This window comes from Streptomyces sp. SID13666 (genome assembly GCF_010548325.1).
In the GTDB taxonomy this organism is placed as follows: Bacteria; Actinomycetota; Actinomycetes; order Streptomycetales; family Streptomycetaceae; genus Actinacidiphila; species Actinacidiphila fildesensis.
In genome coordinates this window covers 57,672-115,342 of the sequence record NZ_JAAGLX010000028.1, presented here as the reverse complement: position 1 = coordinate 115,342, position 57,671 = coordinate 57,672, and the positions used below count along the sequence as shown (strand labels likewise).

The window sequence follows — 57,671 nt, the reverse complement described above, 5'->3', positions numbered from 1 at the left end:
CAGCCGCTCGGCGAGGCCGGAGGTACGGGCCTCCACCGCTTCGGTGATGTCGAGCCCGGTGGGCAGCGACTCGTCGAGCAGCAGTCGCAGCTTCTCGGGGTCGCGGACCTCGGTGAGGCCGATCTCCAGGTACTCGGCCTCGCTGCCGACGCCGGTGGGCGCGGCGTTCGCGTACGAGACCTTGGGGTGCGGGGTGAAGCCCGCCGAGTACGCCATCGGCACCTCGGCGCGGCGCAGGGCCCGCTCGAAGGCGCGCTGGAAATCGCGGTGACTGGTGAACCGGAGGCGGCCGCGCTTGGTGTAGCGCAGGCGGATGCGCTGCACCGTCGGTGCGGGCGGTGGGCCTTCGGGCTGTCGCTTGCCCAGTGTCGTTCAGTCCCTCGTACGTCTGCGGAGGCCTTGTCGGGGCCCGTTTGTCATACCCAAGGTTACGCCGCGTCGCGCACAGGTGATGACGGGCGGTGCGGAGCAGCGGGCCCGCGGGGTTTCGGCCAAATCTCATCCTCGCCTCCGGCCACCGCCATTCGCATCTCGTATGCATAACTGGTCTGGACCGGAACCGTTCCGTGGGACCGGTCCGCGCCGCCGGGTCGAGATCGAACTCACCAACGAGGAGCGGGCCGCCCGGACGTTCCTCGTCGGCGACCTGGCGTACGGCGACGGCTTCCGCCGGCTGACGACGCCGCCCCGCCGGGTCCCGGTCCCGCTCAGCGGTGGCCCGGCGGGACGCGCTTGCCGAACTCCGGGGCGCGCTTCACGAGGTCCGGGACGGGCGCCGCGCTCTGCTCCGGAAGGCGCGGGGCGCTCTTCGGCGCCCCGAACAGCATCCGGCGGGCGTCCGCCCGGGCCTCGCGAACGGTCACACGGACGGTGCGCAGCGCGTCCTGAACGATCTGCCGGGCCTCACCGACCGCCCGTCCGACCGGCGCGAGCACTTCGCGCCGCGTCCAGCGGCCGACGGCGCGCACGGCGTCGGCGGCCGGCACGACGACGGTGTGCCACACCCAGCGCGCCGGATCGCCGATCAGGGTCCGCGCCAGCCACTTCAGCCCGCGCCCCACCGCCCGCGAGATGTACCCGGCGACCCGCCAGGCATGGCCGAGCGCGGCGGCGATCTCCCGCCCCACCGGGGCCAGTACATAGCGGTAGAGGGCCACGACGGGCACCACGAGCAGATACCGGAGCAGCCAGCCGACAGCCGTGCCGACGGCCTCGGCCGACCAGGTGAGGGCCGTGCCGAGCGCCCGCACCGACCACGCCGCGGCCCGGCCCAGCGGCGTCAGCACGTACCGGTGGAACGCGACCACCGGCACCACGAACAGCACCCGCCCGAGCCACACCGCGGCGGTGCCGGACGCGCGAGCCGTCCGGACCGCGGCATGGCCGAGCGGCGTGAGTACGTAGCGGTAGAGAGCCACGGCCGGTACGGCGACCAGGTAGCGGAGCAGCCGGCCGGCGGCCGTGCCGAGTGCCCGCACCGACCACCGTGCGGCGTGGCCGGCCGGCGTCAGCACGTAGCGGTACAGGAGCACCAGCGGAACGACGACCAGCACGCGCAGCAGCCACCGCACGGCCGCGCCGGTGCCGTGGCCGGTGGCCGCGAGGGCGGCGGCCAGCGCGCGGGCGGCGGGGGCCAGGACGGCGGTGTGCAGCAGCCGCAGCGGCCGGACGAGGAGGTGGGTCACGAGCAGGACGACGCCGGTCCCGAGCAGCCGGACCAGCGCGGCCAGGCCGGATCCGGCGGCGCGCAGCGACCACGTCACGCCCTGGCCGAACGGCGTCAGGACGTAGCGGTACAGGGCGCCGAGCGGCACCACGACCAGCGTGCGCACCAGCCACCGGGCGGTGGTGGCGGTCCCCCGGCCGGCCGGGACGAGTACCGCCGTCCAGAGCCACACCAGCGGGACGGCGATGAGGACGCGGCCCAGCAGGGCGAGGGCGCCGCCCAGCCACCGGAGGGCGCGGCCGGTGCCGCGGGCCACGGCGCTGAGCGGTTCGACGACGACGCGCCGCCAGAGCCAGCCCAGGCCGGCGCCCAGACCGCGGCCCAGGGCGGCGAGCGCGTCCCACGCCATCCGCACCGGAAGGATCACGACGAGCGCGAAGATCCGCACCGGCATGCGTATCGCGACCGTCAAGCAGCCCTGGCCGGTGTCCCGTTCCCCCGTCACGCTCATGCGCGCACGGTACGTGACGCCGGCCGGAACCCAGAAGCGGAGGGGCCCCGGGCAGCTCGCCCGGGGCCCCTCCCTACGTCCCCGCGTCCGTCAGACGGCCGCCGGCGCGGTGTCCTGCTCGGTGTCGGGGTCGATCCCCTGGAGGTACTCCTCGGTGATCTCCTTCGGCCCGAACGGCCAGACCTTCTCGAAGCGGGCCCACAGGAGGAAGGCGACGCAGCCGAGGGCGACCCACGCCAGGGACCACTCGATGGGGTGACGGCCGGGCGAGTTCTTGTCCGCGTAGCCGTAGATCACCAGCCAGCCGACGAGGGCGATGATGCTCGGCAGCGGGTAGAGCCACATCTTGTACGGCCGGTGCAGACCGGGCTGGCGGCGGCGCAGCACCGAGACCGCGAGGATCTGCGCGAGCGCCTGGACGATCACCATGACGGTGGTGAGCAGTTGGATGAGGGTGGCCAGATCGGTGTGGCGGCCGATGAGGAAGCCGATCGCGGTGATGACGCCCATGGTGGCCAGGCCCAGCATCGGGAAGCGGTGCTTGGCGTGCAGCTTCCCGTACTGGCGGAAGAAGACGCGGTCACGGGCCGCGTCGTAGGGCACCCGGGAGCCGCCGAGGAGTCCGGTGAAGACCGAGGCGAAGGCCGTGATGAGGATGAGGACGGTGACGGTGTCGGCGGCGCCCTTGCCCCAGGTCTTCTCCATGACCGCGGAGGCGACCGACGAGGAGGCGATGTCGTCGGCGTTGAGCATCCGGTGCCAGTCGATGACCCCGAGGGTGCCGATCTGGAGCAGCAGGTAGATCCCCATGATGCCGAGGATCGAGAAGATGATGGAGCGCGGCAGGATGCGCCCGGGGTCCTTGATCTCGGCGCCCATGTACGCGGTGGTGTTGTAGCCGAGGTAGTCGTAGATGCCGATGGTGAGACCCGCGGCGAAGCCGATCCAGAAGGTGTGGCTGGTCAGTTCGAAGGCGTGCGCGGGGTAGGTGAAGGCCAGGTCCGCGTCGAAGTGGGTGAACGCGGCGAGGATGACCAGCGCGACCGACAGGATCATCACGCACCACATGACGGCGGTGATGCGGGCGATGTGCTCGATACCGCGCCACAGCAGCAGGACGACGAGCGCGATCATGCCGAGACCGACGGCGTCCCCCGCGTTCTGGCCCATGTCGGGGGCCAGATAGCCGAGGTACTGGACGAAGCCGACGACTCCGGTGGACATGATCAGCGGGATGAAGAGCATGGCCGTCCAGACGAACAGGAACGGCATGAGCTTGCCCGAGCGGTACTGGAACGCCTGCCGGAGGTAGACGTACGAGCCGCCGGAACCGGGCATCGCCGCGCCCATCTCGGCCCAGATCAGACCGTCGGCCAGCGCCAGCAGGGCGCCGGCCAGGAAGCCGATCACGGCCTGCGGCCCGCCGAACGCGGCGACCATCAGGGGGATGGTGACGAAGGGTCCGATGCCGCACATCTGGCTCATGTTGATGGCGGTGGCCTGGAACAGGCCGATACGGCGGACAAAGCCGCCGGCAGGTGGCGGGGAGCCGGACACGGTGCCTCCCTGGGCAGGTGACGGGGACGGGGAGCGGACTGCCGTTTCGCCAGTGCAGGGGTTCGCCTCGGCGCCGGGCGTGCTTAAGTTAAGTACCTTTACTTGATGCGTCAAGGGGTCACGGCGATATGCATGAGAATGGTGCGATGAGCAGCAGCGACGGTGGTGCGGAACAGCCCTGGAACCGACAGCGACTGCGCAGCACCAACGAGCGGCTCCTGCTGGAGCGGCTGCGGACCGGGGGCGTCGCCTCCCGCGCCCAACTCGCCCGCGAGACCGGCCTGTCCAAGCCGACGGTCTCCAGCGCCCTCGCCTTCCTCGAACTGGCAGGACTGGTCCGCGAAGCCGGCCTGCACACCCCCGAACGCGGCCGCGTCGCCGTGCTCTACGCCCCCGACGCCTCGGCCGGCTACGCGCTCGGCATCGACATCGGCCGCGCGTGGCTGCGGGTCGCCCTCGCCGACCTCGACGGAACGGTCGTCGCCCGCGCCGACGTCCGCAACCGCGCCCGCAGCTCCGCCGCGATGGCCGACCTCGTGGTCGCCACCTCCCACCAGGTCGTCGCCGACTCCGGCGTCGCCCCCGCCAAGGTCGCCCACGCGGTGGTTGGCACCCCCGGCGTGTACGACGAGACGCAGCGCCGGGTCCGCTACGCCCAGCACCTGCCCGGCTGGGGCCGGGCAGGCCTCTTCGACCGGATGCGGGACGAACTCGGGGTACCGCTGGCCGTCCACAACGACGCCAACCTGGCCGCCCTCGGCGAGTACACCTTCGGCGTCGGCGCGGGCAGCAAGCTCTTCGTCTACGTCATGATCGGCACCGGACTCGGCATGGGCGTGGTCTCCGAGGGCCGGCTGTTCACCGGCGCGCACGGCGCGGCGGGCGAGATCGGCTATCTGCCGTGGGCCGGCCCCGGCCACCACCGGCCGGACACCCCGGACACCCTGGAGAGCGCGGTGGCGGCCGACGCCGTCGTCCAGGCCGCCCGCGGGCTGGGCATGAGCGGCCCGCTCACCGCCAAGGACGTCTTCGACGCGGCACGGGCCGGCGACGTCGCCGCCGTGGCCGCCGTCCGCCAGGAGGGGGAACGGCTCGCGCACACGGTGGCGGCGGTGGCGGCGGTGCTGGACCCGGACCTGGTGGTGTTGGGCGGGGGCGTGGGGCACAGCGCGGACCTGCTGTTGAGCACGGTCCGGGACACCTTGCGGGCGCTGACACCGCTACGACCGAAGGTGGTGCCGAGCGCCCTCGGAGAGGACGCGGTGGTTCTGGGCGCGGTGGCCACGGCGCTCGGGACGGCACGGGATGTGGTGTTCGAACAGCGGTCGGCATCGTCCTAGGACGATGCCGACCGCTGCGGTTGCTACTTGACGACCGTCAGCGGGAGCAACTTCTTGCCCGTCGGGCCGATCTGGATGTCCAGGTCGAGCTGGGGGCAGACGCCGCAGTCGAAACACGGGGTCCAGCGGCAGTCCTCGACCTCGGTCTCGTCCAGCGACTCCTGCCAGTCCTGCCACAGCCAGTCCTTGTCGAGGCCCGAGTCCAGGTGGTCCCAGGGCAGGACCTCTTCCTCGGTGCGCTCGCGGGTGGTGTACCAGTCCAGGTCGACGCCGGTGCCGGGGAGCGCCTTGTCGACGGCGCGCATCCAGCGGTCGTAGCTGAAGTGCTCGCGCCAGCCGTCGAAGCGGCCGCCGTCCTCGTACACCGCGCGGATGACCGCGCCGATCCGGCGGTCGCCGCGGGAGAGCATGCCCTCGACGATGCCCGGCTTGCCGTCGTGGTAGCGGAAGCCGATGTTGCGGCCGTACTTCTTGTCGTTGCGGATGGCGTCCCGCAGCTTGGCGAGCCGGGCGTCGGTCTCTTCGACGCCGAGCTGGCCCGCCCACTGGAAGGGGGTGTGCGGCTTGGGGACGAAACCGCCGATGGAGACCGTGCAGCGGATGTCGTTCTGCCCGGTGACCTCGCGGCCCTTCTGGATGACGTTGCGCGCCATGTCGGCGATCTGCAGGACGTCCTCGTCGGTCTCGGTGGGGAGCCCGACCATGAAGTACAGCTTCACCTGGCGCCAGCCGTTGCCGTACGCGGTGGCGACCGTACGGATCAGGTCCTCCTCCGAGACCATCTTGTTGATGACCTTGCGGATGCGCTCGCTGCCGCCCTCGGGGGCGAACGTGAGGCCGGACCGGCGCCCGTTGCGGGTCAGCTCGTTGGCGAGGTCGATGTTGAAGGCGTCGACCCGGGTGGAGGGCAGCGACAGGCCGACCTTGTCCTCCGTGTAGCGGTCCGCGAGGCCCTTGGCGATCTCACCGATCTCGCTGTGGTCCGCGGAGGAGAGCGAGAGGAGGCCGACCTCCTCGAAGCCGGTGGCCTTGAGGCCCTTCTCGACCATCTCGCCGATGCCGGTGATGCTTCGCTCCCGCACGGGGCGCGTGATCATGCCGGCCTGGCAGAAACGGCAGCCGCGGGTGCAGCCGCGGAAGATCTCGACGGACATCCGCTCGTGGACGGTCTCCGCGAGCGGGACCAGCGGCTGCTTCGGGTAGGGCCACTCGTCGAGGTCCATGACGGTGTGCTTGGAGACCCGCCACGGCACGCCCGAGCGGTTGGGGACGACGCGGGAGATCCGGCCGTCCTCCAGGTACTCGACGTCGTAGAACCTGGGGACGTACACCCCACCGGTCTTCGCGAGCCGGAAGAGCACCTCGTCACGGCCACCGGGACGGCCCTCGGCCTTCCAGGCGCGGACGATGTCGGTGATCGCCAGCACCGCCTGCTCGCCGTCGCCGATCACCGCGGCGTCGATGAACTCCGCGATCGGCTCGGGGTTGAAGGCCGCGTGGCCGCCCGCGAGCACGATCGGGTCGTCGAGCGTGCGGTCGGCGGCGTTGAGCGGGATGCCGGCGAGGTCCAGCGCGGTGAGCATGTTGGTGTAGCCGAGCTCGGTGGAGAAGCTCAGGCCGAACACGTCGAACGCCTTGACCGGACGGTGCGCGTCGACCGTGAACTGCGGAACCTGGTGCTCGCGCATCAGGGCCTCCAGGTCGGGCCACACGCTGTACGTGCGCTCGGCGAGGACGCCCTCGCGCTCGTTGAGCACCTCGTAAAGGATCATGACGCCCTGGTTGGGCAGGCCGACCTCGTACGCGTCCGGGTACATCAGCGCCCAGCGCACATCGCAGGCGTCCCAGTCCTTGACGGTGGAGTTCAGCTCCCCACCGACGTACTGGATGGGCTTCTGGACGTGCGGGAGAAGCGCTTCCAGACGGGGGAAGACCGACTCGACAGGCATCAGAGATGTCTTTCATCAGCGGGCAGGGGTGACCCTCAAGACTAGCGCGCCTTCGGAGTCGCCTTCGCCCGGTGGAAATCCCGGCCGTGCGCCGCACCGGATCACGGCCGGAGATCGGCCTCGCGCCAGCGCTCCGGGAGCTGCTCCTCCACCTCGATCGCGCGGGCCCGCTCCAGCTGGCTGAGCGCGCCGTACGGGAAGGCGCTCTCGCCCGCCGCGACGGCCTCCCCGGCCAGCCGGGCGATCGCGACCCGGCACATCACGCTGTCCTGGTGCTCGCCCAGCAGCTGCTGGACGGACTTCATCCGGGCGGTGTGCTCCTTCGCCGGGGAGCCGAGCACCGGGCGGGCGGCCTCGGCGCAGTAGCGGGCGCGCTTGGCCGCCTTGCGGGCCTCGTGCAGCGCCAGATCGCGCTCCTGGCCGCGTTCGACGGCCATGGCGGCCTCGACGAGCCTCCGCAGCCGCCGGTGGTCCCGGCGTACGGCCTTCTGCACCGCGGGCGTCGCGGCCGCCTTCGCGCCCTCCAGGTACGGCGGGTCCGAGAGGAGTGCCTCGACCATGTCCAGCACCTGGAAGTAGTGCGGGCCGCCGAGCACCCGCAGCACGGCGGCGTGCGTCTCGCCGTGCGCCTTGGTGCCTTCCGCGAGCAGCCGGCTGCGCAGCGTTTCGTCGATCAGGTCCGGGGCGAGCTCCGTGAGCCGCTCCTGCAGCCGCTCGGCCAGCACCTCACGGTCGCGCTCCGTGCCCAGCACCGCGCCGAGCCACTTCAGCTCCTCGCCGACCGGGTCGGTCACGGCCCGGTCCAGCTCCCGGCGGAAGGTCTTCAGGGCGCTGCGCGCCCGCCGGGCCGCGACCCGCATCTGGTGCACGGCGTCGGGCTCGGCCCGCCGGACCTCGGGGTCGAGGGCGATGAGGGCCCGCAGCTGCTCGTACAGATAGGCCAGCGCGGCGTCCCCGGCGGTGAGGATCTCGGCGGGCGGTCCCGGCGGGACGATCGCCGCCGTCAGCCGGTCGCCGAGGGCGCGGGCGAGCTTGGAGGGCGAGTCCGAACGGTGCAGTCCCACGGCGGCCAGCCGCTGCTCGACGGCGTCCAGGAGCGCGGGCCTGCCGCCGACGAGTTCGACCTCGAACTCGGTCCAGGTGATCGCCACTGCCTTGCTCGCCGGGCCGGCTCCCAGCAGCTGTGCGGTGACGTGGTCGTGGGCGATCTCCGCCAGGGGCTCCCCCGCCGCGTCCAGCAGATGCTGCCGCTCGCGGTGGTTCTTGAGCCGCACGACGGGGATCAGCCGCCGCCCCCGGGTGTGCACGGCCACCTCGGCGGCCAGGTCCTTCGGGACGGTGCGGGTCGCGCGTCCGAGCGGGGCGTGCACCTCGGTGCGGGTGTCGGCCTCGGTGGTCGGCAGTTTCAGATGCCAGCCGGCGTCGTCCCCGCCGGTGCGGCGGCGCAGGGTGATCCTGCGGGCCGCGAGGCGCAGGTCCTCGGTGTCGAAGTAGACGGCGTCGAGTTCCGCCGGATCCAGGTCACAGCTGCTGACGACCTTGGGCAGCCCGCTGAGATCGGGCTGCTCGAACCGGCCGTCCGCTTCGTACTTGCGCTCGGTCTCCCGCACACGCTTACCCATGAAGGGAACGTAGTCGCGGGTTCCGCTGCGGGCAATGGCACGTACCTTGCCACCGGCCGGTTCGTTCCGGCCGGTGGCGGCGATCAGGCGGACATCGGGCGCTGTATCCGGACCGCCTGGAGCAGTCCGATGGCGATCCAGATCGCGAACATCGACGAGCCGCCGTACGACACGAAGGGCAGCGGCAGGCCGGCGACCGGCATGATGCCGAGCGTCATCCCGATGTTCTCGAACGCCTGGAACGCGAACCAGGCGACGATGCCGGCCGCGACGATCGTGCCGTACAGGTCGGTGGCGCTGCGGGCGATCGCGCAGGCCCGCCAGACGATCAGCCCGAGCAGGACGATGATCGCGGCGGCCCCGACGAAGCCGAGCTCCTCGCCGGCGACGGTGAAGACGAAGTCGGTCTGCTGCTCGGGCACGAACTGGCCGGTGGTCTGGCTGCCGTGGAAGAGCCCCTTGCCGAACAGGCCGCCGGAGCCGATCGCGATGAGCGCCTGGTGGGTGTTGTAGCCGACGCCGGCCGGGTCCAGGGCGGGGTTGGCGAACGCCGCGAACCGGTCGACCTGGTACTTGTCGAGCACGCCGAGCTGCCAGATCAGCGCGGCCCCCACCGCGCCCGCCGAGATCAGGCCCAGCACCCAGCGGTTGGAGGCGCCGGAGGCGAGCAGCACACCGAGGATGATCACCGCCATCACCATCACCGAGCCGAGGTCCGGCATCAGCATGATGATCGCTATGGGCAGCGCGGCCCAGATCAGGGCCTGGAGGACGGTGCGGTGGTCGGGGTGCACGCGGTCGCCCGCGTCCACCCGCGCCGACAGCAGCATCGCCATGGTCAGGATGATGGTGATCTTCACGAACTCGGACGGCTGCAGCGAGAAGCCGCCGCCGATCACGATCCATGAGTGCGCGCCGTTGATCGTGGTGCCCAGCGGGCTGAGCACCGACAGGATCAGCAGCACCGAGATCACGTAGAGCACCGGCACGACACCGCGCAGCCGGCGGTGTCCCAGCGCCACGACGCCCGCGGCGAGGCCGAGGCCGATGCCGGTGTTCATCAGATGGCGCAGCAGGAAGTAGTACTGGTCGCCGTGGGTGAGGTTGGTGCGCCCGCGGGTCGCCGAGTAGACGAGCAGCGTGCCGATCGCCGACAGCGCGAGTGCGGAGCCCAGCAGGACCCAGTCCATCCGGCGCAGTATCGAGTCCCGGGCGAGCAGTTTGCCCAGGGTGCTGCGTTCCGGGGTGAAGCGGCGGATCGTGTAGCCGTTGGCGGTCATGAGACGTACCTCCGGCCCAGCAGGAGCTTGTCGTCGCGGCCGGGGGCGAGCGCGGCGAGCACCGGGCCGCCGGCGGGCGCGGAGGGTGCGCCGGACGACGGGGCGAGGGTGGTGACGGCGGACGCGGCACGGACGACGGAGCCGTCGTCGGCGAACTTCGGCAGCTTCGTCTCGGGGGTCGGCAGCAGCGCCTTCTTGCTGTCGATCGAGCCGTTGGCCTGGATGCCGTACATCGCCTCGTAGATCTTGCGGATCGCGGGTCCTGAACCGCCGGAGCCGGTGCCGCCCTGCGAGATCGTCATGACGATCGCGTAGTCCTTGGTGTACGTCGTCAGCCAGGACGTCGTCTGCTTGCCGTCGACCTCGGCGGTACCGGTCTTGGCGTGCAGCTGGATCTTGTCCTGCGGCCAGCCGGAGAAGCGCCAGGCGGCGGTACCGCTGGTGATGACGCCGGCGGTGGCCTGGTTGATGTACTTCAGGGTCTCGGCGCTGTCCGGCAGCTTGCCGGTGGCCTTGGGCGCGATCGGCTTGATCGTCTTGCCGTCCGCGCTGACGATCGCCTTCCCTATGGTCGGCTGGTAGAGCGTGCCGCCGTTGGCGAGGGCCGAGTAGATCCGCGCCATCTGGACCGGGGTGACGAGGGTGTCACCCTGGCCGATCGCGAAGTTCACCGAGTCACCGGCGCGCATCACATTGCCGTCGACGCAGTTCTCGCGGGCGATCTGGGTCGCGTAGTCCTGCTTGTTGGTCTTCCCCTCCCGGCACCAGTAGTCCACGTTGGCCTCGAAGTAGGCCTGCTTCCACTGGCGGTCCGGGACCCGGCCCTTGACCTCGCCCGGCAGGTCGATGCCGGTCTTGGCGCCCAGGCCGAACTGGTGGGCGGTCTTGTAGAAGAAGTCCTTGGGGTTCTTGGGCTTGGTGCCGCCGTCCGCGAGCCACTGGTTGTACGAGAGCCCGTAGAAGACGGTGTCGCAGGAGATCTCCAGCGCCTTGCCGAGGTTGATCGCGCCGAAGCTCTCGCCCTCGAAGTTCTTGAACACACGGCCGCCGATGGTCATCGACGAGGTGCAGGGGTAGGCGCCGTCGAGCGGGTATCCGGCGTTGACGGCGGCCGACGTGGAGATCACCTTGAAGGTCGAGCCGGGCGCCGACAGGCCCTGGATGGCCCGGTTCAGCAGCGGGTAGTTCGAGTCCTTGCCGGTCAGCTGCTTGTAGTCGGCCGGCGAGATGCCGCCGACCCACGCGTTCGGGTCGTACGTCGGGGCGCTGGCCATCGCGATGACCTGGCCGGTGTGCACGTCCATGACCGTGACCGCGCCCGAGTCGGCCTTGTAGTTGGTGCCCGTGACGGTGTCGAAGGTCTTGCGGGCCTCCACCATCGCGTCGTTCAGCTCCTTCTCGGCGACGGCCTGGACGCGCGAGTCGATGCTGGTCACCAGATTGGCGCCGGGTTCCGCGGGCGTGTCACCGGCCCGGCCGATCACCCGGCCGAGGTTGTCCACCTCGTAGCGGGTCACGCCCGCCGTACCGCGCAGCGCCGCGTCGTACTGGCGCTCCAGGCCGGAGCGGCCGACCTGGTCGGAGCGCAGCAGCGGCGTGCCGTTCTTCTGCGAGGAGGCGATCTCGTCGTCCGTGACGGGCGAGAGGTAGCCGAGCACCTGTGCGGCGTTGGCCTTGCTCGGCGCCGGGTAGCGGCGGACGGCGGTCGGCTCCGCGGTCACACCGGGGAAGTCCTCGCGGCGCTCCATGATCTGCAGCGCCTGCTGGGTGGTGGCCTTGTCGGTGATCGGGATCGGCTGGTACGGCGAGCCGTTCCAGCAGGGCTGGGGGGTCTTGGCGTCGCAGAGCCGGACCTTGGCGATGACGTCGGCGGGCGGCATGGCCAGCACCGCGGCGAGCCGGGTGAGGACGGCCTTGCCGTCGTCCTTCTGCTTGAGCAGCTCGGTGCGGCTGGCGGATACCACCAGCCGGGTCTCGTTGTCGGCGATGGGCACACCGCGCGCGTCCAGGATCGCCCCGCGGACCGCGGGGGTCACGACCTGCTGGATGTGGTTGCTGGCGGCCTTCTCGGTGTACTCGTCACCGTTGCGGATCTGCAGGTACCACAGGCGTCCGCCGAGGGTGAGCAGCAGGGAGAAGACGAGGATCTGCAGGATGACCAGGCGGATCGTGACGCGGGAGGTGCGGCCGGTCTCGGGAATGTTAGACATCGGCGCGCGGCGCCTTCCTCGCGGGATTCGTGGCGGTGGGGTTCCCCGTGCCGGAGGCCAGGGGAGGGCGGGCGCTCACAGCCTGCGGCCTCCCTTGGCGATGGAGCCGACCCGGCTGCCGCGGCCGACCCGGCCGAGCAGGCCGGCGCGCTGGCTGCCGATGCGGCTGCCGTAGCCGCCGGCCACGTCCTCGGCGAGCGGGTCGTGGTCGAAGCGTCTGGCCAGTGCCATGACCAGCGGGACGATGAACGGGGCGAGCAGCAGGTCGTAGACGGCCGCGGTGAAGATCAGCTTGGCGAGACCCACATGGGCCCCGGCGGTGTCGCCGACCAGGGCGCCGACGCCCGCGTAGAGCAGGGTGCCGCCGATGGCCGCCGCGACGACGACGAGCATCGGCATGGCGGCGGTCCGCAGCTGCCCGGTCTCGGGCTTGGCGAGGCCCGCCAGATAGCCGATGACGCACAGCACGAGCGCGTACCGGCCGACGGCGTGGTCGGCGGGCGGTGCCAGGTCGGCGAGCATGCCGGCGCCGAAGCCGACGAGTGAGCCGCCGACGTGGCCGTAGGTCAGCGCGAGGCCGAGCACGGTGAGCAGCAGCAGGTCGGGTACCGCGCCGGGCAGGTGCAGCCTGGCGAGCACGCTGACCTGGACGACCATCGCGACGACGACCAGGACGGTGGAGAGCAGGATCCGGTTGAGTCGCATGGTCAGCTCCTGGTGGTGGGCGCACCGGAAGGGGTGGCGCCCGGTTTCCGCGCCGGCGGGGCGACCTTGGCCGCGGTGGGCGACGGCGTGGGCTTCGGCGGCAGCACACTGTCGCGCGGGTCCGTGCGCGGGCCCTCGACGACGACGCCGACGATGTCGAGCCGGGAGAAGCCGACGTACGGCTCGACCTGGACCGTACGGGTGAGGCTGCCCGCGGACGGGTCGATCGCGACGACCCTGCCGACCGGGACGCCGGGTACGAACGGCTTGCCGGCCTGCGAGCCGAAGGTGACCAGCCGGTCGCCCTTCTTCACCTTGGCCTTGCCGTTGAGCAGCTGGACGCGCATCGGCCGGTCGCCCTGCCCGGTCGCGAAGCCCAGTTCCATCGAGCCCTCCATCCGGGTCCCGACGGTGAAGTCCGGGTCGTTGGCGAGCAGCACGGTGGAGGTGGAGGGTCCGACGGTGGTGACCCGTCCGACCAGGCCTTCGCCGTTGATGACGGTCTGGTCGCGGAGGACGCCGTCAGCGCTTCCGGCGTCGATGGTGACCGTCCAGGAAAATCCCTGGGCGGCTCCTATGGCGATGATCTGAGCGCCCTTGATCGCGTACTGGCCGGCTCCCGCGGTCTTCAGGAGCTGGTCCAGTTCACGGGCCTTGTTGCGGGTGATGTCCTTGCTGCCGAGCTGCTGCTTGAGCTCCGCGTTCTCGCGTTCCAGGCGGCTGATCGTGCTGTGCCGTCCCCCGGAGTCGCGCACCGCGGAGATCGCGTTGCCGACCGGGTCGACGGCGGACGCCACACCCTTTTCGACAGGTCCGAAGGCCGAGGCCGCCGCCTGTCGGGGGCCGTCCATCGGTGACTGTTCGCCGCCGCGGATGTCCACGGTGATCAGTGCGAACGCGATCGCGATCAACAGCACCAGCAGAAGCCGGCTCTCTCGTGTGTCCCTCACGGGCGCCAGTCCGTGCCTTCCTCGAACGGACCGGTCGGCTGCGGTCCCCGGCCGGTCGAAGTGTGTGACGCAGTGAGAACGATCCCGCGTGCCGGCGGGCAGTCACCCGCACGCAGGACCTTGCGAACTCATCTGCGCGGCTGGGCGTCCAGAACCTGCTGCAACGCCTCGAACTCCTCGACGCACTTGCCGGCGCCGAGCGCCACGCAGTCCAGCGGGGATTCCGCGATGTGGATCGGCATTCCGGTCTCGTACCGCAGTCGCTCGTCCAGCCCGCGGAGCATCGCTCCTCCGCCGGCCAGCACGATGCCACGGTCCATGATGTCGCCGGAGAGTTCGGGCGGGCACTTGTCGAGCGTCGTCTTGACCGCGTCGACGATCGCGTTGACCGGCTCCTCGATGGCCTTGCGGACCTCGGCGGCCGAGATCACCACCGTCTTGGGCAGGCCACTGACCAGGTCACGGCCACGGATCTCGGTGTGCTCGTCCTTCTCCAGCTTCGGGTCGAAGGCCGACCCGATGGTGAGTTTGATCTGCTCCGCGCTGCGTTCGCCGAGCAGGAGGCTGTACTCCTTCTTGATGTGCTGGATGATCGAACTGTCCAGCTCGTCGCCGGCGACCCTGATGGACTGCGCGGTGACGATGCCGCCGAGTGAGATCACGGCGACCTCGGTGGTGCCGCCGCCGATGTCGACCACCATGTTGCCGGTGGCCTCGTGGACCGGGAGCCCGGCGCCGATCGCGGCGGCCATCGGCTCCTCGATGATGTGCACCTGGCGGGCGCCGGCCTGGGTGGTGGCCTCGATGACGGCGCGTCGCTCGACCCCGGTGATGCCGGAGGGCACGCAGACGACGACGCGGGGGCGGGCCAGATAACGACGCTTGTGGATCTTGAGAATGAAGTAGCGCAGCATCCGCTCGGTGATCTCGAAGTCGGCGATGACGCCGTCCTTCAGCGGGCGGACCGCGACAATGTTTCCCGGGGTGCGGCCGATCATCTTCTTGGCCTCGGCGCCGACCGCCAGGATGCCGCCGGTGTTCGTGTTGATGGCGACGACCGAGGGCTCGTTGAGGACGATCCCGCGACCCCTGACGTACACCAGCGTGTTGGCAGTCCCGAGGTCGACAGCCATGTCACGGCCGATGAACGACATGTTGTTCGCCATGTGGATACGTCTGGCCTTCCCGAGCTTGAGCGGAGATTCCATCGTAGTCGCGCCCCACGGGGCACGGGGTCCGGGGTTCCGACGTCATTGTCATCAGAACACACAGCGTCCGCTGGTAATGGTGACGACGTGTCGGAGAGATTGGTTCCCGATAAAGCGTTGCATATGCCGGAGGCGACCGGATTTCCCCGGTCGCCTCTGAGCTGATTGGACGTCAGTCGACGAGCCTTCACCGCAGGTCAGAAGGGGTACAGCTGGTCAGCGCATACACCCGGAAGCGGGACGGCGGGCCGATTGTTCAGACCAGGCCCGGGAAGAAGAGCTTGATCTCCCGCTCGGCGGACTCCGGGGAGTCCGAGGCATGGATGAGGTTCTCGCGCACGATGCTGCCGAAATCCCCGCGAATGGAGCCGGGGGCGGCGGCGATCGGGTCGGTGGGGCCGGCCAGCGCCCGTACGCCCTCGACGACGCGCTCGCCCTCGACGACCAGCGCCACGGACGGGCCCGAGGCCATGAACTCCATCAGCGGCTCGTAGAACGGGCGGCCGACGTGCTCGGCGTAGTGCTGCTCCAGGGTGCCGAGATCGAGCGTGCGCAGTTCGAGGGCGCCGATCGTCCAGCCTGCCTTGCGCTCGATCCGGCCGATGATCTCGCCGATCAGGCCGCGGCGGACGGCGTCCGGCTTGAGAAGGACAAGGGTGCGCTGGCTCACGGTACGGCTCCTACTGACGGTGACGGGTATGACGACATTACAAGGCGTGGTCAGGCCACCTGCGCCGAGTGCCTCGCCTTGGCCTCGTCGATCTTCCGGCCGTAGTGGACGGAGGCCCACCACAGGGCCGCGAAGACCACGCCCAGGAAGTACATCGTCCCGACCCAGTAGCCGCTCACGACCAGAGCGATCTGCAGCGCCCAGCCGACCGCGAGGGCCCCGGGGCGGGACAGCATGCCGCACAGCAGAACGCACAGCAGCATCCCTGCGCCGCACACCGCCCACACCGTGCCGGCCGTCAGATCGTCCTGCTTCATCGCGACGAGACCGGCGAAGCCGATCACGAAGAACTCACCGATCAGGGTGCTCGCGCACAAGGTCCGCATCGTGCCGCCTCACTTCCGGCCCAGCAGCAGCCGGGCCTCTCCCACGGTGAACACCGATCCGGTGACCAGCACGCCCGCCCCCGAGTACGCGCCCTCGTCCTCGGCGAGGGTGATCGCGGCCTCGATGGCGTCGTCCAGCCGCGCCTCGACCTGCACCCGGTCGTCCCCGAAGACCTCGACGGCCAGCGCCGCCAGCGCGTCCACGTCCATCGCCCGGCTGGTCGAGTTCCGGGTCACCACGATCTCCGCGAGCACCGGCTCGAACGCCTCCAGCAGCCCGCGGACGTCCTTCTCCGCACTCGGACCGACGACCCCCACCAGATGGGTGAAGTCGAAGACCTCGCTGACCGCGGCAGCTGCCGCCCGCGCGCCGGCCGGGTTGTGCGCGGCGTCCAGGACGACGGTCGGGCTGCGCCGGATGATCTCCAGACGGCCCGGCGACGTGACGGACGCGAAGGCACCGCGGATGGTGTCGATGTCCAGCGAGCCGACCCGCGTGGTGCCGATGCCGAAGAACGCCTCGACGGCCGCCAGCGCGACCGCGGCGTTCTGCGCCTGGTGCTCGCCGTGCAGCGGCAGGAAGATCTGCTCGTACTCGCCGCCGAGGCCGCGCAGTGTCAGCAGCTGGCCGCCGACCGCGATCTCGCGGTGCACGACCCCGAACTCCATGCCCTCGCGGGCCACCGTCGCGTCGACCTCGACGGCGTGCTTGAGCAGCACGGTCGCGGCGTCGACGGGCTGCTGGGACAGCACGACGGTCGCGTCCTTCTTGATGATCCCGGACTTCTCCACGGCGATCTCGCCGGGCGTCGTGCCGAGCCGGTCGGTGTGGTCGAGCGCGATCGGGGTGACGACGGCGACCGAGCCGTCGATCACGTTGGTGGCGTCCCAGCTGCCGCCCATGCCGACCTCGACGACCGCGACATCGACGGGCGCATCGGCGAAGGCCGCGTAGGCCATCGCGGTGAGCACCTCGAAGAACGACAGCCGGTGCGGCTGCGCGTTGTCCGTCATCTCGATGTACGGCTGGATGTCGCGGTAGGTCTCGATGAACTTCTCGGCGCTGATCGGCTGCCCGTCCAGGCTGATCCGCTCGGTCATCGCCTGCACGTGCGGGCTGGTGTAGCGGCCGGTGCGCAGATGGAAGCCGAGCAGCAGCTGCTCGACCATGCGGGCGGTGCTGGTCTTGCCGTTGGTCCCGGTGATGTGGATGGCCGGGTAGGTGCGCTGCGGCTCGCCCAGGATGTCCATGAGTGCGGTCATCCGGTCGAGCGACGGCTCCAGCTTCGTCTCGGGCCAGCGCCCGGTCAGCTCCCCCTCGATCTCCCGCAGCTCACGCTCGGTCGCGGGGTCCTTGGGCGGGGCCGGTACGCCGTCGTCCGGCGTGAGCGGGACGGGCGTGCGCAGGGTACGGCTGCCTGCCTCGATCACCGCCATGTCGGCTTCCCGGACGGGCCCGCCGTCGGGGGCGTCGTCGTCCGGGGTCTCGTCGAACAGGTTTGCTGCCGCGTCGTCGTTCTGGGGGTGCTCGCTCACGCCGCCCAGTCTACGGAGCCGGTGCGGGTCCACATGCCCGGGTGAGCGGGCGGCGCACCGCGTGCCCCGGAGAACGCGACGGACGCGGGGGCCGGCCCGTGGCGAACGGGCCGGCCCCCGCGTCCTGAGGTCCGGGTGGTGCCGCGGGTCAGCCCTGCGGCAGGCCGTCCAGCTGGGCGGTGATGCGGGCGATGTCCGCCTCGGCCGTCGCCAGCCGGGTGCGGAGCTTGTCCACGACGTGCTCGGGCGCCTTGGCGAGGAACGCCTCGTTGCCGAGCTTGCCGAGCGCCTGCGCCTTCTCCTTCTCGGCCAGCCCGATGTCCTTGGTCAGCCGCTTGCGCTCGGCCGCGACGTCGATCGTGCCGGACAGGTCCATCGCGACGGTGCCGCCGGCGACCGGGAGGGTCGCGGTGGCGCTGAAGCCGGCACCGGCCGGCTGCAGGCGCAGCAGCTGCCGGATCGGCGCCTCGTGGGCCGCCAGCGCGCCCGGCAGCGTGAGCTGCGCGGGGACCTTCTGGCCGGGCTGCAGGCCCTGGTCGGCGCGGAACCTGCGGACCTCGGTGACCACCTGCTGAACGCCGGCGATCTCCTTCTCGGCCGCCGCGTCCCGGAAGCCGCTGTCCTTCGGCCAGTCGGCGACGACGACCGACTCGGCGCCGGTGAGCGTGGTCCACAGCGTCTCGGTGACGAACGGGACCACCGGGTGCAGCAGCCGCAGCAGCACGTCCAGCACCTCGCCGAGCACCCGGCCGGAGACCTCGGCGCCGCGGCCGCCCGCGAAGAAGGTGGTCTTCGACAGCTCGACGTACCAGTCGAAGACCTCGTCCCACGCGAAGTGGTAGAGCGCCTCGGAGAGCTTGGAGAACTGGTAGTCCTCGTAGAGCGCGTCCACTTCGGCGACGACCGCGTTGAGCCGGGACAGCACCCAGCGGTCGGTGGCCGACATCTCCTCGACGGGCGGGAGTTCACCCTCGACCGTCGCGCCGTTCATGAGCGCGAAGCGGGTCGCGTTCCAGATCTTGTTGGTGAACTTGCCGGAGGCCTGGACCCAGTCCTCGCCGATCGGCACGTCCACACCGGGGTTGGCGCCGCGGGCCAGGGTGAAGCGGACGGCGTCGGAGCCGTACTTGTCCATCCATTCCAGCGGGTTGACCGCGTTGCCGAAGGACTTCGACATCTTCTTGCCGAACTGGTCGCGGACCATGCCGTGCAGGGCGATGGTGTGGAACGGCGGGGTGCCGTCCATCGCGTACAGGCCGAACATCATCATCCGGGCGACCCAGAAGAAGAGGATGTCGTAGCCGGTGACCAGCACCGAGTTGGGATAGAACTTCTCCAGCGACTCGGTCTGCTCGGGCCAGCCCAGCGTGGAGAACGGCCACAGGCCCGACGAGAACCACGTGTCGAGCACGTCGGTGTCCTGCGTCCAGCCCTCACCGGTGGGGGGCAGTTCGTCGGGGCCGACGCAGACGACCTCGCCGGCCGGGCCGTACCAGACCGGGATGCGGTGGCCCCACCAGAGCTGGCGTGAGATGCACCAGTCGTGGAGGTTGTCGACCCAGCTGAAGTAGCGGGACTCCATCTCCTTGGGGTGGATCTTCACCCGGCCGTCGCGGACCGCGTCACCGGCGGCCTGGGCCAGCGGGCCGACCTTGACCCACCACTGCAGCGACAGCCGCGGCTCGATGGTCGTCTTGCAGCGCGAGCAGTGCCCCACCGAGTGCGAGTACGGGCGCTTCTCGGCGACGATCCGGCCCTCGGCGCGCAGGGCCGCGACGATGGCGCTGCGGGCTTCGAGCCGGTCCAGGCCCTCGAAGGGGCCCGGGACGGTGATGATCGCCCGCTCGTTCATGACGCTGAGGTTCGGCAGGTCGTGCCGGCGGCCGATCTCGAAGTCGTTCGGGTCGTGCGCCGGGGTCACCTTGACGGCGCCGGTGCCGAACTCCGGGTCCACGTGCTCGTCCGCGACGATCGGGATCCGGCGCCCGGTGAGCGGCAGTTCGATCTCGGTGCCGACCAGGTGCGCGTAGCGCTCGTCGTCCGGGTGGACGGCGACGGCGGTGTCACCGAGCATCGTCTCGGCGCGGGTGGTGGCGACGACGATGGCGTTGTCGCCCTCGCCGTAGCGGATCGAGACGAGCTCGCCGTCGTCGTCCTGGTACTCCACCTCGATGTCCGAGATGGCGGTCAGACAGCGCGGGCACCAGTTGATGATGCGCTCGGCGCGGTAGATCAGCTCGTCGTCGTAGAGCTTCTTGAAGATGGTCTGGACGGACTGCGAGAGGCCTTCGTCCATGGTGAAGCGCTCACGCGACCAGTCGACGCCGTCGCCGAGGCGGCGCATCTGGCCGGAGATCTGGCCGCCGGACTCTTCCTTCCACTGCCAGACCTTCTCGACGAACGCCTCGCGGCCCAGGTCGTGGCGGGACTTGCCCTCCTTGGCCAGCTCGCGCTCGACGACGTTCTGGGTGGCGATGCCCGCGTGGTCCATGCCGGGCTGCCACAGCGTCTCGTACCCCTGCATGCGCTTACGGCGGGTCAGCGAGTCGATGATCGTGTGCTCGAAGGCGTGCCCCAGGTGCAGGCTGCCCGTGACGTTCGGCGGCGGGATGACGATCGTGTAGGGCGGCTTGTCGCTCTTGGCGTCGGCCTCGAAGTACCCACGCTCCACCCAGCGCTCGTACAGCTTCCCCTCTACCTCGGCCGGCACGTACGCGGTCGGCAGTTCGGGGGTGCTGTTCGGCCCGCCATGGGGGCTGCGCTGAGAGTTGTCGGTCACCCCGTCATTCTACGGGCGCCCCGCACCGCTCGTTACGAAGCCGTAGCGGGCCCGGCGTAAGCGGCGGGTAAGACATCCGGAAGGATGGGTGCACGGTCGTTTACGGAGGGGACGAGTCACATGAGCTACAACCAACCGCCGCCCGATCCCGGCTACGGCGGGCAGCCGAACCGCTACGGGCAGCAGCCGCAGCAGCCCGGCGGATACGGCCAGCCCCAGCAGGGCGGCTACGGACAGCAGCCTCAGCAGCCCGGGTACGGCTACCCGGCGCAGGTCCCCCCGCAGCCCGGCCCGTACGGACAGCAGCCGCAGCAGGGCTTCGGCGGCTATCCGCCGCAGCCGCCGCCCGGCAAGAAGAACACGGTGTGGATCGTCGTCGCCGCCGTGGTCGTCGTCGCCGCGATCGGTGGGGGCGCCTTCGCGCTCTTCCATGACGGGGACGCGGACAAGGGCACGGTCAGCAGCAGCAGCGGCGGCACCACCGGCGGCAACAAGGGCAGCGGAAGCGACGACGGCAAGAAGTACAAGCTGACCGCTCCGCAGACCGTCGCCGGTGACTTCCAGCTCAAGGACCCGCTGGACGACGACAGCAAGACCGAGATGAAGGACGTGCCCGGAGTCGTCAACCCGGAGCCGGCGGGCGGCAGTTACGAGAACAGCACCAAGAAGAAGATGCTGTTCAGGGGCGTGTGGGGCACGGTCGCCGATCCCGGGCGGGAGGTGGACGCGCTCTTCGTCAGCGGCACGAAGGACATCACCAAGGAGGGTGACGCCGAGCTCGTCGGGACCCCGGAGAAGGTCACGCCGGACGGGCTCGACGGCGGCGCCGTCATGAAGTGCCAGATCGTCAGGTTCAAGGCGCCCACCACCAGCACCTCACCGGTGAAGAGCGCGGATGTGCCGCTGTGCATCTGGTCCGACCGCAGCACCGTGGCCATGGTCATGGTCGTCGACCCGATCGCCGCCCTCACCGGCAGCGGCCCCAGCATCAGCGACACCGCGGCCACCACAGCGAAAGTGCGCAAGGACGCCCGCGTCGAGATCAAGTAGACCGACGCAGCAGGCCGTGACCACCTAGCGGTACGCGGTCACGGTCACACGAAGCAAGACGTACGTTCCACGAGGGGAATCACCCACACATGAGCTACAACCAGCCGCCGCCGGGTTACGGCCAGCCGCAGCAGCCGCCCCAGCAGCCCTACGGCCAGCCGCAGCCCCAGCCCGGATACGGCGGCTACCCCCAGCAGCCGCAGCAGCCCCAGCAGGGCTGGCCGCAGCAGCAGGGTTACCCGCAGCAGCCGCAGCAGGGCTGGAACGGCCAGCAGCCCGGCCAGCAGCCGGGTTACCCGCCGCAGCCGCCCCAGGGCAAGAGCAAGACCGTCGGCGTGGTCATCGGTGTCGTGGTGCTCGCCGCCATCGGCGGGGGCATCTACTTCGCCACCAGCGGCGGTTCCAGCGGCAGTGGCGGCGGCTACAAGATCGCCTTCCCGGAGAAGATCGCCGACGGCAAGTACACCAAGTCGTCGGAGAACATCGGCACCCCCAAGACGGGCAAGTCGGAAGCCGGCATCACCGACCCGACCAGCGTGCGGGGCACGTACAAGTCGGACAAGGAGACGGTCTCCCTCTCCGGCGGCGAGGGCAATGTCACGGACCCCAAGGCCGCGGTCGACAAGATCCTGTCGAGCGGTCTCAGCAAGAGCGGCGCCGAGGCCACCGAGCAGCACCCCGCCGGATTCGACGGCGCCGTGATGAAGTGCGCCGGCGGCGGCTCGTCCATGCCCTACTGCGTCTGGGGCGACGACAGCACCGTGATGATCTCGATGTACATCAACATCGACCTCAGCGGTACGTCCACGCCGCCCTCCGCCTCCGAGTGGGCGAACACCACGGCCAAGATCCGCAGCGAGATCCGCGTCAAGAAGTAGCCGCACCCGTGCGGTAGCCGTACAAAGCGAAGGGGGCGCCCGGCAGTTGCCGGGCGCCCCCTTCGATGTCAGCCGGTAGCGCTATGCGCTCTTCTGCTCGCCCTTGCCGATGATGCGCGGCTCGCGCGGCACCAGGGTCGGGTTGACGTTGGAGTGCACGACCTCGTCGGTGATGACGACGCGGGCGACGTCCTTGCGGGACGGCACCTCGTACATCACGGACATCAGCACCTCCTCCATGATGGCGCGCAACCCGCGCGCGCCGGTCTGGCGGAGGATCGCCTGGTCGGCGATGGCTTCCAGCGCGCTGTGCTCGAACTCCAGCTCCACACCGTCGAGTTCGAAGAGCTTCTGGTACTGCTTCACCAGGGCGTTCTTCGGCTCCACGAGGATCTGCAGCAGCGCCTCACGGTCCAGGTTGTGGACGGAGGTGATGACCGGCAGCCGGCCGATGAACTCGGGAATCATCCCGAACTTCACCAGGTCCTCCGGCATGATCTCCTGGAACTGGTTCGCGGCCTGGATCTCGCGCTTGGAGCGGATCGTCGCGCCGAAGCCGATGCCCTTGGCGCCGGCCCGCGATTCGATGATCTTCTCCAGGCCCGCGAAGGCACCACCCACGATGAACAGCACATTCGTGGTGTCGATCTGGATGAACTCCTGGTGCGGGTGCTTGCGCCCGCCCTGCGGCGGCACCGAGGCCGTCGTGCCTTCCAGGATCTTCAGCAGCGCCTGCTGAACGCCCTCACCGGACACATCCCGCGTGATCGAAGGATTTTCACTCTTGCGAGCGACCTTGTCGATCTCGTCGATGTAGATGATCCCGGTCTCGGCCTTCTTGACGTCGTAGTCGGCCGCCTGGATCAGCTTGAGCAGGATGTTCTCGACGTCCTCGCCGACATAGCCCGCCTCGGTGAGCGCGGTGGCGTCGGCGATGGCGAACGGCACGTTCAGCATCCGGGCGAGGGTCTGCGCGAGCAGCGTCTTGCCGGAGCCGGTGGGGCCGAGGAGCAGGATGTTGGACTTGGCGAGCTCGATCGCGTCGTCGTGGCCCCGGCCGTTGTTCTCACCGGCCTGCACCCGCTTGTAATGGTTGTAGACCGCGACCGAGAGAGCCTTCTTCGCCGGCTCCTGGCCGACGACGTAGCTCTCCAGGAACTCGTAGATCTCCCGAGGCTTGGGCAGATCCTCCCACCGCACTTCGGAGGACTCGGCCAGCTCCTCCTCGATGATCTCGTTGCAGAGATCGATGCACTCATCGCAGATGTACACACCAGGCCCTGCGATGAGCTTCTTCACCTGCTTCTGGCTCTTGCCGCAGAACGAGCACTTGAGCAGGTCGCCGCCGTCACCGATGCGTGCCACGAGGTGTTTCCCCTTCGCCTGGGATCCGCCTAGTCCAACGGAACCTGGTGCTTCTCTCATCGACGGTACCTTGCCGCGCCCCCCGTGCGGGCCCCCCTTGGACCTACTCAGTCCAAGGAGGGCGGTAACGCTTCCGCACTGCGGTACCCCCATGGGGGTACCGCGATCCCTCCGTCAGACCGACGCGGAGGTCTTACGGGTGGAGACGATCTGGTCGACCAGACCGTACGCGAGGGCTTCCTCGGCGGTCAGGATCTTGTCGCGCTCGATGTCCTCGCGGATCTGCTCGATCGGCGTGGTGGAGTGCTTGGAGAGCATCTCCTCCAGCTGCGCGCGCATCCGGATGATCTCGTTGGCCGCGATCTCCAGGTCGGAGACCTGACCCCGGCCGGTCTCGCTGTACGGCTGGTGGATCAGGATCCGCGCGTTCGGCAGCGCCATCCGCTTGCCGGGGCTGCCGGCCGCGAGCAGCACGGCCGCGGCGGAGGCCGCCTGGCCCATGCAGACCGTCTGGATGTCCGGCTTCACGAACTGCATGGTGTCGTAGATGGCCGTGAGGGCCGTGAACGAGCCACCGGGCGAGTTGATGTAGACGGAGATGTCGCGGTCCGGGTCCATCGACTCCAGGCACAGCAGCTGCGCCATGACGTCGTTGGCCGAGGCGTCGTCGATCTGCACACCGAGGAAGATCACGCGCTCCTCGAAGAGCTTCGCGTACGGGTCGTACTCGCGCACGCCCTGCGAGGTGCGCTCGACGAAGCGCGGAATGATGTAGCGGGCCTCGGCGCCGAGCACACCTGGCGCCTCGGCCATCGTGCGCTCGTAGAGGCCGCTACCGGGGAAATTCAGGGAGTTCACTTTCACCGTCCTGGTGATGAGCAGTGGGCTGGGCGGGTTCGGCGGAGGGGGCCTGAGGTGCTCAGACAGCCCCGGTGCCGCCACCGCCCGGAACGCCGGAGGCGGTGAGCATGACCCCGTCCAGCAGGCCGTAGGCGGTGGCCTCCTCGGCCGAGAACCAGCGGTCGCGGTCGGAGTCCTTGGTGATCTGCTCGACGCTCTGGCCGCTGTGCTGCGCGATGAGCTCGGCCATCCGCCGCTTGGTGTGCAGCAGCTGCTCGGCCTGGATCTTGATGTCGGTGGCGGAGCCACCCAGACCCGCGGAGGGCTGGTGCATCAGGATCCGGGTGTTCGGCAGCGCGAAGCGCTTGCCGGGCGTGCCCGCGGTGAGCAGGAACTGGCCCATCGAGGCGGCGAGGCCCATGGCGATCGTCACGACGTCGTTCTTGATGAACTGCATCGTGTCGTAGATCGCCATGCCGGCCGTCACGGAGCCGCCGGGCGAGTTGATGTAGAGGTAAATGTCCTTGTCCGGGTCAGCGGCGAGAAGGAGCAGCTGCGCGGTGATCTTGTTGGCGATATCGTCGTCGACCGCCTGGCCGAGGAAGATGATCCGCTCGTTGAGCAGTCGGTTGTAGACCTGGTCGCCGAGTCCACCGATGGTCGGCTCGCCGGCGGCGGAAGGCATCGGAGTCGTCACGTATCCACCTGCTCGTTGTCGGACGGCCCGGGGCCGTCTCAGCGTCTTCGTCTTCGCGTCTTCGCGTCTTCGGGTGTTCTCGGGCGGCTCGGGGGTCAGTCCCCCAGCATCCCTACTTGGACCCTAACGCGCAGGTGGGGCCCAGCAATCCCCTACGCGAAACTGTTCGCTGTGAGCGCAGGCTCGGCGCCCGGGTAAGCAAAACGGGCCCGAACGCGGCTTCGCGTCCGGGCCCGTCGTGCGAACAGGTCAGGCCTTGTCGGAGGTCGCCTCGACGGCGTCCTCGACCTCGGTGGCGGTCTCCTCGTCGGAGCCGGCCTCCACCGTCACAGCACCCTCGTCCTCGACCTCGTCGTCCAGGTCGACCGTCTCACCGTTGGTGTCGGTGACCTTGGCGGCCTCGACGACCACAGCGAGCGCCTTGCCGCGGGCGACCTCGCCGACGAGCATCGGCACCTGGCCGCCTTCGACGACCGCCTGGGCGAACTGGTCCGGGCTCATGCCCGAGGAGGCGGCGCGGCGCATGAGGTGCTCGGTGAGCTCCTCCTGGTTGACCGACAGCTGCTCCTTGGAGACCAGCTCATCCAGGATGAACTGGGTCTTGATGCCCTTGGTGGCCTGCGCGCCGAGCTCCGCGTCGTGCTCCTCGGCGGTCTTGCCCTCGCGCTCCAGGTAGCTGTCCCAGTCCAGGCCCATGGCCGGGAACTGGTGGTGCTCCAGGTTGTGCTTGCGGGTCTGGATCTCGTCCGCCAGCAGCTTCTCCGGCATCGGGACCTCGACCAGCTCCAGGAGGGCGTCGAGCACCTTCTCCTGGGCCTGGGTGGCCTGGTCGTAACGCTTCATGTTCTCGAGGCGCTTGACGCTGTCCGCGCGCAGCTCCTCGAGGGTGTCGAACTCGCTGGCCAGCTGGGCGAAGTCGTCGTCCAGCTCGGGCAGCTCACGGGCCTGGACGGACGTCACGTCCACCTTGACCGACGAGGTCTTGCCGGCGGCGGAGCCGCCCTTGAGCTCGGAGTCGAAGGTGGCGGTGCCGCCGGCCTCGAGACCGATGACGGCCTCGTCGATGCCCTCGAGCAGCTGGCCGGAGCCGATGGTGTAGCTGACGCCCTTGGCGACGCCGTCCTCGAGGACCTCGCCGTCCACGGACGCTTCGAGGTCCAGGACCACGACATCGCCCTCGGCGGCGGCGCGCTCGACCGGGGAGGTCGAGGCGAAGCGCTCGCGGAGCTGCTCCAGCGACTTGTCGATGTCCTCGTCCGACACCTCAAGGGCGTCGACGGTGACCTCGATGCCGGAGTAGTCCGGGATCTCGATCGCCGGACGGATGTCGACCTCGGCGGTGAACTTGAGGTCCTGGCCGTCGTTGAACTCGGTGATGTCGACGTCGGGCTGGCCGAGAACGTTCAGCTCGCCCTCGCTGACAGCCTCCGTGTAGAACTTCGGGAGTGCGTCGTTGATGGCCTCTTCGAGGACCGAGCCGCGACCGAACCGCTGGTCGATGACGCGCGCGGGGATCTTGCCCTTACGGAAGCCCGGCACCGTGACCTGCTGGTTGATCTTCTTGTAGGCCGCGTCGAGGCTGGGCTTGAGCTCCTCGAAGGGCACCTCGACAGTGAGTCGAACCCGGGTCGGGTTCAGAGTCTCGACGGCGCTCTTCACGGTTGGGTCTCCTTGGGGCTGACATCAGGGGCTTTAGAGAATCGCGCCAACACCCGGTTCCCACCATGTGAGCGGAACCGGCGGCCGACGAGACGTACTACTCGGGGACTGCGCCCCTACGTCGCCCCGTATACAGGCGCCATTGCATAGTACCGGTACGACGGGCACGCCCGTCCCGCTCGGCAAAGTCATCTGGTCGGGGTGGCCGGATTCGAACCGACGGCCTTCCGCTCCCAAAGCGGACGCGCTACCAAGCTGCGCCACACCCCGCTGGTGCGAGACGTAGAGTACATGCCCTGGTACACGCGGGCGGCCAATATTCCGTCGCGACTTCAACTGAATCCCGGCCGGGTCGCACACCCGGATTTACCGGTGTGCGGCGGGGGTGTGCGAGCCGCTACGATGCGGTGTGCCAGAATCTGTGGCGCTGCGGGCGTAGCTCAATGGTAGAGCCCTAGTCTTCCAAACTAGCTACGCGGGTTCGATTCCCGTCGCCCGCTCTGTACGGCTCCGGCCCGTGCCCGAGGACTTCCGTCCCGGTCACGGGCCGGACGCGTTCCTGCCAGTGCGTTCTAGGGCGTGTTGCGAAAGTCCCGCCTGGCCCACGACGCCTGGCACGCGCCCTCGCCGCGTTGTCGGGCTCGTCCAAGTACTCCCCTCCGCCTTGCGAGCGCACGCACCGGACGCCGTGGACCACGCCCTCCGGGCGAACGGCGCTCCTTTCGAAACACGCCCTAGGCTGCCGGGCATGGAGATCTGGATCAATCCCGCCTGTTCGAAATGCCGCTCCGCGCTGAGCACCCTGGACGCCGAGGGCGCGGAGTACACCGTCCGCCGTTATCTGGAGGACCCGCCGGACGCGGACGAGCTGCGGGCGGTGCTGGGGCGGCTGGGGCTGGAGCCGTGGGACATCGCGCGGACCCAGGAGCCGGCCGCCGCCGGGCTGGGCCTGAAGGAGTGGGGCCGCGGGCCCGGGGACCGCGACCGCTGGATCGACGCCCTCGCCGCCCACCCCTCCCTCATCCAGCGCCCGATCATCACCTCGGACGACGGCACGGCCCAGGTCGCCCGTACCGAGGACGCGGTACGCGACGCGCTGTCGCGCGGCGGGGCGGGCTGAGGCCCGCGGCGATCAGTGGCGGTCAGTCGACCGGGACGCCCTGGGGGGCCTTGATGCGTTTCATGATCATCTGGGAGTTGACGTCGCTGACGCCCGGGAGGGAGATCAGCTTCTCGGTCCAGAAGCGCTCGTAGGCCTCGCTGTCGGCGACGGCGATGCGGAGCAGGCAGCCGGGGGCGCCGTAGAGGCGGTAGGCCTCGACCACGTCCGGGGTGGACTGGAGCTGGGCCTCGAAGGCGGCGACGGAGTCGCGGTCGCGGCGGACCTCCACCGAGGCGAAGACCTCGAAGCCGCGTCCGACGGCGGCCGGCTCGACGACGGCGCGGTAGCTCCGGATCACCCCGTCGTCCTCCAGCTGGCGCACCCGGCGCAGGCAGGGAGAAGGGGTGAGGCCGACCCGCTGGGCCAGCTCCTGGTTGGTCAGCCGGCCGTCGGCCTGCAGCTCGCGCAAGATTCGTCTGTCGATGGCGTCCATGGTGACATTTTCTAGCACTGTCGTGCGCATTTCGCGCCGTAATCAGCAATCAAATGTTGTCAATATCCGCATATCCTTGCTGTGGACTTATCAGACAACACGCGGAAGCGGGTCACAGTGCCGCACATCGTCGTCATCAGCACCGGGGGCACGATAGCCAGCAGGTGGCAGGGAGCCGGTTACGCGGCGGAGGCCGCCGGCCTGGAAGTGCTGGCCGCGGGGGCGATCCCCGAGGGCGTCGACGTACGGGTCGTGGACCTGTTCACCGTCAACAGCTCCCGGCTGACCACCGCCCACCAGCTGGAACTGCTGCGTACGGTGCACGAGGTGCTGGCCGACCCGGCCGTCGACGGCGTGGTCGTCACGCACGGCACGGACACCCTGGAGGAGTCCGCCTTCCTGCTGGACCTGCACCACGCGGACCGCAGGCCGGTCGTGCTCACCGGGGCGCAGAAGCCGCTGGACGCGGCCGACGGCGACGCGGCGGGCAACCTCTACGACGCGCTGCTGACCGCCTCCACCGGCCGGGACATCGGCGCGGTCATCGCCTTCGGCGGGCTGGTGCACGCGGCCCGCGGCACGGTGAAGAAGCACACCGTCGACGTCCAGGCGTTCGCCGACCCGACGGGGCTGCCGCTGGGCCGGGTGCAGTTCGGCCGGGTCACCTGGGGGCGGCACCGCCCCCGGCCCGAGGCGCTGCCGGTGCCCGCCGCGGGCGTACGGCCGCCGCGGGTGGACATCGTGATGCACCACAGCGACGCCGATCCGGTGCTGTTCGACGCCGCGCTGGCCGCCGGCGCCGAGGGCATCGTGCTGGTCGGGACCGGAGCCGGCAACGCGACCCCGGACTTCGCGGCCGCGGTCGGCCGGGCGGTGGCGGCCGGCGTCCTCGTCGCGGTCAGCACCCGGGTGGCGGCCGGCGCGGTGGCGCCGATCTACACCGGCGGCGGAGCCGTGGACCTGGTCGAGGCGGGCGCCGTGCTGGCCGGCACGCTGCGCGCGGGACAGGCCCGCATCGCGGTGCTGTCCGCGCTGCTGTCCACACCCGACCGCGCGGACCGCCCCGCCGCGCTGCGCCGGATCGTGGACTCGACGTCAGAGCTTTATCTGGTTGATGGTGTCGGCAAGTGAGGTAAGGAAGCGGTTCACCGAGGGCGCCATATTGGTCGACGCGATGAAGAAGCCGAACAGGGCGGCCACTATCGCGGGGCCGACCTTGATCGACTTCCCCCTGATCATGACCACCAGAATGACGCCCAACAACAGGACTACGGACAGGGAGATGGCCACAGCGGATCACTTCCTCTTCGGTACGCCGCAACGGTCCGGGGAGTCGCCGCGCCCCCGCGCCACATCCATCGTGCCACCAAGCACCGACACTATGGACCCGGGAACCACATCGTTCCACGACAACACGGCCACAAACAGGCGGCCTCAAGAACAGGGGTGGCGAACTGGCGTGCGGACCACCGGTGTTGGGGGGCGTGGTGACGGTGGTGCCGGAGGGGGCGCCGCGCCGTCAGTCACGGCACACGACCAGCAGCGCACGGTCGTCGTTGACGTCCTTGGCGACCGCCTCGATCAACCGCCAGGCGGCGCCGCGGAATCCCGTGGCGACGAACCGGTCGGCCTCGCCGATCAGCCGGTCGATGCCCTCGGTGATGTCCCGGTCCGCGGCCTCGACCAGGCCGTCGGTGAACAGCAGCAGAACGTCGCCCGACCGCAACGTTCCCTTGACGCCGTGGAATTCGGCGCCGTCGTAGACCCCCAGCAGCGGGCCCTCCGCCGCCATCTCCTCCCAGCGGCCGGTTCCCGCGCTGAGCTGGACGCCGGGCAGATGGCCGGCCGACAGCAACTCGTAGTCGCCGCTCTCGAGGTCGAGCACCAGATGGATGGAGGTCGCGAAGCCCTCGTCCCAGTTCTGGCGCAGCAGATAGCCGTTGGCGGCGGTCAGGAAGGCGTGCGGCGGCAGCGAGCCGAGCAGACCGCCGAAGGCGCCGGACAGCAGCAGTGAACGGGACGCGGCGTCCATGCCCTTTCCCGACACGTCGGTCAGCACCGCTTCGAGCACCCGGCCGCCGAGCGTGCGGGTGGCGACCACGAAGTCGCCGGAGAAGGACTGGCCGCCGGCCGGGCGCAGCGCCATCTCGGCGTGCCACCCCGCCGGGAGCCTGGGCAGCCGGCTCTGCACCCGGATCCGTTCCCGCAGGTCGAACAGCATCGTGTGGCCGCCCCGCCAGGGCACGCCGACCCGGCTGCGGAACTGGGCGATGAGCAGTCCGGAGAGGGCGACGGCGGAGACCACCAGGACGATGCCCGGGGTCACCCGGGACGGGCCGTCCTGGTACGGGCCGAGGACCGCGGACTCGACGACCAGCGCGACCGCGGCGCTCGTGTAGAGCACCAGGAGACTCGCCGGGCGCAGCAGCAGGCCGCCGGTGAGGATCGGCAGGACGAGGGCGCTGGGCGGGCACCAGACGGGGATGCAGACGGTGGTGTAGGCGAGGGCCGGGACCGTGAGCATCAGCACGGTCAGCGCCAGCCAGTCCGAGGCGTCCCCGCGGAAGTAGTCGACGGCGGACTTGCGCAGGCCGAGGCGGACCCTGTGCAGCGACCGGCGCCACCGGGTGCCAAGACTGTCTCTTGCCGCGTCCTTACCCATGTTCCGGCGACCCTACCCACCCTTTCGGCGGCACGTCGATTCCCTGGACGGTGGGTCGCTGTCTGCGGTAAATGGGCTCGCATCACGGCAAGAGGGCTGGTAGGCAGGGTCCATGACGACCGAATTGCGGGTGCTTGACGCCGAGCAGTGGGACGACTGGTACGGGATGTTGGAGCGCGCCTTCGGAGGCCCTGCCGAGTCCCGGGACGAACGGGCGCTGTGGCGGGAGCTGACCGATTGCGAACGGTCGCTCGCGGCATGGGACGGGGACGAGATCGCCGGCACCGCGGGGGCGTTCTCGTTCCGGCTGTCGGTGCCGGGCGGCGCGCTCGTGCCGGCGGCGGGCGTGACGATGGTGAGCGTGCAGCCGACGCACCGCCGGCGCGGGGTGCTGACGTCGATGATGCGCAGACAGCTGGACGATGTGCGCGCGGCGGGCGAGCCGTTGGCGGTGCTCACCGCCTCGGAGCCGGCGATCTACGGCCGCTTCGGCTACGGGCAGGCCACGGACCAGATGCGGCTGGAGATCGACACCAACCGCGTCCGGCTGAACCTGCCCGCCGGGACCGACCGGGTCCGGCTGCGGATCGTGGCCCCCGCCGCGGCACGCGAGGTGTGCGAGACGGTCTACGCGCAGCGGGTCGCCGCCCGGCCGGGGATGCTCGCCCGGCAACCGGGCTGGGACCGGCTGCCGTTGCTCGACCCGAAGTCGAACCGGGACGGCGCCGGCGAGCTGCTGTGTGTGCTCGCCGAGGTGGACGGCGAGGTGCGCGGCTACGCGCGGTACGCGGTGCGGCCCATCTGGAGCCCGGCGACCGGGCCCGACGGCGCGGTGCTGCTGCGCGACGTCGAGGCGCTCGACCCGGTGGCCTACGCGGCGCTGTGGAACTTCCTGTTCGGGCTCGACCTGACGTCCTCGGTACGGATCCGCAACCGGCCGGCCGACGACCCGGTGCTCCACCTGGTCTCCGACGTCCGCCGGTGCGGCATCGGGCTCCGCGACGGGCTGTTCGTCCGGACGGTGGACGTCGGGGCGGCCCTGGAGGCACGGACGTACGCGGCTCCGGTCGACGTGGTGCTCGATGTCGAGGACGCGTTCTGTCCGTGGAACGCCGGGCGCTGGCGGCTGGCGGGCGACGCGAAGGGGGCGACGTGCGCGCGGACCGGCGACGCGGCGGATCTGGCGCTCTCGGCGCGGGAGTTGGGGGCGGCGTATCTGGGCGGCTTCTCGCTCGGCGCCCTGGCGGCGGCGGGGCGGGTGACGGAGTTGCGGCCCGGCGCACTGGCCGAGGCGTCGGCGGCGTTCGGTTCCGACGTCAAGCCGTGGTTGCCGCACGGGTTCTGAGCGTGCGTGGCGGCACCGGACACTCACCAGAGGCAAAAAGTGACGGAGAGTGTCGAACTCACTGCACTCGGACACGCATAGTTACCTTTGTCACACCGGCGCCGGGAACGCATGGGACGGCTGAGCAAGTCTCATACGTAGAGCCGTAGTTGGGCACGTGTGCCGGACACCGCCCGGCCCGGAGTGACAGAGGAGAAGCCATGAGAGCATTCGCGCTGTTTCATGCCCGGCCGACCACCCCGGACACCTTCACCACCCTGTACACCTACGACTGCGCGCAGCAGCTCAACGTCCTGCCCGACGGACGACCCGTCATCAGTGACCCCGTGATGCTGCTCGCCACCGGCTCCACCACGTCCACCGCCGGCTCCAAGACCCACTTCGACGACTGAGCCCCAGACGCCCATGACCGTCCTGATCCTGACCGTCCCGGAGGACGTGACAGCGGACCTGGTGGTGGCAGCCCTGCACGAGCGCGCGGTGCCGGTGGTGCGACTGGACCCGGCCGGACTGCCCGGCGAGGTCTCCATGTCCGCCGAGTACATAAGCGGCGACGTGCACGGCTTCCTGTCCGTACAGGGGCGCCTGGTGAGCATGAACAGCCTGCGCTCGGTGTGGATCCGGCGCCCCGGCACCCCGGGCGCGGATGCCACCCGGCGCTCCGAGCAGCCGGAGTGGCTGACCACCGAGGCGGAGCGGGCCCTGTACGGGGCACTGCGCTGTGTGCCCGCACCGTGGATGAACCATCCGGGCGCCGCCGAGCAGGCCCGCTACAAGCCCTGGCAGCTCTTCGCCGCGCACCGCGCGGGCTTCGCCGTGCCCGCCACCCTGATCACGACATTTCCGCAGGCCGCCCGGAAGTTCGCCGAGCAGCACCCGGAGCTGGTGGTCAAGTCCGTCTCCGGCACCCATCCGGGGAACCCGCCCATGGTGCTGCCGACCACGGTGGTCCCGCCGGACCCCGACTTCTCATCGGTCTCGGCGGGCCCCACCCTGCTCCAGGAGTACGTGCGCAAGACCGCCGACATCAGGCTGACCTGCGTGGGGGTCCGGCAGTTCGCCGCCGCCAAGAAGGCGGGCCCGGACCAGGTGGACGGCCGCTTCGGCAGCCCCGAGGACGCGCAGTGGTACCCGGTCGAACCGCCCGCGCGGATCGCGCGGGCGGTCCGGGACTACATGGACGAGGCCGGACTTGCCTACGGTGCCTTCGACTTCGCGGAGGACGGCGACGGCACCTGGTGGTTCCTGGAGTGCAACCAGTCGGGCCAGTTCGGCTTCGTCGAGCTGGCGACCGGTCAGCCCATCACCGCGGCGATCGCCGACTGGCTCGCCCGTGACGGGACCTGAGCCCCTTCCGCGCCGGCTCAGGACTCCCCGTTCGCCCACCGTGAGCCGTAGGAGCAGTGCCGGAGGCGGGCGGTTCCAGGGCGTGTTGCGAAGTCCCGCCTGGCCCACGACGCCTGGCACGCGCCCTAGCCTGCCGCCGAAGGCCCCTGGCAGTGCGGGCACCAGAACAGGTTTCTCGCTGCCAGGCCCGCCGTGCGGATCTCTCCGCCGCAGATCAGACAGGGCTGCCCGGTGCGGCGGTAGACGTAGACCTCGCCGCCGTGGTCGTCCTGGCGGGGCGGGCGGCCCATCGCCTCGGGCTCGTGCTCCGGGCGGACGGTGTCGATGCGGTTGTTCCGGACGCCCTCGCGCATGAGAGCGGCCAGATCGGTCCACATCGCGTCCCATTGGGCGCGGGTGATGTCGCGGCCGGGGCGGTAGGGGTCGATGCCGTGGCGGAAGAGGACTTCGGCCCGGTAGACGTTTCCCACTCCGGCGATGATCTTCTGGTCCATCAGGAGTGCCGCGATGGTGGTGCGGCTGCGCGTGATGCGGTGCCATGCCTTGGCCGGGTCGTCCGCCGGGCGCAGCGGGTCCGGGCCGAGGCGGGCGTGTATCGCGTGCTTCTCGCCGTCGGTGATCAGCGCGCAGGTGGTGGGGCCGCGCAGGTCGGCGTACGAGTCCGGGTTGGCGAGCCGCAGCCGGACGGTGTCGGTGGGCGGTGGGGCCTTGCCGTCGCCGAAGCCGAGCTTGCCGAACAGGCCCAGGTGGATGTGGACCCAGCCCGTCCCGTCGAAGCCGAGGAACAGGTGCTTGCCGTGCGCGTCGACGCGGTCGAGGACCGCGCCGTCCAGCAGCGCGGCGCTGTCGGAGAACTTGCCCTGGGGGCTGCTCGCCCGCACAGGACGGCCGCCGAACCTCTCGAAGTGGTCGGCGGCCAGCCGGTGGATCGTGTGCCCTTCGGGCATGGTTCGGTCAGCCCTGCGGGTGGTGGGCCGGGATCGGGGGGAGCTCACCGGTGTTCTCGTACGCGGTGAGCATGTCGATACGGCGGGTGTGCCGCTCCTCGCCGGAGTACGGGGTGGCGAGGAAGATCTCGACGAACTTGGTCGCCTCGTCCTCGGTGTGCATCCGGCCGCCGATGCTGATCACGTTGGCGTCGTTGTGCTCACGGCCGAGGGCGGCGGTCTGCTCGCTCCAGGCGAGTGCGGCGCGGACGCCCTTGACCTTGTTCGCGGCGATCTGCTCGCCGTTGCCGGAGCCACCGATGACGATGCCGAGGCTGCCGGGGTCGGCGGCGGTGCTCGCCGCGGCCCGCAGGCAGAACGGCGGGTAGTCGTCCTGGGCGTCATAGATGTGCGGACCGCAGTCCGTCACCTCGTGGTTGTTGGCCTTGAGCCACTCGACGAGGTGGTTCTTGAGTTCGAAGCCGGCATGGTCGGAGCCGAGATACACGCGCATACGGACGAGTGTGGCATGTCCGGAGGCGGGCAGAGGTCAGGGGGGCGTCGGGCGCGCTTGAGGGTTATTTGAGGTTAAAACAACGAATTGGCCTCAGCTGTCCTCCGCTGTTCCGTAAGTGGTCGTTCCGGGTATTGGATGCGACCCCATGAGCTCACTTCCCCCCTCAGTCGTGACCGACGCCCCCCAACAGGAAGACAGGACTCCACAGCAGTCGTCCGGCCTCCAGGCCGGACTCAAGAACCGTCATCTGTCGATGATCGCGATCGGCGGTGTCATCGGCGCCGGCCTGTTCGTCGGCTCCGGTTCCGGTATCGCGGCGGCAGGCCCGGGCATCCTGCTCTCGTACGCCCTTGTCGGCACGATGGTCGTGTTCGTCATGCGGATGCTGGGCGAGATGGCGGTGGCCAACCCCACGTCCGGCTCGTTCTCCGCCTACGCGGACCGGGCACTCGGCCGCTGGGCCGGGTTCTCCATCGGCTGGCTCTACTGGTTCTTCTGGGTCGTGGTGCTGGCGGTCGAGGCGACGGCCGGCGCGACGATCCTGCACGGCTGGGTGTCCTCGGTCCCGCAGTGGGCCTGGGCGCTGATCGTGATGGCGGTGCTGACCGCGACCAACCTGGTCTCCGTCGGCTCGTACGGCGAGTTCGAGTTCTGGTTCGCCGGGATCAAGGTCGTCGCCATCGCCGCGTTCATCGTCCTCGGCGGGCTCGCCGCCTTCGGCATCCTGCCGGGCTCCGACCACGAAGCGGTCGGTATGGCGAACCTCACCGGGCACGGCGGCTTCCTGCCGAACGGGCCCGGCGCGATCCTCACCGGTGTGCTGATGGTGGTGTTCTCGTTCATGGGCAGCGAGATCGTCACCCTCGCGGCGGGCGAGTCCCAGAACCCGCGCAAGGCGATCACCAAGGCGACCAACAGCGTCATCTGGCGCGTCGGCGTCTTCTACCTGGGCTCGATCCTCATCGTGGTCTCCCTGCTGAAGTGGGACGACCCGGCGATCACCAAGAAGGGCTCGTACGTCGCGGCCCTGGACTCCATAGGTATCGCGCACGCCGGCGAGATCATGAACGTCATCGTGCTGACGGCCGTGCTGTCCTGCCTCAACTCCGGCCTGTACACCGCGTCCCGGATGGCCTTCTCGCTCGGGCAGCGTGGCGACGCGCCGGCGCAGTTCGCGCGCACCAGCAAGGGCGGGGTGCCGCGGAACGCGATCCTGGGGTCGGTGCTGTTCGGCTTCGTCGCGGTCTTCTTCAACTACGAGTGGCCGGACACCGTCTTCAAGTTCCTGCTCAACTCGTCCGGCGCGGTCGCGCTGTTCGTCTGGCTGGTCATCTGCTTCTCGCAGCTGAAGATGCGCCGCATCATCGAGCGGGAGGAACCGGAGAAGCTCATCGTGCGGATGTGGCTCTTCCCGTACCTGACGTGGGCGACGATCGGCATGATCTCGTTCGTGCTCGTCTACATGCTCACCGACAAGGACGGCCGCCCGCAGGTGCTGCTGTCGCTGCTGGTGGCGGCCGTGGTCATCGCGATCTCGCTGGTCCGTGAGCGGATGCAGCGCGACCGCAAGGACGCTGTCGTCGGCTCGTAGCCGTGGAACGACGGCGGCCCGGTCCCTGAGGGGCCGGGCCGCCGTGCTGTCCGCGGTCAGCCGCGGCGGCCCACCAGTTGCCAGGCGGCGGGCAGCACGCCCATCGCGAGCGCGGCCTTGAGGGCGTCACCGAGCAGGTACGGCGTCAGGCCGAGCGAAACGGCCTTGCCGAAGGAGAGATGGGCGGCCAGCGCCAGGTACGGCACGCCGACCGCGTAGATGATCACGCTGCCGAGCACCATGGCACCGGCCGTCCGCAGCACGGTGCGGTCCGCACCGCGGCGGGCGAGCGCGCCGACGGCGGCCGAGGCGAGCAGCATTCCGAGGATGTAGCCGAAGCTCGGCATGGCGGAGCCCGACGAACCCTCCGCGAACCACGGCATGCCGGCGACACCCGCGACGGCGTACAGCGCCAGGGCCGCGAATCCGCGGCGGGCGCCGAGCGCGGTGCCGACCAGCAGCGCGGCGAAGGTCTGGCCGGTGACCGGGACCGGGGAGCCGGGGACCGGCACCGAGAGCTGCGCGGCCAGACCGGTGAGCGCGGCGCCGCCGAGCACCAGCGCCACGTCGCGCACCCGGGCCCGGGCGGCGGAGGACGCGGGGAGCAGATCGGCGAGGACCGTGCCGGTCCGGGTGTCAGAGACAACAGCGGTGCTCATCGGGACTCCGTGGGTGAGAGGTCGGCCGGGCTGGGTTCGTACAGGTGACGCCGCGACGCTAGCGCAGCGGACAACCCAAGATCACCGTCGGCAGACGACAAAGGCACGCTCGGCGTCTTGGAGGTTCCCTGCACCGGCCAGCTTTCGCCGCCGCGCTTGCGTTTCGCTTGTTTCAGCAGGTCACGTGATGCTCGTCACGGTCGGCGCGGGAGACCCCGCCCGACGCCGACGGGTTTTGCGGAGCGTGCCCGGGCACGGGGACACTGTGGGGTCCCACCAAAGCCCACCGATTCTTCCACCGTCCCCCCTCCCCCGATCCTGTGAGAGTTCGAGCACCGTGCACGAGATACCGCCCCCCGCCGAGCCGTTGTCGGCCGGGCTGAAGCAGCGCCATCTGACCATGCTCGGCCTGGGCGGGGTGATCGGTGCGGGGCTGTTCGTCGGCTCGGGCGCCGGGATCGCGGTCGCCGGGCCGGGGATCGTCGTCTCGTATCTGATCGCGGGTCTGCTCGCGATGCTGGTGATGCGGATGCTCGGCGAGATGTCGGCCGCGATGCCCGCCTCCGGGTCCTTCTCGGTGCACGCGGAACGGGCCTTCGGCCGCTGGGCCGGTTTCACGGTGGGCTGGCTGTACTGGCTGCTGCTGGTCGTGGTGCTGGCGGTGGAGGCGACCGGCGCGGCGAAGATCGCGAACGGCTGGCTGCCGTCGGTGCCGACCTGGGCGTGGGTGCTGCTGTTCATGGTGGTGTTCACCGCCGCGAACCTCGCCGCCGTGGGCAACTTCGGCGAGTTCGAGTTCTGGTTCGCGGCCCTCAAGGTCGGCGCGATCGTGCTCTTCCTGGTGCTCGGCCTGCTGGCGGTCCTCGGGCTGCTGCCCGACACCGCCCCGGTGGGCATGGCCAACCTCAGCGGCCACGGCGGCTTCCTGCCGAACGGCTGGGACGGGGTGGTCTCCGGGGTGCTCGCGGTCGTCTTCGCGTTCGGCGGCCTCGAGGTCGTGACCATCGCGGCGGCCGAGTCGGACGATCCGGCGCGCGCGGTGGGGCGCGCGGTTCGCAGTGCGGTGTGGCGGATCCTGCTCTTCTACGTGGGCTCGATGCTCGTCATCGTGACCCTGCTGCCGTGGGAATCCGTCGTGCCCGGGCAGAGCCCGTACGTCGCGGTGCTGGACCGGATCGGCATTCCCGGGGCGGCGCAGATCATGAACATCGTGGTGTTCGTCGCGCTGCTGTCGGCGCTCAACGCCAATCTGTACGGCTCGTCACGGATGATCTTCTCGCTCGCCGAACGGGGCGAGGCGCCGGCCGCGCTGACGAAGGTCTCGCGCGGCGGGGTGCCGCGCCTGGCGGTGCTGGCGTCCGTCGCGTTCGGCTTCGCGTCGGTGCTGCTCAATCTGAAGTGGCCGGACTCGGTCTTCCAGTACCTGCTCAACGCGGTGGGCGCGGTGCTGCTCGTGGTGTGGAGCCTGATCGCCGCGTCGCAGCTGCGGTTGCGGCGGCGGCTGGAGCGCGCGGCGCCGGGGGCGCTCACCCTGCGGATGTGGTGCTTCCCCTGGCTGAGCTGGGCGGCACTGGCGGGGATGGCCGCGGTCCTGGTGCTGATGCTGACCGACGACGCGGCGCGCCCGCAGGTGCTGTGGTCGGCGGGGGCGACGGGCGTGGTGCTCGCGGTGGCGCTCGGACGGGAGTGGCGGGACCGCCGGGACCGCCTGCGGAACCCGGGCCGACAGGGCCGGTAGGGGCACCCGGGCCGGGCCCACTCCTGCTGCTAGCGTGCACTTGCATACGACTTGCAATAACCTAGCGGCCGGAGGAACTCGCGCATGCCCACGTACACGCTTCCTGAACTGCCCTACGACTACGCCTCGCTGGAGCCCGTGATCAGCGGCGAGATCATCGCGTTGCACCACGACAAGCACCACGCGGCGTACGTGAAGGGCGCGAACGACACCCTCGACCAGCTCGCCGAGGCCCGTGACAAGGAGCAGTGGGGCGGCATCAACGGGCTGGAGAAGAGCTTCGCCTTCCATCTCTCCGGCCACATCCTGCACAGCATCTACTGGTCGAACATGTCCGGTGACGGCGGCGGCGAGCCGCTGGACAAGGACGGCACGGGGCAGCTCGCGGACGCCCTCGCGGAGAACTTCGGCGGGTTCGACCGCTTCAAGGCCCAGCTCTCCAAGGCCGCGGCCACCACGCAGGGCTCCGGCTGGGGCGTGCTGGCGTACGAGCCGCTCAGCGAGCGGCTGATCGTCGAGCAGATCTACGACCACCAGGGGAACGTCGGCCAGGGCAGCGTTCCGCTGCTCGTCTTCGACGCCTGGGAGCACGCGTTCTATCTTCAGTACCGCAACCAGAAGGTCGACTTCGTCGAGGCGATGTGGCGCGTCGTGAACTGGCAGGACGTCCAGGCGCGGTTCGCCGCCGCCAAGGAGCGGACGAGCGGTCTGCTGCTGGCGCCGTAGGGCGCCCCGAAGGCCGAAGGCCCCCGCGCGGTGGTGTCGCGCGGGGGCCTTCACCCTGTGCTGCCGAACCCTCTCCCGCAGACCTGCGTCAGCGGGGTTCGATGAGGTCCCAGCGGTTGCCGTACAGGTCCTGGAAGACCACGACGGAACCGTAGGCCTCGTGCCGGGGCTCCTCCTCGAAGACGACGCCGGCCGCGACCATGTGCTTGTAGTCGCGGTCGAAGTCGTCGGTGTTCAGGAACAGCCCGACCCGGCCGCCGGTCTGGCCGCCGATCCGCGCCTCCTGCTCGGGTGTCGAGGCGCGTGCCAGGAGCAGTCCCGTCCCCTGCCCCCGCGACCCGCGAGGATCCACGATCACCCAGCGGCTGCCGTCGTCACGCGCGGTGTCCTCGCGCAGCTCGAAGCCGAGAGCGCCGGTGTAGAAGGCGATGGCCTCGTCGTAGTCGCGGACGACGAGGGTCACCAGTCCGAGGTGCGGCATCAGTCGAAGATCGGCCCGGCGGTCCGGGTGCGCTTGATCTCGTAGAAGCCGGGGGTGGAGGCCACCAGCAGCGTGCCGTCCCAGAGCCGGGCCGCGGCCTCGCCCTTGGGGGCGGGGGTGACGACCGGGCCGAAGAAGGCGACCTGCTCGCCGTCGGCGCCGGGAACGGCGATGACCGGGGTGCCGACGTCCTGGCCGACCTTGTCGATGCCTTCCTGGTGGGAGGCGCGCACCTCGGCGTCGTAGGTGTCCTTGTCGGCGTAGTCGATCAGGTCCGCCGGGAGGCCGGCGTCCTCCAGCGCCCCCACGATCGCCTCCAGGGTCGCGCCCTCGCCGCGGTTGTGGAAGCGGGTGCCGAGCGCGGTGTAGAGCTTTCCGACGACCTCGTCACCGAACTTCTGCTGGGCCGCGACGACCACGCGCACCGGCCGCCAGCCCTTCGGGCCGAGCAGCTCGCGGTACTGCTCGGGCAGCTCGTCGAGCTTGGGCTCGTTGAGGACGGCCAGGCTCATGACGTGCCAGCGGACCTCGACCGGCCGGACCTTCTCGACCTCCAGCATCCAGCGCGAGGTCATCCACGCCCAGGGGCACAGCGGGTCGAACCAGAAGTCGACGGGGGTCTTCTCGGCTGTGGTCACTTCTTCTTCTCCTCAGGAACAGGAACAACACGGCACGGGACTGCTCGTACCTCGGAAACCTCGGGATCGGGGGCGGCATTCCCGCCTGTCGCCCATTGGTGCGGCGTGGGAGTATGCGAATCGATCGACGATGCTGACAAAGGAGTCATCAGTGCCCGGTGAGAACCTGTCCCGCGACGAGGCCCGCGAACGCGCGCGGATCCTTTCGGTCGACGGATACAAGGTCGCGCTCGACCTGCGGTCGGCCACCCGGCCCGACGAGGACACGTTCCGCTCGGTGACCACGATCCGCTTCCGGTCCGCGCAGCCGGGCGCGGCCACCTTCGTGGATCTACTGGCACCGTCCGTCGAGTCCGTTGTGCTGAACGGACGGGAGCTGGACCCGGCGGCCGTGTTCGACGGGACGCGGGTCGCCCTGGACGGCCTCGAAGCCGAGAACGTCCTCACCATCGACGCGCGGTGCGCGTACAGCCGCACCGGCGAGGGGCTGCACCGGTTCGCCGACCCGGAGGACGGCGAGACGTATCTGTACACGCAGTACGAGCCGGCCGACGCCCGCCGGGTCTTCGCCAACTTCGAGCAGCCGGATCTCAAGGCGCCCTTCACCTTCTCGGTGACCGCGCCCGCGCACTGGACCGTACTGAGCAACGAGGCTCAGGCCGGCCCCGCACGGGACGCCGACCCCTCCTCGGCGACCTGGGACTTCGCGCCCACCAAGCCGATCTCGACGTACATCACGGCTGTCGTCGCCGGGCCGTACCACCTGGTGCGCGACCACTACTCGCGGACCTTCGACGACGGCACCGTGCTGGACATCCCGCTCGGCGCGCTGTGCCGGGCCTCGCTCGCGCCGCACTTCGACGCGGACGACATCTTCACCGTCACCAAGCAGGGCCTGGACTTCTTCCACGACACCTTCGACTACCCGTACCCCTTCGGGAAGTACGACCAGGCGTTCGTGCCCGAGTACAACATCGGCGCGATGGAGAACCCGGGCTGTGTCACGTTCCGCGAGGAGTTCGTGTTCCGCGGCAAGGTGACGCAGGCGGCGTACGAGGGCCGGGCCAACGTCATCCTGCACGAGATGGCGCACATGTGGTTCGGCGACCTGGTCACCATGCAGTGGTGGGACGACCTGTGGCTCAAGGAGTCGTTCGCCGACTTCATGGGCGCGTACTCGCAGGCCGAGGCGACCCGCTTCAAGGACAGCTGGATCACCTTCGCCAACCGCCGCAAGGCGTGGGCGTACCGGGCCGACCAGCTGCCCTCGACGCACCCCGTCACCGCGGACATCCACGACCTGCAGGACGCCAAGCTCAACTTCGACGGCATCACGTACGCCAAGGGCGCGTCCGTGCTGAAGCAGCTCGTCGCCTATGTCGGCTCGGACGCCTTCCTGGAGGCGGCCAGGCGCTACTTCAAGCGGCACGCGTACGGGAACACCACGCTGGCGGACCTGCTGGCGGTGCTGGAGGAGACCTCGGGCCGGGACATGGCGCAGTGGTCCCGCGCCTGGCTGCAGACCGCCGGGGTGAACTCGCTGACGCCGGAGGCCGTGTACGACGCCGAGGACCGGATCACCCGGCTGTCCGTGCTGCAGACCGCCGCCGCGTCGCACCCCGAGCTGCGGCCGCACCGCGTCGCCGTCGGCCTGTACCGGCGGGCCGCGGGCGGTGCGCTGGAGCGCTACGCCCGCGCCGAGACCGATGTCACGGGGTCCCGCACCATCGTGACGGAGCTGGCCGGCGCCGAGCGGCCCGATCTGATCCTGGTCAACGACGAGGACCTGACGTACTGCAAGATCCGCTTCGACCCGGACTCCCTCGACACCCTGCGCAAGCACCTGGGCGACCTGTCCGACCCCATGGCGCGGGCGCTGGCCTGGTCGGCGGTGTGGAACATGACCCGGGACGCGCTGATGCCGGCCCGTGACTACCTCGGGCTCGTGCTGCGGTTCGCCGGACAGGAGTCCGACATCGGGGTGCTGCAGTCGCTGCACCAGCAGGCGCAGACCGCGCTGCACCAGTACGCGTCGCCGAAGTGGCGCGCCGAGGGCGCCAAGGCGCTGGCCGACGGGGCGCTGACCGAGCTGCGGCAGGCCGAGCCGGGCAGCGGGCACCAGCTCGCCTGGGCACGCTTCTTCGCCTCGGTGGCGTCGTCGGCGGCCGATCTCCAGCTGCTGAGCGGGCTGCTCGAAGGCAGCGCCAAGATCGACGGTCTGGAGGTCGACCAGGAGCTGCGCTGGTCGTTCCTGGAGCCGCTGGCCGCCGCGGGCGAGGTCGACGAGGCCGTGATCGCGGCCGAACTGGCGCGCGACGACACCGCCTCCGGGCGACGGCACCAGGTGCGCTGCCTCGCCGCCCGGCCGTCGGCCGCGGTCAAGGCACAGGTGTGGGCGTCGGTCGTGGAATCCGACACCCTCTCTAACGCGCTGGTCGAGGCGAGCATCGCCGGGTTCGACCAGCCGGGCCAGGAGGAACTGCTCGCGCCCTACGCCGACCGGTACTTCGCCGTGATCGAGCGGATCTGGTCGCAGCGTTCGATCGAGATCGGCATGGCGATCGTGCGGGGCCTCTTCCCGAGGTACCGGATCGCCCAGGAGACCGTCGACGCGGCCGGCGCCTGGCTCGACGCGCACGCGGACGCGGCGCCCGCGCTGCGCCGGCTCGTCCTGGAGGCCAGCGACGACCTGTCCCGCGCGCTGCGCGCCCAGGCGACCGACGGCTGACCCCACGTCCCGGCGCACATCCTGGACCCCGTCTCGTCACCCCATCGAACGGTGACGCGGCGGGGTTCCGGCGTGTCGTGGGCCGACTTCGACCGCTCGCCCACCGCACGACTGCGGGATCGTCACCCGAATAGGTGAAAACCGCCCATCGGCATCCGAACGCCTGAACTTTAGTGCGGAGTTGTCCCGGTTTGTCGACGGCTGTGTAACAGCGGTTAGCGGGCGGTCCCGCGGCGGAACCAACCCGACATGAACCACAACGCACCGCACACCCCGCGCCCCCTGGACCACCTCTCCCGCACCCAGCAAAGGATCTTGACGACACGTCAGCTGCGCGAGCACGGCGTGACCGCAAGCACCCTGGCGGAACGCTGCCGGCCCGGCGGCCCGTGGCAGCAGCTGCTGCCGCAGGTGTTCCTGCTGCACGCCGGACCGCCCACCAGTGACGAACGGCTGCGGGCGGCACTGCTGTACGCGGGTTGCGAGCCGGGCGGCACCGGCGGTCCCGGCGACGGCGAGGCGATGGTCACCGGGCTGGCGGCGCTGGCGCTGCACCGGTTCTCCTCGGTGCCGCCGCTGCTGGGGATCGACCGGATCGACGTCCTGGTGCCGCGCCAGCGGCGGCTGCGGGACGCCGGGGACGTGGCGATCCACCGGGCGCACACGCTGCCCCGGCCGCAGCAGGTGACCGGGCTGCCGTGCGCCCCGGTGCCGCGTGCGCTCGCCGACGCGGTGGCCGACCTCGACGACGCCGAGACCGTACGGCGACTGCTGACCGAGGCGGTGCGCGGCGGCCACTGCGAAGCCGCCGCGGTGGTCCGGGAGCTGAGCCGGGCCCGGCTGCTGTCCCGGCCGCACGTGGTGGACGCGGTGGACGCGCTGCTGGCGGAGGGACGGGCGCTCGCCGAGGGCCGGCTGTACGAGATGGTGACCTGCTACGGCCTGCCGGACCCGGTGTGGCACGTCGATCTGCGGCTGCCCGGCGGGCCGTCGCTGGGCGGCGTGGACGCGTACTGGCCGGAGCACGCGGTGGCGCTGGAGATCGACGCGCGCGGACCCCGCCAGGACGACGACGCCCTGTGGTCGCAGTACGCGCAGAAGCGCGAGCACCTGGAGGGACTCGGCATCACCGTCGTCCACCTCACCCCGAAGAAACTGCGGGACGCTCTCGAGCAGCAGGCGACCGTCGTGCGCACCGCGCTGATGGCTTCGTCGGACCGGACGCCGGCCGCTTACGTGGTCGTGACCCCGAGTTGACCGGCGCTTTACTCCTTTACGCGTGCTTTGCCGGTCATGGCGTATGGCGGAAATACGTCATGTCCACATCCTGCCTCGGACAACTCTCCACAAACACCGGTCGCTTACGTGACTCTTAGCGGTCAACCGGCACCGTTTTCCGAACAAGGATGCCCATGCCTCTCGATCACATACGCGCCAAGAGACGCGTGGCCCGCGTCGCGCTCGCCGCGGGCCTGGTGGCCGCACTGGCCGCGACCGGGTCCGCCACCGCGTTCGCCGACAACGCCCCCAGCGGCACTCCGACCGGCGGCCCCGCTTCCGCCCCGGTCAAGGCTTCCACCGACAAGCTCGGTTCTGCCGACGCCACGCTCCTGGCCAAGGCCAAGTCCGACGGCGACAAGACCGTGACGATGATGATCGCCACCGCTCCCGGCACCACCAAGCAGGTCGTCGACCAGCTCGGTGCCTCCGGTGCCTCGGTGGGGAGCACCTACGACAAGCTCGGCTATGTGCGGGCGACCGTCCCGACCGCCAAGGCGGACGCGGCGATCGCCAAGGCGCAGAAGCTGACCTCGGTCCACGGCATCGACCTCAAGCAGGAGATCGCGCTCGACGACCCGACCCCCGTGGCGGACACCGCCAAGGGCGCGAAGGCCAAGGGCAAGGCCGCAGCGAAGACCTACCCCGGTCCCAGCGCGAGCACCCCGGTGAAGAACCCGTACCAGCCCGCTTTCGAGACCGGCGCGGTGGACTTCGTCAAGAACCAGCCCAAGGCCGACGGCCGCGGCGTGACCATCGGGATCCTGGACTCCGGCGTCGACCTCGGTCACCCGGCGCTCCAGAAGACCACCACCGGCGAGCGCAAGATCGTCGACTGGGTCACCGCGACCGACCCCATAACCGACGGCGACGCCACCTGGCGCCGGATGACGGCCGATGTGGCGGGCCCCAGCTTCACCATCGCCGGACGGACCTGGACCGCGCCGGCCGGCGCCTACAAGTTCAACCTGTTCTCCGAGGCCGCCACGACCGGCGGCGACATGGCGGGCGACCTCAACCGTGACGGCGACACCACCGATGTCTGGGGCGTGCTCTACGACGCCGCCGCCGGCACCGTGCGCGTCGACCTGAACAACAACGGCGACTTCAGCGACGACGAGGCGCTCAAGCCGTACAAGAACGGCTTCCAGATCGCGCACTTCGGGACGGACAACCCGGCGACCGCCATCTCCGAGTCGATCCCGTTCGTCGTCCAGATCCGCAAGGACGTCCCGACGGACCCGTACGGCGGCGACTGGGTCGGCAAGAAGGCCGACTTCGTCAACATCGGTGTCATCGAGTCCGAGCACGGCACCCACGTCGCGGGCATCACCGCCGCGAACGGCCTGTTCGGCGGCAAGATGAGCGGTGCGGCTCCCGGCGCGAAGATCGTCTCCTCGCGCGCCTGCACCTGGACCGGCGGCTGCACCAACGTCGCGCTCACCGAGGGCATGATCGACCTCGTCGTGAACCGTGGCGTGGACATCGTCAACATGTCCATCGGCGGCCTGCCCGCGCTGAACGACGCCAACAACGCGCGCGCCGAGCTGTACACGCGCCTCATCGACACCTACGGCGTCCAGCTGGTCATCTCGGCCGGCAACAGCGGCCCGGGTGCCAACACCATCGGCGACCCCGGCCTGGCCGACAAGGTCCTGAGCGTCGGTGCGTCGATCTCCAAGGACACCTGGGCGGCCAACTACGGCTCGCAGGTGGACAAGGCGTACGCGATGATGCCGTTCTCGTCGCGCGGCCCGCGTGAGGACGGCGGCTTCACGCCGACCATCACCGCGCCCGGCGCGTCGATCAACACCATCCCGACCTGGGAGCCCGGCAGCCCGGTCGCCGAGGCGGGCTACAGCCTGCCGCCCGGCTACGCGATGCTGCAGGGCACCTCGATGGCCTCCCCGCAGGCCGCGGGCGCCAGCGCGCTGCTGATCTCGGCCGCGAAGCAGAAGAACATCGCCCTGAACCCGGCCACCCTGCGGACCGCGCTGACCAGCTCCGCGAAGCACATCGCGGGCGCCCAGGCGTACGAAGAGGGCTCCGGTCTGATCGACATCAACGGTGCCTGGAACCTGATCAAGGCGGGTGTCTCGGCCAACGAGTACACCGTCAAGGCTCCGGTCAACACCCCGCTGTCGGCGTTCCTGAAGACCCCGGGCTTCGGCACCGGCATCTACGACCGGGAGGGTGGCCTCAAGACCGGCCAGGCCCGGACGTACGACGTCACCATCACCCGCACCACCGGTTCGGACCGCCCGGTCAAGCACTCGCTGGCGCTGGTGAACAACGACGGCACCTTCAAGCTCGCCGGCAGCAGCGAGGTCTCGCTGCCGCTGAACGTGCCGGTCACCGTCAAGGTCACCGCGAAGGCGAAGACCGCCGGTCTGCACAGCGTCATCCTGACCGTGGACGACAAGCGCACCAAGGGCACCGACCAGCAGATCCTGGCCACCGTCGTGGTCGCGAAGCCGCTGGCCCAGCCCGCCTTCTCCACCAAGGAGTCGGGCGTGGTGCAGCGCAACAGCACCACCTCGTACTTCCTGAACGTGCCGGCCGGCGCCAAGTCCCTGGAGATCGCCCTCGGCGGCATCCAGGCGACCAGCCAGACCCGGTTCATCGCGATCAACCCGTACGGCGTTCCGGTGGACAACACCAGCACGCCGTTCTGCTACCTGAACTACGTCAACCCGGCCAACACCTGCCGCCCCGACCTGCGGTCGTACACCGACCCGCTGCCGGGTGTCTGGGAGATCGAGGTCGAGGCGCGTCGTACCTCGCCGCTGCTGAACAACCCGTACGCCGTCACGGCGTCCGTGCTCGGTGTGACCTTCGACCCGGCCGTACAGACCCTCGACGAGGCCACGGTCGGTACCCCCGCCGCGGTCAACTGGAAGGTCACCAACGGCTTCGCCGCCCTTGACGGCAAGCTGAAGGCCGGCGCCCTCGGCTCCGCGCTGACCGCCCGCCCGACCATCGCGCAGGGCGAGACGAAGGAGACGACGCTGGTCGTCGGCCCCGGCGCCTCCCGGCTCGACGTGGCGATCGGTTCCACCTCGGACACCGGCGCCGACCTCGACCTCGAAGTCTACCTCGGTTCCACCAAGGTCGGTTCGTCCGCGGACGGCGACTCCGAGGAAGCGGTCAGCGTCGCCAACCCGGCGGCCGGTACGTACACCGTCGTCGTGACCGGCTACTCGGTCCCGGCGGGCACCACGGAGTACAACTACAAGGACGTGTACTTCGCCGCCTCGCTCGGCCAGGTCAAGGTCGACGAGACCAAGACCGTCTCGCTGGCGAACGGCGCCTCGGCGTCCTTTTCCGCGCAGGTCGTGGCCGCGTCCCCGGCCCCCGAAGGACGTCAGTTCTTCGGTGAGGTGCAGCTGCTGAACTCCCGCGGCACCATCGCCGGAACCGGCAGCGTCATCATCAAGAAGGTCACCGGCTGACCGCCGGCTGATCAACTGTAGAACCGCCTCGGGGCGGGTGCTCCCACGAGCACCCGCCCCGTCGTGTTCCCCGGCGTCCGCTACTCGCGGCCCGCGCCCGCCTCGATCGGGCGGGTGCGGAGCAGCGCCCGGGCCGGCAGGCCGGTGGCGGCCAGGCCCAGCAGGAGCACACCGCCGGCGATGGCGGCCGCCACGGTGGGCGGTACGTACGGGGCGCCGCCGGTCAGCCCGCGGGCGATCGGGCTGAGCGTCGCCCAGGCGATGGCCGTTCCGATCACCAGCCCTGCGGTGCCGACGAGCAGCGCCTCCCAGCGCATCATCCCGAGCACCTGGCGGCGGGTGGTGCCCGCCAGCCGCAGCAGGGCGACCTCGCGGCGCCGGTCGAGGACCGTCATGACCAGGGTGTTGGCGGCAGCGACGGCGGCGAATCCGCCGAGCACCGCGGCCATCACGCGGTTGGCCCAGGCGTTGAGCTCCAGGTCCTTGTCGACCTGGGCGGTGTAGCCGGCCCGGTCGGTGACCGCGACGCCGGGGGCGTCGAGCCGCTGCAGCGCACTCGCGACGGCGGCCCGGTCGGCGCCCTCCATGTCACGGACCAGCACCTGGCTGTCGTACGCGACCGACACATGTCCGGCGACCGCGGCGCGCGGCATCAGTACCTCGCCGAGGCCCAGACCGCGCTCATAGAGGGCGACGACCCGGGGGTGCACCGTTGTGCCGTCGCCGAGCCGCAGTTCCATACGGTCGCCGACCGAGACCTTGGCGGTGTCGGCGAGCAGGCTGTTCAGCGCGACGGTGTCGTTCGCCGCCAGCCCGGTCAGCGAGCCCTCCTTGACGCCGACGTCGAGCACCTTGGCCAGGTCGGCCGGGTTCCCGGAGACCCCCAGCGTGGAGGCGCCGATGAAGGAGCCGGCCGAGCGGTAGAGGACCCCGGTGCGCAGGACGCCGACGGCCGCGTCCACGCCCTTCACCCGCGCCGCCTCGGCGGCGGTCGTGGACGGCAGTCCCGCGCCGGTGCCGCTGACGATCTGGTCGGCGACCACGCCGTCGCGCACCTGCTCCGCGGAGACGTGCTTGATGGTGCTCTGCATGAAGACCAACGTGCCGCAGAAGGCGATGACCAGCACGATCGGGGTGATCGCGGAGGCCAGCCGGCGGGAGTTGGCACGGGCGTTGGCGGCGGCGAGCGCAGCGGGCGCGGCCCCCGCTCGCAGCGGCAGTCCGAGGACGGTGGCGGCGAGCCAGGCGACGACGGGTCCGAGCAGCGCGACGCTGAGCATGAAGAGCATCACGACGCCGAGCGCGATGTTGGCCGCGTCCTCCCCCGTGGCGTGGGCCGCGAGCGACGCCGTGACGATGCCGCCGGCGAGGGCCGCCACGCCGAGCACCGTACGGACGGGCCCGGGGCGTCCCCGCTCCACCGCCGCCTCGCCCAGCGCCTGGCTGGGCCGGGCCTTGGAGGGCCGGCGGGCGGCCAGATAACCGGCGACGAGCGAGCCGAGCAGGCCCGCGCCGACCGCGCTGACCATGGGGATCCAGCCGGTGGAAACCTCCAGTCCGGCAGGCACCGCGCCGCGGTCGGCGAGCTGGCCGAACCACCAGTGGGCGAGCGCCAGTCCCGGCAGGATGCCGGCCGCGCCGGCGAGCGGGGCGACGATCATCGCCTCGGTGGCGACGGTGCGGCGGATCTGCCGTGGGGTCGCGCCGATCGCCCGCAGCAGGGCGATCTCCCGGCTGCGCTGGCCGATGGCGAGGGCGACGGTGCCCATGACGACGAAGATCGCGGTCATGGCGGCGATGCCGCCGAAGGAGCCGCCCAGTCCCACCAGCATCTCCTTGCCCCCCGCGAGTTCGGGGTGTTCGACCTCACCGCGGTCTTCCCCGGTCTGCACCAGGGCGTGCCCGCCGACGGCGTGCTCGACCTGTCCGGCGAGCTGCTCGGTGCTGACACCGGTACGTGCGTAGACGGCGATGGCGTCCGCCTGACCCTGGTGGCCGGCGAGCCGGCCCGCCGCCGCGTCCTCGAACCAGGCGGTGGCGGAACCCGACCCCTCCGCCGTCAGACCGGAGATCCGGTAACCGCCGGTGCCGGCGGGCGTGACGAGGGTGACGGTGTCGCCGGTGCCGAGCTTCGCGGCGTGCGCCGTCGCGGCGTCGAGGGCGACCTCGCCCGCCGCCGGGGCGCGGCCCTCGGCGAGCGGCTTCGCGGCCGGGGCGGTGCCGATCGCGGTGGCCGACCAATCGCGGCCGGTCAGCGCCGGCAGCGCCTTGCTCTGCACGGGGAAGGCCACGTCGGGCACGGCCGCGGCGACGCCCGGTTCACGGGCGATACGGTCCGCGAGCCCGGCGTCGACGCGGGCCCGGTCGGGCAGCGGCTCGGCCTCCTCGTCGCGGTCCTCGCCGTGGCCGACGGTCATCCGGGCGTGCTGGTCGGCGGCGACGACCACCGGGGCACCGGCGTAGCGCTCGGGCGTGAGGTGCGCCACGATCCCGGTCTGCAGCAGGGTGCCGCAGGCGGTCATGATGGCGGCGGCGAAGAGCAGGGCGATGAACGTGCCGGCGAAGGACGCCGGCCGGAAGCGCACGGAGGCGCGGGCGAGACCGTTCACGCGGCGGCCCTCGCAACGCGCTCCGGGCGGGCGCCGGTGGTCAGCGCGACCATGTGGTCGGCGATCTCCGTCGGCTCCGGACGCTCCAGGTGGCCGGCGAACGAACCGTCGGCGAGGAAGAGCACCCGGTCCGCGAAGGAGGCGGCGACCGGGTCGTGGGTGACCATGACGACGGTGGCGCCGAGCCGGTCCACGGCGTGCCGCAGCAGACCCAGCACCTCGCGGGCGGTGTTGGTGTCCAGGGCGCCGGTCGGCTCGTCGGCGAACACCACCTCGGGCGCGGTGATCAGGGCGCGGGCGATGGCCACCCGCTGCTGCTGGCCGCCGGACAGCTGTCCGGGCCGCCGGCTTCCGTACCCTTCGAGGCCGACCTGCGCGAGCAGCTGGGCCGCCCGCCGCCGGTCGGGGCGGGCTCCGGCCAGCCGCTGCGGCAGCAGCACGTTCTGCTGCACGGTGAGCGACGGCAACAGGTTGAAGGACTGGAAGATGAAGCCGATGCGGCTGCGGCGCAGCTGGGTGAGCTTGTTCTCGTTGAGACCGGTGATGTCGGCGCCGCCGAGGTGCACGGTGCCGGCCGTCGGCTTGTCGAGCCCGGCGGCGCACTGCAGGAAGGTGCTCTTGCCGGAACCGGAGGGGCCCATCACCGCGGTGAAGCTGCCCCGCGGCAGCGCCAGGTCGATGCCGCGCAGCGCGTGCACGGTGGAGTCGCCGCGGCCGTAGGTACGGCGGACCGAGCGCAGCTCGACGGCGGCACTTGAGCCCGTCCCGGTACGGCCGGGCGCGGTGTCACCGCTGGTCCGCGGCGGGTACTGCGGCGCCGCGGGGGCCGTGGGGGCGGTGCTGGAGTGCTTCGACCGGAGTCGCATGATGTCCTCTGTTTCGGTTGCCGACGACCCTTCCGAAGTTACGGATCACCCGGGGTCCCGGACCATGCCGGTTCCCGGCGTCTTGGGGGTGGGGAAAACCCGAGGCCGGAGCTGGTGCAGACCCTGATCCCGGCCCGCGCAGCGTGCGAGGATGGCGGTCAGTCTTCATTAAGGAGTGGCCTACCGTGCCTGGCACGAACCTCACCCGCGAGGAGGCGCAGCAGCGTGCTCGCCTTCTCACCGTGGACGCGTACGAGATCGACCTCGACCTGAGCGGCGCGCAGGACGGGGGCACCTTCCGCTCGGTGACCACGGTGCGTTTCGATGCCGCGACGGCGGGGTCCTCATTCATCGACCTGGTCGCCCCGACCCTGCACGAAGTGGTGCTGAACGGCACCGCGCTCGACCCGGCGGAGGTGTTCGCGGACTCGCGCATCGCCCTGCCGTCGCTGCCGGCCGGCCGTAACGAGCTGCGCGTCGTCGCGGACTGCGCCTACACCAACACCGGTGAGGGCCTGCACCGTTTCGTCGACCCGGTCGACAAGCAGGCATACCTGTACACCCAGTTCGAGGTGCCGGACGCGCGCCGCGTCTTCGCCAGCTTTGAGCAGCCCGACCTCAAGGGCACCTTCCGGTTCACGGTGAAGGCCCCGGCGGGCTGGACGGTCATCTCCAACTCCCCGACGCCCAAGGCCGAGGACGTCAAGGACAACGTCTGGCGCTTCGAGCCGACGCCGCGCATCTCCTCGTACATCACCGCGCTGATCGCCGGCCCGTACACGGCCGTGCACAGCACGTGGGAGGGCGAGGGCCGCAGCGTCCCGCTGGCGATCTACTGCCGCCCGTCGCTGGCCGAGTTCCTGGACGCGGACGCGATCTTCGAGGTCACGCGGCAGGGCTTCGACTGGTTCGAGGAGAAGTTCGACTTCCCGTACCCGTTCGCCAAGTACGACCAGCTCTTCGTACCGGAGTTCAACGCCGGCGCGATGGAGAACGCGGGCGCGGTCACCATCCGTGACCAGTACGTCTTCCGTTCCAAGGTGACGGACGCGGCGTACGAGACGCGCGCCGAGACCATCCTGCACGAGCTGGCCCACATGTGGTTCGGCGACCTGGTCACCATGGAGTGGTGGAACGACCTCTGGCTGAACGAGTCGTTCGCCACGTACACCTCGATCGCCTGCCAGGCGTACGCGCCGGGCAGCAAGTTCCCGCAGTCGTGGACCACGTTCGCCAACTCCATGAAGACCTGGGCGTACCGGCAGGACCAGCTGCCGTCCACCCACCCGATCATGGCGGAGATCAACGACCTCGACGACGTCCTGGTCAACTTCGACGGCATCACGTACGCCAAGGGCGCCTCGGTGCTCAAGCAGCTCGTCGCCTACGTCGGCATGGACGAGTTCTTCGCCGGCGTGCAGGCGTACTTCAAGCAGCACGCCTGGGGCAACACCCAGCTGTCCGACCTGCTCGGCGCGCTGGAGAAGACCTCCGGCCGCGACCTGAAGAGCTGGTCGAAGGCGTGGCTCGAGACCGCGGGCATCAACATCCTGCGCCCGGAGATCACCCTCGCCGAGGACGGCACGATCACGTCCTTCGCGGTCCGCCAGGAGGCCCCGGCGCTGCCGGCCGGCGCCAAGGGCGAGGCCGTGCTGCGGCCGCACCGCATCGCCGTCGGCTGCTACGACCTCCAGGACGGCAAGCTGGTCCGCACCAGCCGTATCGAGCTGGACGTCGACGGCGAGCTGACCGAGGTGCCGTTCCCGCAGAACACCGCGCGCCCCGCGGTGATCCTGCTGAACGACGACGACCTGACGTACGCCAAGGTCCGCCTCGACGACGAGTCCCTCGCCGTCGTCCGCGACCACCTCGGCGACTTCACCGAGTCCCTCCCCCGCGCCCTGATCTGGTCCGCGGCCTGGGACATGACGCGTGACGGCGAGCTCGCCACCCGCGACTACCTGGAACTGGTGCTCTCCGGCATCACCAAGGAGTCGGACATCGGCGTCGTCCAGTCGCTGCACCGCCAGCTCAAGCTCGCGCTCGACCTGTACGCCGACCCGGCCTGGCGCGACACCGGCCTGGCCCGCTGGACGGAGGCCGCACTGGAGCAGCTGCGCGCCGCCGCCCCCGGCAGCGACCACCAGCTCGCGTGGGCCCGCGCCTTCTCGGCGACCGCCCGCACCCCGGAGCAGCTCGGGCTGCTCGCCGGGCTGCTGGACGGCACGCAGGTCATCGACGGCCTGGCCGTCGACACCGAGCTGCGCTGGTCCCTGCTGCACCGGCTCGTGGCGACCGGTCAGGCGGACGAGGCGGCCATCGCGGCGGAGCTCGCCCTCGACCCGACCTCGGCCGGCGAGGAGCACGCGGCCGGCGCCCGCGCCGCCCGTCCGACCGCCGACGCCAAGGCCGCGGTCTGGGCCGCGGTCGTCGAGGACGACAAGCTCGCGAACTCCCTGCAGGAGTCCGCGATCGGCGGCTTCGTCCAGACCGACCAGCGTGAGCTCCTCGCGCCCTACACCGAGCGGTACTTCAGCGCGGTCAAGGGCGTCTGGGACTCGCGCAGCCACGAGATCGCCCAGCAGATCGTGATCGGTCTCTACCCGGCCCTCCAGGTCTCCCAGGACACCCTGGACGCCACCGACGCCTGGCTCGCCTCGGCGACCCCGGTGCCGGCCCTGCGCCGGCTCGTCATCGAGTCCCGCTCGGGTGTGGAACGCGCTCTGAAGGCCCAGGCGGCGGACGCGGCGGCGGCCACCGCGTAGTACCGGCTCCGCGTGAGGCCCCGGACCCCAGGTCCGGGGCCTCACGCGTGTCCTGAGTGACGCACAACACATCCATTTCTGGTATATTCAATTTTGGTTGTACCACATATGGACCTATTGATCGGGTGGCCGTGATGGACAACTTCATCGGCCGGGAGCCGGAGCTCGCCGCGCTGAACCGCATGCTGCGGCGCGTCGCGGACGGCGGGCGGACCGGACGGCCGGGCAAGGCGATGCTGATCCGCGGCCGCCGCCGGGTGGGGAAGTCACGGCTGGTCGAGGAGTTCATCGAGCGCTCCGGGCTGCCGAGCGTCTTCTTCACCGCCTCGCAGCAGTCCAACCCGGAGGCGGACCTGCGGATGTTCGTCGAGACCGCCGCGGCATCCGACCTGCCCGGCGCCGCGACCCTGATCGGCCAGTCGCCCAGGGACTGGGACGCCGCCCTGCGCCTGCTGGTCGCCGCCCTGCCCGACGACCGGCCGAGCGCCGTCGTCCTCGACGAGATGCCGTACCTGATAAAGAACGACGCCGGCTTCGAGGGCACCCTCCAGAAACTCTTCGACCGGGAACTGTCCAGGAAGCCGGTGCTGCTGCTCTGCGTCGGCTCCGATCTGGCGATGATGGAGCGGCTCAACGACTACGACCGCCCGTTCCACCAGCGCGGCACCGAGATGGTGGTTCCCGCGCTGAGCCCCGCCGACGTGGCCGAGATGCTGCAGCTGCCGCCCGCCGACGCCTTCGACGCCTTCCTCGTCTCCGGCGGGCTGCCGCTCGTCCTGGAGGAGTGGCCCCGGGGCGCGGGGGTCTTCGACTACCTCGCCGAGGTCGTCGAGGACCCGACGTCCGCGCTGCTGGTGAGCGGGGAGCGGTCACTGGCCGCCGAGTTCCCGGCCGACGCACAGGCGCGATTGGTCCTGGGGGCCATCGGTTCGGGTGAGCGGACCCGCACCCTGATCGGCCGGGCGGCCGGTGACCTCCCCCCCACCAGTCTCAACCGTTCGCTCCAACTGCTCACCGCCAAGCGGGTGGTGGAGGCCATCACCCCGCTGTCGACCCGCCCCTCCAAGGAGACCCGCTACTACGTCGCCGACCCGCACCTGCGCTTCTGGCTCGCTCTGCTCGGACCGTACATGTCCGAGATCGAACGCGGCCGGGGCGACCTGACGTTCGCGCGCATCCTGCAGACGTGGACCTCGTGGCGCGGGCGGGCGATCGAACCCGTGGTGCGTGACGCCCTCTTCCGCATGCGGGTGGGCGGGGTGCCGGACGACACCGGCGCGGTCGGCGGCTACTGGACCCGCAACAACGATCCCGAGATCGACATCGTCGCGGCCGACCGGGGGCCGATCGCCAAGCGCATCACGGCTGTCGGCTCGGTCAAGTGGCTGGAGAAACGGCCCTTCGACGCGCACGACCTCGCGAAGCTGATCGTCCATCGCTCCCGGCTGCCCGGCGCGGACACCTCGACGCCGCTGATCGCGGTGGCGCGCAGCGGCGTGTCGGTGGACGGCGTCCAGGCCGTGGGGCCCGAGGAACTGATCACCGCCTGGCGGTGACCGGACCGGAGGCGCCGAGCGCGACACCGGCCAGGATCAGCGCCATGCAGAGGATCTGCAGCGGGCCGGTGCGTTCGCCGAGCAGGGCGAACGAGAGCAGTGCGACGCAGACGGGCTGCAGGTAGTAGACGATTCCCGCGCGGGCCGGGCCGATGAGCGCGATGGCCTTGTTCCAGGCGAAGAAGGCGACAGCCGAGGAACACACCCCGACGTAGAGCAGCGGCCCCACCGTCCCGGTGGAGGGCGCGAAGCCGCCCTGCGTCACGAGACTGACGACGTACACCGGCGCCAGGAGCGTCGCCCCGAGCGCGAAGGTGGCGAACAGGAAAGGCAGTTGGCCGATCCGGGCCGGCTTGCGGCGCAGCAGCGCGCTGTACCCGGCGAACGACAGGGCGGCGGCGAGCATCCACAGATCGCCGGTGGTGAAGTCGAGGCGGAGCAGCGCCGCCGGGGAGCCCTTGTCCAGCAGCGTGAGCACACCCACGAGCGCGATCACCAGCCCCACGGCCCGCCGTCCGCCGATCCGCTGCCGGGCGAAGACGGCGATCAGCACCGGCGCGGCCGCCATGATCATGCCCATGTTGCTCGCGGAGGTGGTGACCCCGGCCTGGTTGACCAGCGTGTTGTACACGGTGATGCCGAGCAGCGCGGCGAGGGCGACGTACCCGAAGTGACGTCTCAGCAGCGCCCGTTCCCGCCACGCCTGCCGCACCGCGAACGGCGCGACCGCGACCAGCGCGATCACCCACCGCCAGAACGCCGCCTGCACGGGCGGCACGCTGTCGTGCAGCGCCCGGGAGACGACGAAGCTCCCGGACCAGACGACGGGCGCGACGGCCGCGAGGAGGAGCCCGGATCCGGCTCCGGATCCCGTTCCGGTTCCGGTTCCGGATCCGACGGGGGTGCGGGTCGTGCGGGTGGCGGTCGTGCGGGCGTGGTCCAGGACGGTCACGTGGCTCCTTCGGTGGGCGGTGTCCCCACTGTCACCCCGGCCAACCGATCAGGTCCATCGAATGTTTCTGACGAATATGTTCAGTAGCCCTAAACAATGCATCACTCCCACTCCGGTGCCATCCTGGAAGAGGACGCGGAGGTCGTGATGGGAATCTATGGCGAACAGGTCGTGCCGCGGATCATCAACTTCGCATGCGGGATGAAGGTGGCCGTGCCGCTGCGACAGCGGGTCTGCGAGGGCCTGGAGGGCGAAGTCATAGAGATCGGATTCGGCACGGGGCACAACGTTCCCTACTACCCGGCGACCGTCACCGGCGTGACCGCGATCGAGCCCTCCGACGTCGGCTGGCGGCTCGCCGCGGACCGGGTCAGGGCGGCAA

46 protein-coding genes and 2 tRNA genes (2 of these 48 cut by a window edge) are annotated in these 57,671 nt (G+C 70.5%); 18 read left to right on the top strand and 30 right to left on the bottom strand.

Annotated features, from left to right (window positions below):
* The 3 genes from G3I60_RS29320 to G3I60_RS29310 all read right to left on the bottom strand — a co-directional run.
* On the bottom strand, window positions 1-324 hold the beginning of the coding sequence (locus G3I60_RS29320; protein WP_138357744.1) for a TIGR03936 family radical SAM-associated protein. It extends 456 nt beyond the left edge of the window; 324 of the gene's 780 nt are visible here — the first part of the coding sequence; its start codon is at window positions 322-324; its stop codon lies off the left edge, out of view.
* Between the two features lie 383 nt (window positions 325-707).
* The gene (locus G3I60_RS29315; protein WP_164295737.1) at window positions 708-2,177 is read right to left on the bottom strand and encodes a hypothetical protein; all 1,470 of its coding nucleotides are present in this window, start codon (window positions 2,175-2,177) and stop codon (window positions 708-710) included.
* A 90-nt stretch (window positions 2,178-2,267) separates the two neighbouring features.
* Window positions 2,268-3,734, bottom strand: coding sequence for an APC family permease (locus G3I60_RS29310; protein ID WP_164295736.1), 1,467 nt, complete (start codon window positions 3,732-3,734; stop codon window positions 2,268-2,270).
* A gap of 146 nt (window positions 3,735-3,880) precedes the next feature.
* Here G3I60_RS29310 and G3I60_RS29305 point away from each other — a divergent pair, with 146 nt between their 5' ends.
* On the top strand, window positions 3,881-5,074 hold the full coding sequence (locus G3I60_RS29305) for an ROK family protein (RefSeq protein WP_232484968.1): 1,194 nt from the start codon (window positions 3,881-3,883) through the stop codon (window positions 5,072-5,074).
* 23 nt (window positions 5,075-5,097) lie between these two features.
* Here G3I60_RS29305 and G3I60_RS29300 read toward each other — a convergent pair whose 3' ends face one another.
* The 11 genes from G3I60_RS29300 to G3I60_RS29250 form a co-directional block, all read right to left on the bottom strand.
* On the bottom strand, window positions 5,098-7,023 hold the full coding sequence (locus G3I60_RS29300; protein WP_138357748.1) for a TIGR03960 family B12-binding radical SAM protein: 1,926 nt from the start codon (window positions 7,021-7,023) through the stop codon (window positions 5,098-5,100).
* Between the two features lie 101 nt (window positions 7,024-7,124).
* Window positions 7,125-8,645, bottom strand: coding sequence for a CYTH and CHAD domain-containing protein (locus G3I60_RS29295; protein WP_164295734.1), 1,521 nt, complete (start codon window positions 8,643-8,645; stop codon window positions 7,125-7,127).
* Window positions 8,646-8,728: 83 nt separating this feature from the next.
* Window positions 8,729-9,925, bottom strand: a complete 1,197-nt coding sequence (gene rodA / locus G3I60_RS29290) for a rod shape-determining protein RodA (RefSeq protein WP_164295733.1) — start codon at window positions 9,923-9,925, stop codon at window positions 8,729-8,731.
* Window positions 9,922-12,135, bottom strand: a complete 2,214-nt coding sequence (gene mrdA / locus G3I60_RS29285; protein WP_164295732.1) for a penicillin-binding protein 2 — start codon at window positions 12,133-12,135, stop codon at window positions 9,922-9,924. Before mrdA ends, rodA begins: the two co-directional genes overlap by 4 nt.
* A 75-nt stretch (window positions 12,136-12,210) precedes the next feature.
* Entirely contained in the window at window positions 12,211-12,840 is a 630-nt protein-coding gene (mreD, locus tag G3I60_RS29280) for a rod shape-determining protein MreD (protein WP_164295731.1), read from the bottom strand.
* Between the two features lie 2 nt (window positions 12,841-12,842).
* A complete protein-coding gene (mreC, locus tag G3I60_RS29275) occupies window positions 12,843-13,790 on the bottom strand; it encodes a rod shape-determining protein MreC (RefSeq protein WP_138357753.1) in 948 nt (315 codons plus the stop codon).
* Between the two features lie 128 nt (window positions 13,791-13,918).
* Window positions 13,919-14,944, bottom strand: coding sequence for a rod shape-determining protein (locus G3I60_RS29270; RefSeq protein ID WP_138357776.1), 1,026 nt, complete (start codon window positions 14,942-14,944; stop codon window positions 13,919-13,921).
* Window positions 14,945-15,254: 310 nt separating this feature from the next.
* Window positions 15,255-15,668, bottom strand: a complete 414-nt coding sequence (gene ndk, locus G3I60_RS29265; RefSeq protein WP_138357754.1) for a nucleoside-diphosphate kinase — start codon at window positions 15,666-15,668, stop codon at window positions 15,255-15,257.
* A gap of 50 nt (window positions 15,669-15,718) precedes the next feature.
* Window positions 15,719-16,054 carry a DUF4233 domain-containing protein gene (locus tag G3I60_RS29260; protein ID WP_138357755.1) on the bottom strand — a complete coding sequence of 112 codons (336 nt, stop codon included), beginning with the start codon at window positions 16,052-16,054 and terminating at the stop codon, window positions 15,719-15,721.
* Window positions 16,055-16,063: 9 nt separating this feature from the next.
* Complete coding sequence (locus G3I60_RS29255) at window positions 16,064-17,551, bottom strand: folylpolyglutamate synthase/dihydrofolate synthase family protein (protein ID WP_239070386.1); 1,488 nt, start codon at window positions 17,549-17,551, stop codon at window positions 16,064-16,066.
* A gap of 187 nt (window positions 17,552-17,738) precedes the next feature.
* Window positions 17,739-20,369, bottom strand: a complete 2,631-nt coding sequence (locus G3I60_RS29250; RefSeq protein ID WP_164295729.1) for a valine--tRNA ligase — start codon at window positions 20,367-20,369, stop codon at window positions 17,739-17,741.
* A gap of 120 nt (window positions 20,370-20,489) precedes the next feature.
* On the opposite strand from G3I60_RS29250, the gene G3I60_RS29245 reads away from it, so the two are divergent.
* Complete coding sequence (locus G3I60_RS29245) at window positions 20,490-21,419, top strand: hypothetical protein (RefSeq protein WP_164295728.1); 930 nt, start codon at window positions 20,490-20,492, stop codon at window positions 21,417-21,419.
* Window positions 21,420-21,508: 89 nt separating this feature from the next.
* Complete coding sequence (locus tag G3I60_RS29240) at window positions 21,509-22,297, top strand: hypothetical protein (RefSeq protein WP_164607928.1); 789 nt, start codon at window positions 21,509-21,511, stop codon at window positions 22,295-22,297.
* Between the two features lie 81 nt (window positions 22,298-22,378).
* Here G3I60_RS29240 and clpX read toward each other — a convergent pair whose 3' ends face one another.
* The 5 genes from clpX to G3I60_RS29215 all read right to left on the bottom strand — a co-directional run bounded on the left by clpX (window position 22,379) and on the right by G3I60_RS29215 (window position 27,128).
* A complete protein-coding gene (gene clpX, locus G3I60_RS29235; protein WP_138357760.1) occupies window positions 22,379-23,662 on the bottom strand; it encodes an ATP-dependent Clp protease ATP-binding subunit ClpX in 1,284 nt (427 codons plus the stop codon).
* Between the two features lie 174 nt (window positions 23,663-23,836).
* Window positions 23,837-24,475 (bottom strand): ATP-dependent Clp protease proteolytic subunit, encoded by a 639-nt coding sequence (locus G3I60_RS29230; protein ID WP_138357777.1) that lies wholly within the window; start codon window positions 24,473-24,475, stop codon window positions 23,837-23,839.
* A gap of 106 nt (window positions 24,476-24,581) precedes the next feature.
* Window positions 24,582-25,187 (bottom strand): ATP-dependent Clp protease proteolytic subunit, encoded by a 606-nt coding sequence (locus G3I60_RS29225; protein ID WP_164295743.1) that lies wholly within the window; start codon window positions 25,185-25,187, stop codon window positions 24,582-24,584.
* Between the two features lie 261 nt (window positions 25,188-25,448).
* Window positions 25,449-26,858 (bottom strand): trigger factor, encoded by a 1,410-nt coding sequence (gene tig, locus G3I60_RS29220; RefSeq protein ID WP_138357762.1) that lies wholly within the window; start codon window positions 26,856-26,858, stop codon window positions 25,449-25,451.
* Window positions 26,859-27,051: 193 nt separating this feature from the next.
* Window positions 27,052-27,128 (bottom strand) — tRNA-Pro (locus G3I60_RS29215).
* Between the two features lie 159 nt (window positions 27,129-27,287).
* On the opposite strand from G3I60_RS29215, the gene G3I60_RS29210 reads away from it, so the two are divergent.
* A tRNA-Gly gene (locus tag G3I60_RS29210) sits at window positions 27,288-27,358 on the top strand.
* A gap of 248 nt (window positions 27,359-27,606) precedes the next feature.
* Window positions 27,607-27,978, top strand: coding sequence for an arsenate reductase family protein (locus G3I60_RS29205; RefSeq protein ID WP_138357639.1), 372 nt, complete (start codon window positions 27,607-27,609; stop codon window positions 27,976-27,978).
* A gap of 22 nt (window positions 27,979-28,000) precedes the next feature.
* Here the strand turns inward: G3I60_RS29205 and G3I60_RS29200 are convergent, their stop codons facing one another.
* Window positions 28,001-28,453: an Lrp/AsnC family transcriptional regulator gene (locus tag G3I60_RS29200; protein WP_138357640.1), complete on the bottom strand. Its 453-nt coding sequence runs from the start codon at window positions 28,451-28,453 to the stop codon at window positions 28,001-28,003.
* A 117-nt stretch (window positions 28,454-28,570) separates the two neighbouring features.
* On the opposite strand from G3I60_RS29200, the gene G3I60_RS29195 reads away from it, so the two are divergent.
* A complete protein-coding gene (locus G3I60_RS29195; protein WP_164295742.1) occupies window positions 28,571-29,584 on the top strand; it encodes an asparaginase in 1,014 nt (337 codons plus the stop codon).
* Here the strand turns inward: G3I60_RS29195 and G3I60_RS29190 are convergent.
* Both G3I60_RS29190 and G3I60_RS29185 read right to left on the bottom strand, forming a co-directional pair.
* Complete coding sequence (locus tag G3I60_RS29190; protein WP_138357641.1) at window positions 29,549-29,743, bottom strand: hypothetical protein; 195 nt, start codon at window positions 29,741-29,743, stop codon at window positions 29,549-29,551. The two genes, G3I60_RS29195 and G3I60_RS29190, sit on opposite strands and share 36 nt — an antisense overlap.
* Window positions 29,744-29,972: 229 nt before the next feature.
* Window positions 29,973-31,115, bottom strand: coding sequence for a PP2C family protein-serine/threonine phosphatase (locus G3I60_RS29185; protein ID WP_164295726.1), 1,143 nt, complete (start codon window positions 31,113-31,115; stop codon window positions 29,973-29,975).
* Between the two features lie 112 nt (window positions 31,116-31,227).
* Here G3I60_RS29185 and G3I60_RS29180 point away from each other — a divergent pair, with 112 nt between their 5' ends.
* The 3 genes from G3I60_RS29180 to tgmB all read left to right on the top strand — a co-directional run bounded on the left by G3I60_RS29180 (window position 31,228) and on the right by tgmB (window position 33,807).
* Window positions 31,228-32,460: a GNAT family N-acetyltransferase gene (locus G3I60_RS29180; RefSeq protein ID WP_138357643.1), complete on the top strand. Its 1,233-nt coding sequence runs from the start codon at window positions 31,228-31,230 to the stop codon at window positions 32,458-32,460.
* 200 nt (window positions 32,461-32,660) lie between these two features.
* The gene (gene tgmA, locus G3I60_RS29175) at window positions 32,661-32,852 is read left to right on the top strand and encodes a putative ATP-grasp-modified RiPP (protein WP_138357644.1); all 192 of its coding nucleotides are present in this window, start codon (window positions 32,661-32,663) and stop codon (window positions 32,850-32,852) included.
* A gap of 13 nt (window positions 32,853-32,865) precedes the next feature.
* Window positions 32,866-33,807 (top strand): ATP-grasp ribosomal peptide maturase, encoded by a 942-nt coding sequence (gene tgmB, locus G3I60_RS29170; RefSeq protein ID WP_164295725.1) that lies wholly within the window; start codon window positions 32,866-32,868, stop codon window positions 33,805-33,807.
* Between the two features lie 125 nt (window positions 33,808-33,932).
* On the opposite strand, the gene G3I60_RS29165 is transcribed toward tgmB, so the two are convergent.
* A complete protein-coding gene (locus G3I60_RS29165) occupies window positions 33,933-34,754 on the bottom strand; it encodes an Fpg/Nei family DNA glycosylase (protein ID WP_138357646.1) in 822 nt (273 codons plus the stop codon).
* 7 nt (window positions 34,755-34,761) lie between these two features.
* Window positions 34,762-35,247 carry a ribose-5-phosphate isomerase gene (locus G3I60_RS29160; RefSeq protein ID WP_138357647.1) on the bottom strand — a complete coding sequence of 162 codons (486 nt, stop codon included), beginning with the start codon at window positions 35,245-35,247 and terminating at the stop codon, window positions 34,762-34,764.
* 148 nt (window positions 35,248-35,395) lie between these two features.
* Between G3I60_RS29160 and G3I60_RS29155 the strand changes: the two genes are divergently transcribed.
* Window positions 35,396-36,841: an amino acid permease gene (locus G3I60_RS29155; RefSeq protein ID WP_138357648.1), complete on the top strand. Its 1,446-nt coding sequence runs from the start codon at window positions 35,396-35,398 to the stop codon at window positions 36,839-36,841.
* Window positions 36,842-36,897: 56 nt separating this feature from the next.
* On the opposite strand, the gene G3I60_RS29150 is transcribed toward G3I60_RS29155, so the two are convergent.
* Window positions 36,898-37,500 carry a biotin transporter BioY gene (locus G3I60_RS29150; RefSeq protein WP_138357649.1) on the bottom strand — a complete coding sequence of 201 codons (603 nt, stop codon included), beginning with the start codon at window positions 37,498-37,500 and terminating at the stop codon, window positions 36,898-36,900.
* Window positions 37,501-37,837: 337 nt separating this feature from the next.
* On the opposite strand from G3I60_RS29150, the gene G3I60_RS29145 reads away from it, so the two are divergent.
* Together G3I60_RS29145 and G3I60_RS29140 are read left to right on the top strand one after the other, a co-directional pair.
* Window positions 37,838-39,238, top strand: a complete 1,401-nt coding sequence (locus G3I60_RS29145; protein ID WP_343241975.1) for an amino acid permease — start codon at window positions 37,838-37,840, stop codon at window positions 39,236-39,238.
* A gap of 84 nt (window positions 39,239-39,322) precedes the next feature.
* A complete protein-coding gene (locus tag G3I60_RS29140) occupies window positions 39,323-39,964 on the top strand; it encodes a superoxide dismutase (RefSeq protein ID WP_164295723.1) in 642 nt (213 codons plus the stop codon).
* Between the two features lie 88 nt (window positions 39,965-40,052).
* Here the strand turns inward: G3I60_RS29140 and G3I60_RS29135 are convergent, their stop codons facing one another.
* Window positions 40,053-40,445 carry a VOC family protein gene (locus G3I60_RS29135; RefSeq protein WP_138357652.1) on the bottom strand — a complete coding sequence of 131 codons (393 nt, stop codon included), beginning with the start codon at window positions 40,443-40,445 and terminating at the stop codon, window positions 40,053-40,055.
* Entirely contained in the window at window positions 40,445-41,083 is a 639-nt protein-coding gene (locus G3I60_RS29130; RefSeq protein ID WP_164295722.1) for a DsbA family protein, read from the bottom strand. Before G3I60_RS29130 ends, G3I60_RS29135 begins: the two co-directional genes overlap by 1 nt.
* Before the next feature lie 151 nt (window positions 41,084-41,234).
* On the opposite strand from G3I60_RS29130, the gene pepN (G3I60_RS29125) reads away from it, so the two are divergent.
* From pepN (G3I60_RS29125) to G3I60_RS29115, 3 genes are all read left to right on the top strand, one after another.
* Window positions 41,235-43,811, top strand: coding sequence for an aminopeptidase N (pepN, locus tag G3I60_RS29125; RefSeq protein WP_164295721.1), 2,577 nt, complete (start codon window positions 41,235-41,237; stop codon window positions 43,809-43,811).
* Window positions 43,812-44,060: 249 nt separating this feature from the next.
* A complete protein-coding gene (locus tag G3I60_RS29120) occupies window positions 44,061-45,068 on the top strand; it encodes a hypothetical protein (RefSeq protein WP_138357655.1) in 1,008 nt (335 codons plus the stop codon).
* Between the two features lie 155 nt (window positions 45,069-45,223).
* Window positions 45,224-48,541 carry a S8 family serine peptidase gene (locus G3I60_RS29115; protein ID WP_239070370.1) on the top strand — a complete coding sequence of 1,106 codons (3,318 nt, stop codon included), beginning with the start codon at window positions 45,224-45,226 and terminating at the stop codon, window positions 48,539-48,541.
* An 80-nt stretch (window positions 48,542-48,621) separates the two neighbouring features.
* Here G3I60_RS29115 and G3I60_RS29110 read toward each other — a convergent pair whose 3' ends face one another.
* On the bottom strand, window positions 48,622-51,150 hold the full coding sequence (locus G3I60_RS29110) for an FtsX-like permease family protein (protein WP_343241452.1): 2,529 nt from the start codon (window positions 51,148-51,150) through the stop codon (window positions 48,622-48,624).
* Window positions 51,147-52,016 carry an ABC transporter ATP-binding protein gene (locus G3I60_RS29105; RefSeq protein WP_164295719.1) on the bottom strand — a complete coding sequence of 290 codons (870 nt, stop codon included), beginning with the start codon at window positions 52,014-52,016 and terminating at the stop codon, window positions 51,147-51,149. Before G3I60_RS29105 ends, G3I60_RS29110 begins: the two co-directional genes overlap by 4 nt.
* 185 nt (window positions 52,017-52,201) lie before the next feature.
* Here G3I60_RS29105 and pepN (G3I60_RS29100) point away from each other — a divergent pair, with 185 nt between their 5' ends.
* Together pepN (G3I60_RS29100) and G3I60_RS29095 are read left to right on the top strand one after the other, a co-directional pair.
* Window positions 52,202-54,781, top strand: a complete 2,580-nt coding sequence (gene pepN / locus G3I60_RS29100; protein ID WP_164295718.1) for an aminopeptidase N — start codon at window positions 52,202-52,204, stop codon at window positions 54,779-54,781.
* Between the two features lie 134 nt (window positions 54,782-54,915).
* Window positions 54,916-56,337 (top strand): DUF234 domain-containing protein, encoded by a 1,422-nt coding sequence (locus G3I60_RS29095; protein ID WP_164295717.1) that lies wholly within the window; start codon window positions 54,916-54,918, stop codon window positions 56,335-56,337.
* Here the strand turns inward: G3I60_RS29095 and G3I60_RS29090 are convergent.
* A complete protein-coding gene (locus tag G3I60_RS29090) occupies window positions 56,321-57,289 on the bottom strand; it encodes a DMT family transporter (RefSeq protein ID WP_164295716.1) in 969 nt (322 codons plus the stop codon). The two genes, G3I60_RS29095 and G3I60_RS29090, sit on opposite strands and share 17 nt — an antisense overlap.
* A 147-nt stretch (window positions 57,290-57,436) precedes the next feature.
* Here G3I60_RS29090 and G3I60_RS29085 point away from each other — a divergent pair, with 147 nt between their 5' ends.
* Window positions 57,437-57,671 carry the 5' portion of a class I SAM-dependent methyltransferase gene (locus tag G3I60_RS29085; protein ID WP_164295715.1) on the top strand. It continues 389 nt past the right edge of the window, so only the first 235 of its 624 coding nucleotides appear in the window; it begins with the start codon at window positions 57,437-57,439; its stop codon lies off the right edge, out of view.

Coding starts and splice junctions, on each gene's coding strand:
- G3I60_RS29095 (WP_164295717.1), top strand. CDS start 54,916: ATGGACAACTTCATCGGCCGGGAGCCGGAGCTCGCCGCGCTGAACCGC.
- G3I60_RS29155 (WP_138357648.1), top strand. CDS start 35,396: ATGAGCTCACTTCCCCCCTCAGTCGTGACCGACGCCCCCCAACAGGAA.
- G3I60_RS29185 (WP_164295726.1), bottom strand. CDS start 31,115: ATGGGTAAGGACGCGGCAAGAGACAGTCTTGGCACCCGGTGGCGCCGG.
- G3I60_RS29165 (WP_138357646.1), bottom strand. CDS start 34,754: ATGCCCGAAGGGCACACGATCCACCGGCTGGCCGCCGACCACTTCGAG.
- tgmB (WP_164295725.1), top strand. CDS start 32,866: ATGACCGTCCTGATCCTGACCGTCCCGGAGGACGTGACAGCGGACCTG.
- G3I60_RS29105 (WP_164295719.1), bottom strand. CDS start 52,016: ATGCGACTCCGGTCGAAGCACTCCAGCACCGCCCCCACGGCCCCCGCG.
- mreD (WP_164295731.1), bottom strand. CDS start 12,840: ATGCGACTCAACCGGATCCTGCTCTCCACCGTCCTGGTCGTCGTCGCG.
- G3I60_RS29135 (WP_138357652.1), bottom strand. CDS start 40,445: ATGCCGCACCTCGGACTGGTGACCCTCGTCGTCCGCGACTACGACGAG.
- G3I60_RS29300 (WP_138357748.1), bottom strand. CDS start 7,023: ATGCCTGTCGAGTCGGTCTTCCCCCGTCTGGAAGCGCTTCTCCCGCAC.
- G3I60_RS29315 (WP_164295737.1), bottom strand. CDS start 2,177: ATGAGCGTGACGGGGGAACGGGACACCGGCCAGGGCTGCTTGACGGTC.
- G3I60_RS29200 (WP_138357640.1), bottom strand. CDS start 28,453: ATGGACGCCATCGACAGACGAATCTTGCGCGAGCTGCAGGCCGACGGC.
- G3I60_RS29205 (WP_138357639.1), top strand. CDS start 27,607: ATGGAGATCTGGATCAATCCCGCCTGTTCGAAATGCCGCTCCGCGCTG.
- G3I60_RS29120 (WP_138357655.1), top strand. CDS start 44,061: ATGAACCACAACGCACCGCACACCCCGCGCCCCCTGGACCACCTCTCC.
- G3I60_RS29245 (WP_164295728.1), top strand. CDS start 20,490: ATGAGCTACAACCAACCGCCGCCCGATCCCGGCTACGGCGGGCAGCCG.
- G3I60_RS29150 (WP_138357649.1), bottom strand. CDS start 37,500: ATGAGCACCGCTGTTGTCTCTGACACCCGGACCGGCACGGTCCTCGCC.
- rodA (WP_164295733.1), bottom strand. CDS start 9,925: ATGACCGCCAACGGCTACACGATCCGCCGCTTCACCCCGGAACGCAGC.
- G3I60_RS29230 (WP_138357777.1), bottom strand. CDS start 24,475: ATGGCCGAGGCGCCAGGTGTGCTCGGCGCCGAGGCCCGCTACATCATT.
- G3I60_RS29115 (WP_239070370.1), top strand. CDS start 45,224: ATGCCTCTCGATCACATACGCGCCAAGAGACGCGTGGCCCGCGTCGCG.
- G3I60_RS29240 (WP_164607928.1), top strand. CDS start 21,509: ATGAGCTACAACCAGCCGCCGCCGGGTTACGGCCAGCCGCAGCAGCCG.
- G3I60_RS29260 (WP_138357755.1), bottom strand. CDS start 16,054: ATGCGGACCTTGTGCGCGAGCACCCTGATCGGTGAGTTCTTCGTGATC.
- G3I60_RS29140 (WP_164295723.1), top strand. CDS start 39,323: ATGCCCACGTACACGCTTCCTGAACTGCCCTACGACTACGCCTCGCTG.
- mrdA (WP_164295732.1), bottom strand. CDS start 12,135: ATGTCTAACATTCCCGAGACCGGCCGCACCTCCCGCGTCACGATCCGC.
- G3I60_RS29305 (WP_232484968.1), top strand. CDS start 3,881: ATGAGCAGCAGCGACGGTGGTGCGGAACAGCCCTGGAACCGACAGCGA.
- G3I60_RS29225 (WP_164295743.1), bottom strand. CDS start 25,187: ATGCCTTCCGCCGCCGGCGAGCCGACCATCGGTGGACTCGGCGACCAG.
- G3I60_RS29295 (WP_164295734.1), bottom strand. CDS start 8,645: ATGGGTAAGCGTGTGCGGGAGACCGAGCGCAAGTACGAAGCGGACGGC.
- G3I60_RS29180 (WP_138357643.1), top strand. CDS start 31,228: ATGACGACCGAATTGCGGGTGCTTGACGCCGAGCAGTGGGACGACTGG.
- G3I60_RS29160 (WP_138357647.1), bottom strand. CDS start 35,247: ATGCGCGTGTATCTCGGCTCCGACCATGCCGGCTTCGAACTCAAGAAC.
- tgmA (WP_138357644.1), top strand. CDS start 32,661: ATGAGAGCATTCGCGCTGTTTCATGCCCGGCCGACCACCCCGGACACC.
- G3I60_RS29270 (WP_138357776.1), bottom strand. CDS start 14,944: ATGTCGTTCATCGGCCGTGACATGGCTGTCGACCTCGGGACTGCCAAC.